The organism is Halorubrum sp. GN12_10-3_MGM (assembly GCF_005435235.1).
Classification (GTDB): domain Archaea; phylum Halobacteriota; class Halobacteria; order Halobacteriales; family Haloferacaceae; genus Halorubrum; species Halorubrum ezzemoulense.
This window is the reverse complement of the sequence record NZ_SGUB01000005.1, coordinates 110,265-160,207: the sequence shown is the minus strand read 5'-3', so window position 1 is coordinate 160,207 and position 49,943 is coordinate 110,265. Positions and strand designations below refer to the sequence as shown.

Sequence of the window (49,943 nt, the reverse complement as noted above, 5' to 3'; positions counted from 1 at the left end):
GGAACAGGCCGCTCGGACCTACGGCTTCCTCCGGTCACTGAACCTTACTGGGGCACCGATCCACAGTCTCGTGGACTGTATCGCTGTCAATGTATTCCGCTAGTTCCGCCAGTCTACCGAAGAGCGTGGTCGGCAGAACGGGAGTCCACTGACAAGCCCATCACTTCAGCGATGGGTAGCTGACTGGCTTTGTCCGCTGTACGTTCTTCTTGGAGGCGCTCGGTTGCTGACCGCCCCTGCTCGTCGGTTTTCCCTTCCAGAACTCCACGCAGGTCCGTAACCGAGTAGATAGGGCGAACAACGATGTCGCCCTCTTCGGTCCGAATAAACTTCACACGGCCGGGCGTGTCGATACCCAACTCCTCACGGAACTTCTTCGGAATTGTGGCTTGCCCGCGCGACGACACCAACACTACTTTTTCAAACTCTGCCTTGGTCATACTATTTTCCATTATTACTTTTGTTTAGTCATGCGTCCGACATATCCTCAGGACCGGTGATGACATCCGGATCGGCCTCTGCGGCGTCGTGGAGTGCTCGCCGGCGCTCCTTGACGGCTCGCATCTCCTCTGGGTGGTCGTGATAGTATGCTAGCGCGTGGTAGACCTCCGCGGCAGTGAGGTCGAAGCGGTCCACAACCGTCTGGGTGTCGAGCCCGCGCTCTTCCACCAGCGCGTGGATGTGGCGCACGGTGATTCGTCGGTCTCGGATGTGCGGCTCGTCGTGGATTCCCGACTCGTCACCTGCGACGATGGTGTTCATCTGCCGCGACATATCGGCAGCTACCGGCGTATCGGTCTTTAGTCTTTGCCGTCATGATGTACCGCTGAGTGTGTTTTGCGGCAGGACGGGTACTCTCGCGTGGCGCGCAACGCCTTTTCCGCTCCCGCTCCTACGCTCGCCCATGGTCCAGATGGAATCCGACTCGACACTCGACCGCGGCGACGCCGCCCCCGACTTCGAACTGCCCGGCGCAGACGGGGAGACGTACGCGCTCGACGACTTCGAGACGGACGCGCTGCTCGTCGTCTTCACGTGTAACCACTGTCCGTACGCGAAGGCGAAGGTCGACCTGCTGAACGAGCTGGCGGCCGAGTACGACGACCTCGCCGTCGTCGGGATCAACCCCAACGACGCCGACGAGTACCCCGAGGACTCTTTCGAGGCGATGCGCGAGGCCGTCGCCGACGGCACGGTCGCGTACGACGCGTACCTCCGAGACGAGAGCGGCGAGGTCGCGGCCGCGTACGACGCCGTCTGTACGCCCGACCCGTTCCTCTTCGGTCGCGAGGACGGCGCGTGGAACCTTCGCTACCACGGTCGTCTCGACGACGCGCTCAATCCCGACGACGAGCCGACCGAGTTCTACGTTCGCGACGCGATCGACGCCGTCCTCGCGGGCGACGACGTCGAGATTCCGGATCGCCCTTCGCGGGGTTGCTCAATCAAGTGGCCGGGCGAGTAGCGACTCCAAATTGAACTCGGGCGGTCCGGTGCTATTGAGTTCCGATCGTTCAAGTGAACTGTCTCGGGCTCAAGCCTGGGGTACTCGGCCCGCTCCGCCTGTGGATCTCCCGTAAACTTATGTGCTATGTGGCCATAGCTCATAACACAGCGAGATGCCGGCTCCTCGCCCGATCGAGTTGAACCGCGCTGTCCCGGGTGGACGTGTGGAGATATTCGCGATTCGTGACGAGGAGTATCCGGACGGGTGGTTCTACCGGTTTCAGTACTACCACCCTGAAACGGGCGAACTGCTCCGGTACGACGACGCACACGACGATGACGACCTCGGTTGGCATCACCGACACGTTCGGTTCGGCGAGGACACGAAGATCGAGTTCCACGGGCTCGCGGCGCACGTGACTCGATTTCTGAACGAGATCGCGAGGCTGGCGGAGACGGGAGAGACGGAGGATATCAATGAGTGAACCTGACCACGACGGCTGGCCCGACAAGTACAGCGACCCCCACGAGCGGCCGTATCCCGACGTGCTCCGCGTCACCGTCGAATCGTTCGACGAGGCGTTCGAGGACACACGCGACGCGGTCGACGCGGTCGCCAGAGGAGAGTCCCGACCCGCGGTGGTGTCGTTCGCGACGGTCGGCGAGCTGCGGAAGATCCTCACCGACCGGCGGATCGAGCTTCTCCAGACGCTGATGGACACCGAGGGTGCCGCCGAAAGCATCAGCGCGCTCGCGGAGACGCTCGACCGCGATTACAAGACCGTTCACGAGGACGTGACGCGCTTGGCGACGTACGGAATCGTGTTCATCGTCGAAGACGACGACCGTGCGAAGCGGCCGTACCTCCCGTACGAGCGGATCCGGCTCGACGTCGAACTCACCAGGAGCGACACCGGCGAAGAGCCCGCAGCGGCGTGAGGGCCGGGTCTCTCGGACGGCTACACGCATCTCCGACCGCGCCGACTGGTGTAGCACCTCCGCTCGGAGTCACCGTTCAACGGCGCTCGATCGGCCGAACTACCCCCACGTTGTGATGGGCGATACAAAAATTCTCGCTGCGACTCTCAGTTTACTTCACGCCGGCACGGCTCTCTGGGAACGGATGGGAGAAGCGGGCGTATCTGGCCATCGATATCTGTTCCATTTTCCCATCGGGCAGAATATCAAGGTCTTGGAACGCCCTCACGACGAGCCGAGAACAGCTGACCGATAGTTGCGAACATCGTGATCCCCAGTCCGCTATCGGATCCCGGTGCCGCCGGAGACGACTTAACAAGGCGTCGGCCCCAACGGCTTCGTATGAGCATGAAAGGCGACGAGCCGGACCTCCACGAGATCGACCGGTACGACGGCGGCGTCGGCTGGATCGCGTACCCCGACGAGACGATGGAGCGCGCGAGCCACGCGTTCGCGGTCGAGAACGAGGAGGCGGACGCGGACAACGTGTGGGTCGTCGACCCGGTCGACGCGCCCGGTGTCGACGACCTCCTCGACGGGCTTGGCTCCGTCGCCGGCGTCGTGGTCGGACTGGACCGCCACGTGCGCGACAGCGGCGAACTCGCCGCCCGCCACGACGCCCCGGTGTACGTCCCCGAGTGGATGACCGGCGTCACCGAGGATCTCGGCCCCGATGTCGACGTCGAGCGGTTCGGGTCGCGGCTCGCGGACACCGGCTTCGAGGCGATCCGGATCCGCGACTCGTCGGTGCCGCCGTGGCAGGAGGTCGGGCTCTTCGACGGCGAGACGCTGATCGTCCCGGAGTCGCTCGGGTCCGCGTCGTACTTCCGCGGCGACCGCGAGCGCCTCGGCGTCCACCCGATGCTGCGGCTCACCCCGCCGACGAGCGCGCTCTCCGGGCTCGACCCCGAGCGCGTGCTCGTCGGTCACGGCGTCGGCGTCCACGAGCGAGCCGCGGTCGCCGTCGAGGACGCCATCTCGGACTCGCGGCGCAAGGCGCCCGGGCTGTACGCGAAGACGCTCGCGTCCGCGCTGCCGTTCTGAACGCGACCGAGCGGGACGACCCGTGCGTGTCCTTTTGCCAATCCGTCCCATAGCGGAGGTCGAACAGTGATCTACGTCACCCGCGACCTACTGGCCGTACTCCGCGAGCGCGCCGCGAGCGAGGACCCAGACGGTGTGAACGTCCGGCTCTCCGCGACGCCGGCCGGCGAGTTCGAGGCCGACATCGGGCTCGACCCGGAGACGCCGGTGGTGACTCACTTCACACTGCCGTCGGTCGGGAATTCGGTCAACTCCGTGTTCGGCGTCGACCTCGGCACGCCGGCCGGCGAGGGGGGCGCGCGGTTCCTCTCGCACCCGGACGGGTTCCTCGGGGTGTCGCGCACCGACGACCTCGCGGCCGTGGTGATCGTCGCCGTCCCGCCGTACGACGGCGACTCTGTCGCGGCCTTCGACCGCTCCGGAACGGGAGTCGAACTGGCGGTCGTCGACGCCGCTCCGCCGAGCGAATCCGTGCCGGAGTGAGCGGAGAACAGGGGTTTCAAGCCGTCGGAGGGAATACCCCGGCGTAATGGCAGCACGGCCACCCGGCGGCGGCGACACGAAAGAGCCCGAGGCTATCGAGTTCGGTATCGCCGCGCTCGACGCCCGGCTCGACGAGGCGGACGTGTCGTTCCCCGCGACGACCGCGGAGCTCCGCGACGCGCTGGGCGATCAGGAGGTTCCCTACGACGCGCAGGGGCGCTCCCTCGCGCTCGCGGACGCGCTCGACCGCGTGCCGCAAGAGAAGTTCGAGAACGAGACCGAGTTCCTCGACGCCCTGTACCCGGTGTTCGACGAGGCGCGCCGCGAGGAGCGCGGCGTGATCGCCAGCCTCCGCGACGCGTTGCCGTTCTGAGCGGGAGCCAAGGGGGTCTGGGAGCGGCCGGCCGCGCCTAGCGCGCCTCCGAGCGCGCCTCGACCTCCGGCGCCTCCTCGTCGGGCTCGCCGGCGTCGTATCGTTCGATGACGTCGTTGATCAGGACGACGTCGCCGACGGCGCGGACCCAGCGGTACGGAACGATGACGCCGGTCGAGCCGCCCACCTGCCCGGCGAACAGCTCGTGGTTGAGTTCGGCGAGCGCGAGTCCGGTCACGGCGCGGGCGTCCAGATCGAGCTGGATGTCCTCGACTTCGCCGACGAAGACGCCATTGCTCGAGTACACCTCGCGACCGACGAGCGACGTGATCTCCTCGGGGGCTGCGTTCATACTCGGTACGGTCACGAGCGCGCCTATTAAGCGTTCGTTGTCGAACGACGCGCGTCGGACGGTGAGCGCGGGCTGGTCCCGCGGCCCGGGTTCCCGCCGCGCGCCGACGGCAGGAGGTTTTTCATAATTCGACCGTGAGGGATTCGTATGGCGACGAACACCTCGGAGCCGGACCCGACAGACGGCGGGGACTTCGACTACACCGGCGGGACGGTGGAACGGCCGGATCTCGTCGACGCGCTCGATCGCCGAGTGGACGGCGACGTGCGGTTCGACGACTACTCGAAGCGGCTGTACGCGACCGACGCCTCGGCGTACGAGGTCACGCCGATCGGCGTCGTGATCCCGGAGTCGACCGCGGACGTGGCAGCGGTCCACGAGTACTGCTTCGAGGAGGGGATCCCCGTCCTCCCCCGCGGCGGCGGTACCTCGCTCGCCGGCCAGACCGTGAACGAGGCGGTCGTCCTCGACCTGACCGACGAGATGGACGGCGTGCTGTCGACGGACCCCGACGCGGAGACCGCCCGCGTTCAGGCTGGCGCGTACGTGGGCGACCTCAACGCCGCGGTCGAACCGGCCGGGCTGAAGTTCGCACCCGACCCGGCGTGGCGCGACAAGTCCGCGGTCGGCGGGGCGATCGGCAACAACTCCACCGGCGCGCACTCGCTGAAGTACGGCAAGACGGACCACTACGTCGAGGAGTTGGAGGTCGTCCTCGCCGACGGCACCGTGACGACGTTCGGCGAGGTGGCGGTCGAGGAGCTCCGCGAGTCAGCGGACCCCGACGCCGACGGGCTCCTCCCGAGGATCCACGCCGAGGTCGTGCGGATCCTCGACGAGGAGGCCGACGAGATCGACGAGCGCTTCCCGGAGCTGAAGCGGAACGTTTCCGGCTACAACCTCGACCGCCTGCTCGCCGAGTACCGCGGCGAGCACGGCGAGGAGGGCGTCGTCAACCTCGGCCGCCTCATGGCCGGCAGCGAGGGGACGCTCGCGACCGTGACTGAGGCGACCGTCTCGCTCGTCGAGATCCCGGAGACGAAGGCGGTCGCGCTGCTGACCTACGAGGACCTCCTCGACGCGATGGAGGACGTCGCCGCGTGCCTCGAACACGACCCCGCCGCCGTCGAGGTAATGGACGACGTCCTCCTCGGGCTCGCGGCCGACACGCCGGAGTTCGAGGACGTCGTCGGGATGTTACCCGACGGCACCGACTCCGTGCTGCTCATCGAGTTCTACGCCGAGGACGACGCGACGGGAGAACAGAAGGTCGCGGACCTGATCGCGGACCGGGTCGGCGCGGCCGACGGCGCCGCGGGAGCCCGCGTCGAGACGACGACAGACCCGAGCGCGGGCGCCGCAGAGACGACGAGCCACCCTCGCCGCGCAGTCGACGCGCTGGAGGCGCACGACCCGGACGAGCGCGACCGGTTCTGGAAGATGCGGAAGGCGGGGCTACCGATCCTCCTCTCGCGCACCACCGACGAGAAGCACATCTCCTTCATCGAGGACTGCGCCATCCCGCCGGAACACCTCCCGGAGTACACCCGCGAGTTCCAAGAGATTCTGGAGGACAACGACACCTTCGCCACCTTCTACGCGCACGCCGGCCCGGGTGTGTTACACATCCGTCCGCTCATCAACACGAAGGAGGTCGACGACGTGGAGGCGATGCTCGACATCGCCGACCGCGTCACCGACGCGGTGGTCCGACTCGGCGGCTCCGTCTCGGGCGAACACGGCGACGGCCGCGCGCGGACCCAGTGGAACCGGAAGCTGTACGGCGACGACCTCTGGGAGTCGTTCCGCGACCTCAAGACCGCGTTCGATCCCGACTGGCTGCTCAACCCGGGCAACGTCTGCGGCGACGTCGACATGGGCGAGAACCTCCGGTTCGACGCCGACTACGAGTACGACGCCGGGTTCGACCCCGCGATGGAGTGGGCGGTCGACAACGGGATGCAGGGGATGGTGGAGCTCTGCCACGGCTGCGGCGGTTGCCGCGGCCCGCAGGAGACCACCGGCGGCGTGATGTGTCCCACTTACCGCGCCTCCGAGGAGGAGGTCCAGTCGACCCGCGGGCGGGCGAACATGCTCCGCGGGGCCATCTCCGGCGAGCTCCCGGACGACCCGACGGACGACGAGTTCGTCACCGAGGTGATGGACCTCTGCGTCGGCTGTAAGGGGTGTAAGGTGGACTGCCCGAGCGGCGTCGACATGGCGAAGCTGAAGGCGGAGGTCGAGCACGCCCACCACGACGAGCACGGGATCGATCTGCGGACGCGGCTGCTCGGACGCTTCGAGTCGCTCGCGCCGCTCGCCTCGAAGCTCGCGCCGCTCTCGAACCTCCCGAACAAGATCCCAGGGAGCGGGCTCATCGCGGAGAAGGCGCTCGGGATCGCGAGGGAGCGGGACCTCCCCGAGTTCCGCTCTGAGACCCTCGTCGACTGGTTCGAAGCCCGCGGCGGCGCGGGCGTCTCGCGCGAGGAGGCCGACCGCGACGTGCTGCTGTTCCCCGACGTGTACACGACCTACACGAACCCCGGCGCGGGGAAGGCCGCGGTGCGCGTGCTGGAGGCCGCGAACTGCCACGTCGAGATCCCGGACGTCGACGGGAGCGGGCGGCCGCCACACTCGAAGGGGATGCTCGACGTGTCGCGCGCGACGGCGAGGGACGCCGTGGAGACGCTCGCCCCCCGGGTCCGGGATGACTGGGAGGTGGTCGTCGTCGAACCGTCCGACGCCGTGATGCTCCAGTCCGACTACCACGACCTGCTCGACGGCGAGGCCAGCGACGTGCCGGACGAGGACGTGGCCGCCGTCTCGGAGAACGCCTACGGCGTCATGGAGTACGTCGACGCCCACCGGCTCGACGAGACTCTCTCCTTCGACGCCCCGACGGAGTCGCTCACCTACCACGGTCACTGTCACCAGAAGGCGACGAAGAAGGACCACCACGCGGTCGGCGTCCTCCGGCGCGCGGGCTACGGCGTCGACCCGCTCGACTCCTCCTGTTGTGGGATGGCGGGCTCGTTCGGCTACGAGGCCGAGCACTACTCGATGAGCAAGGCGATCGGCGAGAACCTCTTCGAGCAGGTGGACGCCAGCGACGGCGACGGTCTCGTCGCCCCCGGAACGTCCTGCCGGACGCAGCTGGAGGAGGGGCCGGGCGAAGTGCCGGAGCCGTCGCATCCCGTGGAGAAGCTGGCGGCCGCGCTGGCGTAGGGGGACGGCTCGTTCGGGCGGTCACCCGGCGTCAGACCACACGTTCGCCCCGGCAAGCGCGATGAGGTACGAGAACGCCGGGAACGTCACCGCGACCACGGCGAGAAACGCCGGGTCAAGCCCGCCGGGGTCCTCGGAGAGCCAACCGGTGTACTGGAGGACCCCAAGCGTGAGGACCACGACGGCCGTGTTGAGCGCGTACTCGGAGAGCGGAGGGTTCGGGAACCGCATGCGACCTGCTGGCGCCCTCGGTCACTCAACGCTTTCGACCCGATCTCGTTCGCGCTCGCGACGCCGCGCCAGCAGCCGCTCGATACCCTTCCCCGGTCCGCCCTCGATCGGCCACCCATTCGTGCGCCACTGCGGGGGTTCCGGCGAGAACTCCGGACAGGACCCCGAACACTCCCGCGCGGTGGGGACCTTCCCCTTCGCCGCGCAGTAGGGGACGAGCGCGCGCCCCTCGCGGCGGAGTTCGAAGTGTCGGCAGTCCGGCCGCATCGTGTCGTGGAAGGTGCGCCACCCCTTCCCGTAAGCGCGCTCGGCGATCTCTAGGCGGAGCGTCTCCGTCGCGGCGTCACGTCGCTCACCCGGTCCGGGAGAGAGGGCGCTCGGGTGCCACGCCACGTCGACCGCGTCGGCGTCGACGCCCGCGGAGAAGTCGGTCGCGAGGACCCCGGCCTCGACGGGCATCTCGCGGAGGAGGGCGGGCTCGACGCGTTCACCGGTCGTCTCGGTCGCGAGCCAGACCTCGTCGGCGAGCGCGGTCTCGACGTCGTGTTCGAGCTGGTCGGCGAGCCTGTCGGCCGCGCTGGCGTCTAGGTCCGGCTTGTTCTCGACCGCGACGATCCGCTCGACCCAGTCCGGATACGGTCGCTTGCGGCGGATCTGAATCCGGTTCCCGTCGCGCCGCTTCTCGATCAGGCCGCGGCCCGCCGCCCGGTGGACCGCCTGTCGAACGTAGCGCCACGGGTAGCCGGGGTCGGGCAGCGCGTCGCGGTACCACGCCCACGCGGCGGGCGCGCCGCGGACGACGTGGAGGAGGTCGGAGTCGATGGCCCGGTCGCCGAACGCGCGCCGCCGTTCGAACGCCGCGGGGTCGACCTCGATCACGACGGTGTCCCAGCGGCGCGCCTGCGTGCCGAGCTGGCGGGCGACGAGCGCGGGACGGCGTCCCTCGCTCGGGTGCCACTCCAGCTCGGCGTACCGACAGACCAACAGCTCGTAGCCGAACTCGGCGTCGGGCGTCACTGTCCACACCGTCGCGGGGCGCGGACAAAAGCGAAACGCTCGGGGCGGGGGCGCCCGCTGTCGGCCGATCGATCGCGCGCCCGTCGCCGCCCCCCGATCAGACGTACTTCCCGTCCTCCTCGTCTTTCCGCTCGTCGAGGTACACGTGGGCCTCCTCGAGGATCTCGCGCGGGCCGTCTTGGGTGATCGTGTTGAGCGCCTGGTCGTAGTCGCGCCACTGGAGGTCGCGGTGCTCCTTCGAGAGTTCGGCGCTCGCCTCGAACGAGCGGGCGATGAACAGGTGGACCGTCTTGTGGATGGTCTTGCCGTTCGCCTCGAACACGTAGTCGTACTCCTCGCGGAACCCGTCGATCAGCCGGAAATCCTCGATCCCGGCCTCCTCGCCGACTTCTCGTATCGCCGTCTGCTGGAGCTCCTCGTCCCCCTCGACCCCGCCCTTGGGGAACTCCCAGTCCCCCGGTCGGCTCTTCAGGAGCAAATACTCCCGTTCGCCGCGGGTATCGCGGAAAAGGATGGCTCCGGCGCTGGTCGCTTCGACCGTCATTGGCCGCAGGTAAGCGATCACCCCTAAAGAGCGTGTCGGACTCCCGAACGGATCCGAACGGCTCGGCCGCGTCGACCGGTCTTCGGCCGGATTCGCGGCGGGGTCTCGCGCGGCGACCGCGGGTAGGTGCGTTTTTACCGCTCCGGCGGTCATTCACGCACGACCCCCAGCCATGACCTTCGTCACGAAACTCCACTTCGCGTCCGGCGACCGCGACGTGCTCGCCGAGACCGTCCAAGAGCTCAAAGAGACGCTCGAACGCAAGGGCGCCGAGTGTAAGGGCCCGCACGCGAGCCCCTCGGAGCGCGTCACCGTGCCGCTGTACAAGGACCTCTCACCGGGCGACGAGTTCTCGCCGTGGCGCTACGACGTGTATCACCGCTCGATGGAGATCCACGGCGCCGACGACATCGCGCGGTCCGTCGTCGCGCGCGGCTTCCCCGACTCGATCCACGTCGAGGTCGAGGTCGGCCAGAAGAAACCGCTCGGTCACCGGCGCGACTGAGTCGCTCGACGCCGCCGAACCGACCGACGACTCCGGTCACGGCTGCGGTTTTCGCCGCGTCGGAATCCACGCGCCAGCGCCGGCTCAACCGAGCGTCCGGAGGTTCTCCGTCTCGACGCAGTCCGGCAGCCGCGCCAACGCGGCGTCGCACCACGCGTCGTGCCCGAGCGTGAGCGTCGTCTCCGGGTTCGCCGCCGCGAGCGCGGCCACACCCGCCGCCGCGGCGACCTGCGCCGCATCGTCGGTCCGCTCCGGAACCTCGGCGGTGAGCGGGTACGTCTCCGAGAGCGCGGGCGGATACGGCCCGAACGGTGGCTTCACGCGCCACACCGCGTCGTACGCGTGATTCGAGGGGGCCTTCGACTCGGTGAGCAGGAGGTCGTCGGGCGCCGCCAGCCGATCGAGTCGGTCGTGGTGTCGCATCACCTCGGGGCGACGGGCCGCCTCCCGTGAGGTGTAGAAGAACGCGTCCTTCGACCCGGGGTCGGTCCGCTCCAGTTCGTCGGCGTGGTCGAGCAGCGCGCGGTAGCCGTCGAGCATCGCCGGGTGGCCGCGGGCGCGGCGGTCGACCAGCTCCAGCAGCGTCCCCGAGCGGATCGCCTCCTTCACGCGGCGCAGTTCCTCGAAGGTGACGTGGAGGTTGTGCTCGGCGAGCAGCCGCTCCGCCTCGCCGTCGTCGAAGCCGCGGAGGTCCGCCGGCTCGTGGTCGGCGCACACGGGACACGAGCAGGGGAAGTAGTCGAGCGCTTCGAGGTGTTCGGTGCCCGAGACCGTCAGGTAGCGGCCGTCGCGGGCCATCAGCGCGTACGCGGCCGAGTCGAACAGATCGCAGCCAGCAGCCACCGCGAGCGCCAGCATCATCGGGTGGCCGGCCCCGAACAGGTGGACCGGCGCCCCCGGCCCGAGCCCGTGCTTCGCCGCGCGCACCGCCTCGACCACCTCGGCGTAGCGGTACGAGTTGAGCAGCGGCACCATCGCCCCGACCGGGAACACGTCGAGGTCGGTCGCGGCCGCGTGGCGCCCCGCCTCCTCGCGGAGGTCGGCGTACGTCGCCCCCTGGACCGGCCCGTTGACGAGCATCTCGCCGGTCTCGGCGGCCTCGGCGTCTGCGAGCGCCCGCTTCGTCGTCTCGAGCTCTGACTCGGCGCGCTCGCGGTCGGCGTCCGGGGGCGTCGGCACGTCGACGGGCGTCGCCACGTCGCTGCCGATCTGTCGCTGGAACTCGATTATCTCCTCGGTCGTCACGTCGATGTCGCCGTACTCGGCCAGCTGGAAGGAGCCCGAGTCGGTCATGATCGCGCCGTCGAAGCCGAGGAACTCGTGGAGCCCCTCGTCGAGCACGCGGTCGCGGATGCGGTCCGTGCTGCGGATGATGTAGGAGTTCGTGATCAGCATCTCCGCGCCGAACTCCTCGCGGAGCCGCTCCGGCTCGATCGTGAGCACGTTGGGGTTGACCACGGGCAGGAGCGCCGGCGTCTCGACCGTGACGTCGGCGCGGGGGACCGTCAGCCGACCGATCCGCCCGGCGGCGTCGTGGTCCCGGATCTCGAAGTGATCGCGCATACCCGGACTGCGCGGACGCGAGCGGTAAGGGTTGCGTTCGGCGGCGAGCGCGCCCGCAGGGGCCGCCGCCCGGCGCGGGCGGGGCTCAGAGCCCGGTCGGATGCGAGAGGTACGTCGTCTCGACGCCCCAGTCGGCGGTCAGCGACTCCAGCGCCCGAACGCCGAACGTCTCCGTCGCGTAGTGGCCGGCGAGGAAGACTGTCAGCCCGGCCTCGCGGGCGTCGTGGTACACCTGTTGTTTCCCCTCGCCCGTGATCAGCGCGTCCGCGCCCGCCGCGACCGCCTCGTCGAGCCAGTCGACCCCGGAGCCGGTGACGACCGCGACCCGTTCGACCTCGTCGGGCCCGAAGTCCAGGACGCGCGTGGGCGACGGCTCGCCGTCCGGTTGGCCCTCGAACCCGTCGAGCGTCTCGCGGAGCGCGTCCACCGAGCGCGGCGCCGCCGTCTCCCCGATCGTGCCGATCGTCACCGGGCCGATCTCGCCGAAGGGGTCGCGGTCTTCGAGTCCGATCTCGGTGGCGACGCCCGCCGCGTTGCCCAGTTCCCGGTGGCCGTCGAGCGGGAGGTGCGAGACGTACAGCGCGATGTCGTGCTCGATGAGCGCCGCGATCCGGTCGTGGACGCGACCAGTCACGCGTTCGATGCCGCCCCACGAGAGCCCGTGGTGGACCACGAGGACGTCGGCGCCCGCGTCCGCGGCGGCCTCGATCGTCGCCGTCGCGGCGTCGACCGCGAAGGCGACCCGTTCGACCTCGGGGTCGTCGGCGGGTCCGGTGCCCGGGCTAGCGGCCTCGCCGCCCGGGCCGACCTGAAGGCCGTTCGCGCTCGCGTCGACGTCGGCGTACGCGGCCGTGTCGAGCTCCTCGTCGAGTCGGTCGACGTACTCGGAGAGCTTCATACCGGTCGGTGTGCGCGTCGGCGAATAAAGGGCGCGGAGCGGGCGCGGTCGAGAACGTCGGGGCCGGCGGTCGGGGGTCAGTCGTCGAGCTCCTCGGCGACGGAGTCCGGGACCGCGTCCGGGGAGCCGACCCCGGCGTCGGGAGCGTCCGACTCGACCGAGTCGCCCGTCTTCGGCGTGAAGTCGGGGTCGAACAGCCGGAGCGCCGTGCGGATCGTCTCCCAGTCGTCCTCGCCGGCCGCGTCTCGGAGCGAGCGCGTCGGGGCGGCGAGCAGCTGGCCGACGAGGGCGTCGGCGAGGTCGGCGACCGTCTGACGCTGCTCGTCCGTGAGGTCGCCCTGCGCCTCCAGCTTCGACATCGCGCGGTCGAGCTCGCGCGCCTTCACCCGGTCCGCGCCGGCGTACATCGCCGAGATGGCGTCGTCGGCGCGCTTGCGCTTGTACGCCTCGAGGATGCGGTCGAGCTCCGCGTCGATGATCGACTCGACCTCGCGCGCCTCCGCGGCGCGGCTCTCCCTAGTCCGCTGGGTCACGTCTTCGAGGTCGTCGATGTCGAAGACGGTCACGCCCTCGCGCGCGCCGGCCGCCGGATCGACGTCGCGGGGCTGCGCGATGTCGATACAGACGACCCGGCCGGCGCCGTCGACGTACGACGGGTGGACGACGAGGTCGGGGCTGCCGGTCGCGGTGACGACGAGGTCGGCGTCGGGGACCACGGCGGGGAGGTCCGCGAGCGGCACCGCCTCCGCGGGCGTGTCGACCTCCTCGGCGACGAACTCCGCGTGCGGGACGGTGCGGTTCGCGACGACGATGTCCGAGACCGGCGTGTCGTCGAGCGCCCGGGCCGCGAGCGTCCCCATCTCGCCGGCCCCGACGACGACGGCCGAGCCGTCGGTGAGGTCGATCTCGTCCGCCGCGAGCCGGACCGCGGCGGAACCGAGCGAGACGACGCCCTCGTTGATCTCGGTTTCCGTCCGCGCCCGCTCTCCGACGTGGAGCGCCTTCGTCACGGCGTCCTTGAGGACGGGGCCGATGCCGCCGGCGGACTTCGACTCCTCGTAGGCCTCCCGCAGCTGCCCGATGATCTGGTCTTCGCCGAGCACGAGCGACTCCAGCCCGGAGGCGACGCGCATCAGGTGTTCCAGGCTCTCCTCGTGGTCGAGGCGGCGGACCGCGCCGCCGCGGACGTCCGGCGCGAACGTCGACAGCGCCGTCGTGCCGTCGACGGTCCGGTCGGTGACGACGTACGCCTCCGAGCGGTTACACGTCTGCACCGCGAACGCCTCTTCGACCCCTTCTCGCGCGAGCAGGTCGGAGACGGTCGCGCGGACGCCGTCGCCGCCGGCGGCCTCGATCTCGTCGACGGTCGCGTCGGCGTGGGCGACGCTCACGCCGGCGATCGCACCCGTCTCTCTCATCGGTCGAGTACCTCCTCGATCACGGTGTCAGCCTCTTGCCGTCCGTTGGATCTCCCCTTTTGTAAACCCTTCCAAACCCCCCGGGATCTGACAACGCGTCGAACCGCTTCCCGGCGTTTCTCGGGAGGTATACCCTCGGATTTCAGTTCCTCGCGGATCTCGCCAGAGAGCGCCGCCATCTCGCCCGCCCCCTCTATCTCGGCCTCGATCCGCTCGCGTAACGCCTTCGCGAGCGCGGGGCTGGTCCCGCCCGTCGAGAGCGCGACGGTCACCGGCTCGTCTTCCACCGTCGCGGGCACCACGACGCTCCCGGGGTCGCGACCCCCGGAGACGTCGGTCCGGTTGACCAAGATCCCGCGGTCGAGCGCGGCCGACTCCACGGCGGCGTTGACCGCGGCGTCGTCGGTCGCGGCGACCGCGAGCGCGGGACCGAGCCGATCGATCCAGCCGGCGACCGCGTCGGCGTCCGGAGCGGCGCGCAGCAGTTCGATCGCGGTGTCGCGCTCCGCCGCAGGGTCGTCGGGCGAGGGCAATCGCTCGTCGAAGTCGGGACTCACGACCACGACGCGCGCGGCCTCGTCGAAGCCGCGGGCCTTCCGCGAGCCGACGGCGCCGCCGCCGAAGACGACCACCGTCTCGCCCGCGAAGTCGTGGTACAGCGGCGTCACGGACGGCCTCCGGTCCCCGCGATTCGGGGAGTCACGCCGTGTTGCTGTCCGCCCGGTCCGCGATGCGGATACCGGTCTTCTTCAGGATGCGCGTCGAGAACAGGGTGTCCCAGTCGTCCGCGCCGACGTCCCAGTAGTCGTCCATCAGCTCCCTGACCTCGGCGATCCGGCGCTCGCTCTCGGCCTCGGTGCGGCCGTGCGTCATGGCGAAGAAGTTGTACTCCCAAACGCCGGCGTGGCGCGGGCGCTCGTAGCAGTGCGTGACGAAGCCTAAGTCGGCGACGGCGGGGCCGACCTCGTCGAGGGCGTCTTCGGGCACGTCCCAGACGGTCATCCCGTTCTCCGTGTAGCCGAGCGCGTAGTGGTTCGGGATGACGCCGACGCGGCGCACCTTCCCCTCCCGCTCGAACCGCTTGATCGTCTCGATCACCCAGTCCACGTCGGCGCCGACCGCAGCGGCCACGTCGGCGTACGGCGTCTCGGTCACCGGGAGCCCGCCCTGGATCTCGACGACGAGGTCGCGCTCGTCGGGCGTCAACGTTCCGCGGTCGCTGGGCGAGACGTCGGGCCCGAGCCCCGAGAGGTCCACGTCGCCGTCGGGGACCGGCCCGTCGACGAGGAACTTCGCGCCGACGTGGAACTCCCGGAGCTTCGGGAGGTTGTACGTCTCCTGGCCCGTCGCGTCCTCGATCTCCGCGAGCACCTCCTCGACGCGGTCGCTCCCGTCCTTGTCGGGGTCCGGGTGGTCCGCGACGCTCACCACGAACCACATGTTGAGGTGCGGGTGCTCCCGCTCGTAGTTGTGTGCGACCGCGGTGAACTCGTTCACCGTCTCCGCGACCTCGTCGTAGCGGTCCTCGGGCGCGTGCATCGCGACGAGCGAGGCGGCGCCGCCGATCTCCTCGGCGTTGACGAGCGCGCCGAACCGCGAGAGGATCCCCTCCTCGTCGAGCTCGCGGACGCGCTCGCACAGCTCCGGTCCCGTCACGTCGACGCCGCGCTCGCGGAGCGCGGCCGCCGCCGCGTCGAAGGGGCGCTCCGCGACCGGGAAGCCGCCCTGGAACGCGTTGATGATCGCGCGGTCGAGCGCCGTCAGGTCCGCGTCGACCTCCTGCATGGACCGATCTCGGGGCCGCGCGAGAATAAGCGATCCGACCTGACGCCGCGCCGCCGCGGCGGAGGGTGACCGTCGACGCCCGGCGCGCTCCGGGAGCTACCCGTCCACGTCGCGGGCGATATCCGCGAGCGACGACCGCGGCCCGCGGTCCGCGTCGTACACGGTCCGCTCGCCGGGGATCCGCAGCCCGTACAGCTCGCCGGACACCACCACGTCGAGGACGACGCTCTCGCCCGGCTCCCGGCCGTTCGCGTCGAGCCACTCGACCAGCCGGTTCGTCCCCTCGCCGGACTCGCGCGCCAGCCGCCGGTTGTCGAACGCGCCGCGGAGGAGCCGCCCGCGCGAGTCGGCCGCGACACGCGCGTGGTACTCGTCGCGACCGATCGCGACGCGGATCAGGTCCCCCTGACTCACTCCGAGCGCGTCGCAGGTCCCGGACTCGACGCGCCCGTCGAGCGCGTCGTCGTCGGGAAGTCTGACGCAGGGGCGGCGAGTGCCGCCGCTCCGGGCGAGCGAGACGCGAACCGAGGAAACGTCCTCGCCGTCGGAGGGAACGCGAGGCATCGAAGCGCCGTTACTCGTCGGCGCCGTCGTCGTCGCCCTCGCCGAGCGCGGCCGCCACGTCGCCGTCGCCGTCGACGACGCTCGCGTTGATCTGCGCGATGTCGTCGTCGACCTCGCGGCCGCGGACGGTGATCCGCTTGCGCTCGCCCTCGCGGGAGGGCTCGAAGCCGACGCCGCCCTCGAGGAGGAGCTCCTTCAGGCGGGTGCCGGAGACGTCTTCGCGCATCGGGCGCCCGGTTTCGTCGGAGCCGCCGGTGAGTTCGATCGTATGGTCGGAGAGCCCGACGGCGTCGCCGCCGATCTCGTCGCCGAGTTCGCGACCGAGGAATCGGTTGGCGTCCTGTCCGTCGACCTCTCGCTGGAACGTCTCGCCGGTCTCGGGGTCGGCGACGACGACTTTGAATTCGGCCATGCCCGAACGCAGACCCCCGCGCATAAAAAGCACGTCGAAACGTCGGAACCGCGCGCCGCGCAGCGCTCAGTCGGCTGCCCCGCCGACGCGCACGATCCGACGCTCGCCGTCGCCCCACGGCCCCTCCACGAACGCGGTCTCGACCGCGCGGGCGACGGCGTCGGGGTCGTCCGGACCGCCGGCGTCGGCGACGCTCCCGACCGAGCCGGGATCGAACGACAGGCCGAGCGCGTCGTAGACCGGTTCGGTGACCGACGCGATCGGCGCGGCGTCCGCCGCCGAGACGACGAGGACGCCGGCGACAAGCGCCGCGTCGGCGCGCACGCGCTGCGCGAGCCCGGCGACCTTCCCGCCGCCCGCGGCCCCGCCGGTTTCCGTCGCACCGGCCCCAGCGACGCGCAGGGAGTGCTCGCCGGGGCAGAACGCGGCCGGGGGCTCGCCGCGGACCACGTCGGCGCCGAGGTCGCGGAGCGCGTCGCGGAGCGTCTCGGTCGCGGTCTCGTACCGCGAGTCGATCGACCCCCGGTCGCCGCCGGTCGGTACTGCGACGCCGAACGAGAGCGTCGACCCGGTGTACGCGACCGCGCGACCGCCCACGTCGCGCTCGACGGCAGGGAATCCGGCCGCGCGCGCCGCCCGCTTCGCCCGGTCGAACCCCGGCTCGCGGGCGTCCCGCCGGCCGAAGGCGACCTGCTTCGGCGGCGCCGTGACGCGGACGGCCGGGACCCCCTCCGCGGCCGACGCGAGCAGGTCGCCCGCCGGCTCCCGGTCGGCCGCCGGGGTCGCGAACTCGCCCCTGTACACGCGCATGGACGTGCCGACGGCGGCGGCACACAAGCCCCTTGCGCCGAGCGCGGTCGCTCGGGGCGGGGAGAAACCGAGGGCCCCGGGGGGCGCCGGCGCGTGACACAACAGTTTTGTCGGCGCTGGAAGTGGTACCGGTATCGATGAGCGACCTGAGCGCCCTGCCGGTTCAGGCGTACCTGACCGCCTGCCTGCTGGCCGGCGTCATCGGGCTCTGGCTCGGTCGGGTCGCGTGGCGGGAGCGCGACGAGCCCGGCGGCCTCGAGGTCGCGCTGTACCTCCTCAGCGGCGGCGGCGCGTCGCTGCTGTACGGCCTCCAGATCGCCGCGTCCGGTGAGCTCGCGATGCGCGTCGCGCTCAGCCTCGCGACGCCGCTCCTCGGCGCGCTTCCCGTCCTCTGGATGGCGTTCGCGCTGGCGTTCACCGGGCGCGAACGCTGGCGGACGGAGAACCGGATCGTCGCGCTCGCGACCCCCGCGTTCGTCTGGGTCCTCCTCGCGTGGTCGAGCGGGACCCACGGGCTGGCCCGGCGCTCCGTCGCCCCCGTCGCCGACGGCCCGTTCACGCTGCTCGGATACGGGTTGGGTCCCGCCGGCGGCGCGTTCGTCCTCTTCGCGTACGCGCTGTGTCTCGCCGGCGCGTCCCTCGTCGTCGACCTCTACGACCGGACCGGGAACCGCTACCGGCTCCAGACGTTCGTCGTGCTGCTCGGCACGCTGTTCCCGTTCCTCGCGGGGGCCGTGACGTTCGTCGACGTCGGGAGCTACGGGGACCTCTCGTGGCTGCCGACGGCGTTCGTGATCCACGGCGTGTTCCTCTACGGCACCGTCTTTTGGCTCGGCACCCTCGACGCCGCGGTCGTCGCGCGCGACACCGCGGTCGAGGTGATGCAGGACCCGGTGATCGTCTCCGGCTCCGACGGGCGGATCCGCGACCTCAACCCCGCCGCCGAGTCGCTCCTCCCGCCCGACGCGGTCGGCTCGTCGCTGTCGGACGTGTTCCCGCGGCTGGAGTCCGGCGTCGAACACCCGATCGCCATCGGGGACCGCGAGTTCGACATCCAAGAGAACCCGATCACGGACCCGCGCGGGACCGACCGCGGCCACGTCTTTCTGCTCCGCGACGTGACCGCGCGGGAGCGGCGACAGGCGGAACTCGAACGCCGGGAGGCGGAGCTCGAACGGCAGAACGAGCGGTTAGAGGAGTTCGCCGGCGTCGTCTCGCACGACCTGCGAAACCCACTCGCCGCCGCGTCTGCGGCCGTCGAGCTGGCCCGCCAGCGCGACGGCGACCCCGACGGCGCCTTAGAGCGGGCCGCGAACGCCCACGAGCGGATGGACGACATGATCGAGGGGCTCCTCGCGCTGGCGACGGCGGGGGAGACGGTCGACGACCTCGACCGGGTTTCGCTGGACGGGACGGTCAGACGCGTCTGGTCGCGGCTCGAGACCACCGACGCGACGCTGACCGTCGAGGGCGACGCGACCGCGTTGGCCGACCGCGACCGGCTCGAACAGCTGACCTCCAACCTGTTCCGCAACGCGATCGAACACGCGGGAGAGGACGTGGCCGTCACGGTCGCTATCACCCGGGGCGGCGACCGGGCCGCGCTCTCGATCGGCGACGACGGTCCCGGGATCCCGGCCGAGGAGCGCGAGCGAGTCACCGAGCGCGGCGTGTCGCTCGGCGGCGGCACCGGGCTGGGGCTGGCGATCGTCGGCGACATCGCCGAGGCGCACGGCTGGACGCTCTCGGTCGCCGAGTCCGACGCCGGCGGCGCGCGGTTCGTGATCGAGGGGATGGAGGTCGCCGACCCGTGACCGACCCGCCGGAGGCAACCGTCACGCTCCCCGCGGAGGTCGTCGAGCAATACGAGAAGTTCTCGCGGTTCAACTCCCCGTACCCCGCCCACGAACGCGGTCGCGCCGTCGACCTCTACCCGGGCAACGGGGTCGGCCACTCTCCGGTCGCCGGGACCGTCAGCGCGGTCCGCACCGTCGGCTGTCCGGACCGCCCGTACGCGGCCGACGAGGACCACCTGATCGTCGTCGGCCTCGACGACGAGTGGTGTGCTCGCGCGGGCGCGCCCTCCGGCACCGTCGCGCGGATCCTCCACGTGATCCCGGCGGTGACGCCGGGCGACCGGGTCACCGTCGGCGACGCGCTCGGCCCGACGACCCGCTCGGGCTTCTTCGGCCAGTGGGTCGACGACCACGTCCACCTCGGGTTCCGCCCGCCGGACGCGAATCCCCTCCGAGCGAGCGGGTCGCTCCCGGTCGCCGCGGACCTCCCCGTGGAGCGGGTCGCGTGGGACGGGACCGGAACCGTCGTCGAGCGGGGGCCGACCCACGTCGTGCTCGCCGGCCCGCGGCGGACCGAGCCCGGACCGTCGTTCGCGGCGCTCGCGAGCGACGGGGGGGTCCCGCTCGACGGCGGGCTGACGCACTACGCGGGCGGCGGGACGTTCGCGGCGAGCGACGCGGCGCCCGGCGAGGACGGAAGAGACGAGCGACGCCCGCGGTCGGGCGACGCGGTGTCCCTCCTCGGGACCCGGATCGGAACCGCGGCCGCCCACGGCGGGGGGTCGTCCGGGGCGCCACGGGTCGAGTGGGGGGCGGTCGACGTCCGCGCGAACGGCGATCGCATCGTGGGGCTCTCCCTGTTCGCCGCGCGCGGCGAGCGCTTCGGCGTCAAGTTGGTCTGTCCGGACCGGTCGTTCGCGATCGGCGAGTCGGTGACGGTCGAGCTCGTGCCAAGCGACGACCCGATCCGGCTCGGCGTCGGGTGAGCGAGGCCGTCAATCGATCGCCGGTTGTCGCCCGTTTCCGGGGGGTACAAGCCGTCCCGGGACGACCGGCGGGACATGGATCAGACGGACATCGCGGAGATGGACCCGCTCCCCGACGCGGCGACGCGGTTCGTCGAACAAAAGTTAGAGGACGAACACGGCTACCTCTCGTGGCTGAACACGTCGGTCGAGACGGTCGAGCGCGGGCGCGTCGTGCTCTCGATCCCCTTCGACGAGAAGCTCACGAACACGGACGGGCAGACGATCCACGGCGGCGTGGCGGCGACGCTGATTGACACGGCCGGCGGCGTCGCGCAGCGCACGACGTTCGAGGACCCGCTCGACGGCGGCGTCGCGACGGTGAACCTCAACGCGAACTACCTCCGCCCCGCGACCGGCGACCTCCGCGCGGAGGCCGAAGTGATCCGGGCCGGCGGCTCCATCGGCGTCAGCGAGATGACCGTCACCAGCGGCCTCGACGAGGACCGCGGCGAGGTCGTCGTCGGTCAGGGATCGTTTCGGCTGTTCCGCGAGTAGCCCGGGAGGTCGGCGAGGATCGCGTCGATCCCGCCGCGACCGCCGTCGCCGTCGAGTGCGGCCGCCAGCGCCGCGACCGGCTCGCGGCCGGCGCGATCGGGGGCCGCCCTGACGACGACCGACTGCTCGCCGAGCGGGACGAACGCACAGCCCAGCCGTTCCGCCGTCTCGCGGAGCCCGAGCCCGGCGTCCGCGTCGCCCGCGACGACCGCGCGGGCCGGGCTCTCGAACGCCTTCGCGGTCCGCTCGTAGCCGTCGATCCGCTCGGCGAGGTCCCGGCGGTCGGCGTCGCGCTCGTCCGCGAGGTCGTCGAGCGCCGTGTCGAGGCTCCGACGGAGGCCCGAGACTGTCGGCCGGTTCCGGAAGCGGAGGTCACGGTCGACGAGGTCCGCGATCCCGGTCACCGCCTCCGGGTTGCCGTCGGGGACGACAAGCCCCCACTCGCGGGTCCAGCCGCCGAGGGCTTCGGCGCCGACCTCGCGGTCGGTCGGTCCGGCGGTCACCGCCACGTCGGGGACGCCGTCGCGGAGGCGGCGGTGCCCCTCGCGCGAGCCGACGGCGAGGTACCGCGGGTTCGCGAGGCGGTCGAGCAGGCGGTTGAGCGCGGGGTCGTCCTCGCCGACGCCGAGCAGCGTCGGCGGGCGCACGTCCGGCGAGAACAGCTGTACCTCGACCGCCTCACCGGCGTCGAGGACCTCCGTGTCCGGGTCGACCGCGACGACGCCGTCAGCCTCGACGAGGCTCGTCGTCGCGCCGGACCCCTTGTCCACCGGGTAGACGAGCGGGGGGGCGTCGTCGTCTAGGTCGAGCAGGCCGACGGGCATCAGCCGGAGACGGCCCTCCGAGTAGCGCTCGCTCACGCCCATCCGCCCCTCGACTGTCGCCGTCGCGGGCTCGGGCTGGCCGGCGGCGTCGCGGATCGCGGGCGCGACGAACGTGCGAAATATGGTGAGCGCGGACACCGGGTAGCCGGGGAGGCCGACGTACGCGGACTCGCCGACCGAGGCATCGTTCCGGGCGGCGTCCTCGCCGACGCCTTCGTCGCCGTCGCCGTCGCCGCCGTCGGAGCCGCCCCGGTCGAGCCGGCCGATCAGCATCGGCTTCCCGGGCTTGACCGCGACGCCGTGGAGCAGGAGCTCCCCGCGCGCCTCGATCACGCGGTAGATGACGTCGACCGCGCTCGCCGAGGTCGACCCCGACGAGAGCACGAGGTCGCACTCGTCGGCCGCCCGGCGCAGCAGCCGCTCCATCTCGTCGTAGTCGTCGCCGGCGTGCGGGTAGAGGACCGGCTCGCCGCCCGCCTCCTCGACGCCGGCGGCGATCGTCGTCGAGTTCACGTCGTAGATCTCCCCGCGGTCCGGGTTCAGCGCCTCGCCCGGGCGGACCAGCTCGTCGCCGGTCGAGACGATACCGACCCGCGGCCGCCCCTCGACCGGGACCTCGTCGACGCCGAGCGCCGACAGCAGCCCGATCTCGCGGGGCGTCAGCCGCGTGCCCGGTCCGAGCGCGCGGGCGCCGGCGGCGATGTCGGTCCCGGCTGTCATCACGTGATCGCCCGGCGCGACCGACGTGCGGACAGCGATCCGCGAGGGACCGTCGTCGTCGACCCCGTCCCCGCCCGAACCGAGCTCGTCGGTGCGCTCGACCATCACGACCGCGTCGGCGCCGTCGGGCATGACGGCGCCGGTGGAGATCTCCGCGCAGGTCCCCGGCTCGACGGTCACGTCGGGCGCGGCGCCCGCGTGGACCGCGCCGACGAGGTCGAGTTCGGCGGGATCCGCCTCGTCCGCGCCGAAGGTTTCCCGCGCGCGGACGGCGTACCCGTCCATCGACGCGCGGTCGAAGCCGGGCACGTCGATCGCGGCGTCGACGCGCTCGGCGAGAACGCGACCGCGGGCGTCCGCCAGCGAGACCGTCTCCGGGGTCGGCGACAGGTCGAGCGATTCGATCGCTTCGCGCGCGGCCTCGGGGGTCGCGAGGTCCCGGAACTCCTTGCGGTCGCTCATTCCGTCACCTCCCACAGTTCGACGTCGACGGACTCGCCGGCGTCGAGCCCCTCCCGCGGCTCGGGCACGACCACCCAGCCGTCAGCGAGCGCGACGCTAGAGAGGATGCCGGAGCCGCTCGCGCGGGTCGGCGTCGCGGTCGGGAGCGCGTCGTCGACCGCCGCGTCCCCGTCGGGGCCGTCGTCGGGACCCGAAAGTGACACGCGCGCGAAGGTCCGTACACCGGGCTCGCTCGCGACCTTCCGGCCGAGCGTCGCGCGCCGCGTCGGGAACGGCTCTACGTCGGCCCCGCCCGCGCGCTTCATCGCGGGGCGGAGGAACTGCGCCGCGTTGACGATACACGCGACCGGGTAGCCGGGCAGCGACACGATCGGCGTCCCCTCGGCGCGGCCGAGGCAGACTGGGTGCCCGGGCTTCAGCGCGACGCCGTGGACCAGCACCTCGCCGAGGTCGCCGACGACCTCGGGGATCAGGTCCCGCTCCCCGACCGACGAGCCGCCGGTGGTGACGACCACGTCGGCGTCGAGGTCGGCGGCGACGGCCTCGCGCAGCGCCTCCGGGTCGTCGGTGACGACGTCGCGGTAGCGCGCCTCGCCGCCCCAGCGCTCGACGAGCCGGGAGACGGTGAGCCCGTTCGTCTCGATCACCTCGCCGGGGCCGGGATCCGACTCCACCAGCTCCTCGCCGGTCGGAATCACGGCGACCTCTGGCGGCTCCCGGACCGTGACGGTGTCGAAGCCCACCGAGCGCAGCAGGCCGAGGTCGGAGGGGCGCAGGGCGTGGCCGGGCTCGTAGAGGCGCTGGCCGTCGGCGACATCCTCGCCGGCCTTGCCGACGTTCTCGCCGGTCGCGACCGCCTCGAACACCTCCACCTCGCCGCCGACCGACTCGACCTGTTCGATCATCACGACCGCGTCCGCGCCCTCCGGGACTGCGCTGCCGGTGTGGACCCGAGCGGCCTCGCCGGGCGCGACCGCGTCCGCCTCGGCGGGCTTGGCGGTCAGGACCGCCGGCGATCGGTCGCCGGCGCCGAAGGTGTCGCTCGCGCGGACGGCGTACCCGTCCATCGCGGCGCGGTCGTACCCCGGCACCGGCGCCGGCGCGTCGATCGGTTCGGCGACGACGCGGCCGTCGGCCGCCTCGACCGGGACCGTCTCCGTCCGGTCGTTCGGCGCGACGGCGTCGAGCAGCGTCGCCCTCGCGTCCGCGACCCGGGTCCGCCGCTTGAACCCGGACTCCCGTCTGTCGTGGCTCATGCTCACACATTCGCGGCCGCGGGCAAAAACCCCGTTCTCCGCGGGCGCCGGCGTTCGGACCCTCGGTCGCGGCCGCTCGCCGACGCCCCCGGCCGCCGACGCGCCCGGTCAGGCGAACCACGAGAGGAACCGGCGAGTCCGGTGGACCGACTGGAGGGCGGCGACCTTCGCGGCCGTGAGCGCGCCGAGGGTCGTCCGCCTGGTGGCCCGGGCGCCCCGGGCCGCGCCGGTCCGCGCGTAGTACCCGGACCGGCGTCCGGCGGCGCCGACGTAGTGTTTCGCCGCCATTCGGATCGGCGCGCGCCGGCCGTCGACGGTCGTCGTGCCGCGGCGGATCGCCGTCAGCACGTCGTCCGCGGTGACCTCGCCGACCGACTCTCGCCCCTCGATCGTCAGCTCAGTGAACGCCCGGCCGACGTACTGGAGGTGGTGCGCGTCGCTCGCGGCGACCCCCGGGTAGCCGTGGTTCGCCGCGAACCGCCGCGCGCGTCGGTTTCGGTACCCCGTGAACAGCCACGCGTTGAACACCTCGACGGCGTCGACCTCGGCGCCCGGCGCGGCGGCCCCGGCCGCGTCGACCGCGTCCTCGTCCGGCAGTTCCGCGTCCACGCCGGACATTTCGGCGTCCGGCGCTTCCCCGCCGGAGCCGTCGCCCGATCCGGGCGTCGGGATGTCGCGCTGACGGACGCCGTGGCGCGAGCGCTGAAACGGGTGGGGAACGATCGCGACGCCGCCCTGCTCGTGGATCCGCCGGACCGTCTCGGCGTACGGCTCGCCGCGCGGCGGCATTCGATCGACGCCGATCGCCAGCAGGTGGCCGTGCGCGGTCGACACCTCCACGCCGGGGATGCCGATCAGCCCGTACTCGGCGGCGGTCTCCGCGGCGCGTTTCGACTCGCGGATCACGTCGTGGTCGGTGATAACGACCGCGTCGAGCCCGATCTCGGCCGCGTGTTCCAAGATCAGATCGACCGGCTCGTGCCCGTCGTAGCTGTCCTCGGAGTGCACGTGCGGGTCGATGCTGACGGTGACGCGGGACACGACCGAACTACGCGGCGGGAGGTATATAAATGGAGGAGCGGCGGCGGTTGGCCGAGAAGGGATCCGTCGCGCGCGCCGTCGACGGTCTCACCCCTCTCGTAACACCCGCACCTCGTGGTCCGCGTTCCCGCGGTCCACGATGGCCACGTCGCACTGGACGTCCTGGATGCGCTCGAAGGTCGGCGGAGAGACGAGCCGCGAGGCCGCGGAGCGGTCCCCGCTCGACCCCATGAGGACGAGGTCGTAGGCGTCCGCGTTCGCGCCGAGAAACGCCGTCACCTCCGACCGCGCGACCCGCGTCTCGACCGGCCCTGTCGTGGTCTCGACGAGGTTCGCCAGCTTCGTCTCGGCCCGTCTGCGCTCGGACTCGGCGTCGATACAGGTACAGACGCTCACCCCGCCGCTTTCGCCGGCCAGTCGCTCTGCAAAGTCGATCATCGCGTGCGCCGAGTCGCCGGGCCGGGCGACCAGTACGAGGACGCGCCGCCAGGTGTGGACGCCCGTCGTCGACCGGAACGCGACGGCGTCGAGTGGACCGGCGAAGACCTCCCGGGCGAACGGCGAGAGGAGGCCGTCTTCGGTCTCGTACGGCGTCACGATCAGGTCCGAGTTCGTCGCGCGGGCGGTCTCGACGGCGACCCGGGCCGGATCGCCGTCGGCCGCGACGACCACCTCGCACGGCACGTCGAACCGGGCTCGGATCTCCGCGGCGTGAGGTTCGAGCCGCTCGACCGCCGCCGCCGCCGCTCGGTCCGAGACCTCCTCCTCGAAGTCGCCGTCGAACGACGCCCGCACCGAGTCCGGGAGGTCTCCGGGCGTCGCGGCGCCGTGGTCGGCGGACACTGCCCGCTCCGCGACCGCCATCTCCGCGTCGTCGACGATGTCGAGGAGGACGACCTTCCCGGCGTCGTGGGCGGCCGCGAGCCGCGCGCCGAAGAACGCGGTCGCCTCGCTCGTCTCCCCCCGCATCGGCACCAGGACGTGGTCGTCAGCCTGCGTGGTCCCGTAGAGGTAGCGAGCGCGCTCCTCGTAGAACCGCGTGCGCCAGACGGTGAACGCGCCCGCGACGAGACTGCCGGAGACCGCGACGGCCACGACGTAGGCCGCCGCCGGGTCGACGGTGGTGCCGAACACGAACACCGCGTCGCCGCGCGCGCTCACGAGGACCAGAAGCGCAGTCGAGAAGGCGGCCGGTTCCTCGACGCTGGCCAGCCACGTCAGGCCGCCGCAGAGCATGATCGACAGCCCGGCGCTGAGCGGACTGATCGCGCCGGTCGAGACGCCGCCGACACCGAGCAGCGAGAGCTCCAGCGCGGCCCACCCCGCGAGCGCCCCCGCCACGAGCCCACCGACAAACGTTCTCGGCGAGGAGTACTGTCCCTGCGGGTCGGAGAAGAGCGTGTAGGCTCCCGACGCCAGCGGCGGGAAGAGGAGAAACGAGAGGTCGGTCAGGTTCGTTATCTGAGTGACGAGCGCGATGAGCATCGGCACGAGCAACAGCGTCGTCAGGTGGAGCAGATTGCTCGTGTCCTCGGCCCACTGCCGGAGTTCCGCGAACTCCCGGCGTTCGATCCGACGTGCCCGTCGGCGAGCGGCGCCGAGTTTCGCTCGCAGCCTGTCCAGCATTACTCTTGCTTCGCTCGTGGCGGTCAAGAGCGTGGCGGAGCGTCCGACGCGAACGCCGAGCGTGACCCCGACGCGCGTCGGCGACGGAGACGACGCGGACCGAGACGCCTCGACGGGGAACCGAGCTCGCCGGACGACGACCGCACGCAGCCGGCGGTACCAACCGTTAGGTTCCCGGAGGCGAACGGGGACGTATGACCGACGCGGACGACGCCGGCGATCCCAGCGAGTTCCGTGACCTCGACGACCTGCCGGACGACCCGACCGACCGGGAGTACGTGGAGCGAACGATCCGGCTCGCCAAGGAGGCGGTCGAGGCCGGAAACACCCCGTTCGGCGCCCTGCTCGTGGTCGACGGCGAGGTCGTCAGCGAGGCGCGCAACGAGACGCGGACCGAGGACGACGTGACGGCGCACCCGGAGCTGACGCTCGCGCGGTGGGCCGCGCGGGAGCTCGACGCCGACGAGCTCGCGGACTGTACCATGTACGCCAGCACGGAGCCGTGCCCGATGTGTTCGACCGCGATCCACTACGCGGGGATCGACCGGGTCGTCTTCGGCGTCGACGGCGAGACGCTCGGCGAGCTCTCCGGCGGCGTGGTGCCGATCCCCTGCGAGGAAGTGGTCCGGCGCGGCGGCGGGGAGACGAGCGTCGAGGGACCGATCGCCGTCGACGCCGCGATGGCCGTTCACCGCCCCTTCTTCGGCGAGTCGTGACGGCGGAGTCAGATGCGAGCGACGGCGGAAGCGGTGGTTCGCCGGCCGTCCTCTGCGTCGGGGCCGCCGCAATAGACGAGTGGTACGCGGTCAGCAACCTCCCGGAGCCGGACGGCGGCGCGTTCGCCCGGGAGGTCACGTCCGCGTTCGGCGGCGTGGGCGCGAACGTCGCGGTCGCGCTCGACCGCCTCGGCCGCGACGCGGGGCTCGTCAGCCGCGTCGGCGACGACGAGTACGGCCGGAGAGCCCTGGAGTACCTCGGCGAGACGGGCGTGGACGGGACGCACGTCGCGGTCGGCGACGACGCCCACACCCGGTCCTTGATCCTCCGCGACCCGGATGGGGAGCGCGCCATCGTCACCGCCGGCGAGAGCTTCCGCGGGCTCCGCCTCGACGGCGACGCGCTCGCCGCGATGGCCGACGCCGACGCGGTCTTCCTCACCGCCTACACGCCTGACAGCGTGGCGCGGCGGGCCCTCGACCGGGTTCGGTCGCTCCGCGAAGCCGCCGAATCAGGCGAGTCAGGGAGCGACCCGCCCGCGCTCGTCTTCGACCTCTCGGGATCCGTCGAGGAGCTAGTCGGGCGCGGCACGGAGCCGGCGACGGTCCACCGGTTTCTCCATGAGGCCGACCTGTTCGTCGCGGACGGCGTCGCCGCGCCGGCGTTCTTCGGGTCGGCGGACGCCGCGGTCAAGCGGGTCGCGAGCGCGCATACCCGAGCGGCCGAGTCGGCGCCCTCACCCGGGCCCGAGTCGCGGTCGCGGGGTGGCCCGACGTGGCCCCGCGCCGTCCTCACGCACGGCGCCGACGGGATGACGGCGATCGCGGGCGGCGAGGTGTCCGAGTTCGACGCGTTCGACGTCGAGACGGTCGACGCGACCGGCGCCGGCGACGCGTTCACCGCCGGGCTGATCGACCGGTGGATCGCTGGAGCCCCCGCGGGGCCGTCCGCCGACCGTGACGGCGTCGCTGGCGGCGTCCGGTTCGCGGCCGCGATCGCCGCGATCAACTGTACGAGCCGGTTCACGCAGCCCGGGCTCCCGACGCGGAGCGAGGTCGAGGCGTTCCTCGCGGACCGCGGCGTCGACGTCGGCCGGTAGGGGACCCTCCTCCCGATCACCGCGCCCCGCTCACCGAACCGCGTCGGCGGCGTCGACGAGGTCCGCGACGCGGTCGGCGTCGACCGGGGCGGTCGTCTCGCCGCCCCGTTTCAGCGCGGTGCCGACGATCGCGCCGTCGGCGACGTCGAGCAGGTCGGCGACCGTCTCCGGCGTGACGCCGCTGCCGACGAGGACGGGCGTGTCGAGGCCGTGGTGCTCGCGCTCGGCGACGACCGACCCGAGGGCGTCGGTATCGACCGCCTCGCCGGTCCCCGGCCCGGAGGCGATCACGGCGTCGGCGAGGCCGCGCTCGGCGGTGTCGGCGAACGACTCGGCCGTGTACCCCGCGGGCGTCAGCGGGGCGGAGTGTTTCACGTCGGTGTCGGCGAAGACGCCGACGTCGACGCCGAGGCGGTCGCGCAGGCGGAGCGTCTCGTGGGCGCGCCCCTGGACGATCCCCTGGTCGGTGACGCGGGCGCCGGTGTGGACGTTCACCCGGACGAAGTCGGCGCCGACCGCGGCGGCGACCGAGAGGGCGGCCTCGGCGTCGTTCCGGAGGACGTTGACCCCGAGCGGGAGGTCCGTCTCGGCGGCGACCGCGGTCGCGGCGCGGGTCACGCCGGCGACGACGTGCGGCGGGACTTCGTCGGGGTAGAAGGGGGCGTCGCCGAAGTTCTCGATCACGATCCCGTCGACGCCGCCGCTGTCGAGCGCGCGCGCGTCGCTCGCGGCCCGGTCGACCGCCGCGCGCATCGCCTCGCGGCCGTCGTCGGGCGCGTTCGGGGCACCGGGAAGCGGCGGGAGGTGGACCATGCCGAGCAGCGGCGCAGCGGTGTCGAAGGTGGATTCGAACTCCATTCTCGGGGACGAGGAGGGCCTCGGACAAAAGCCTCCCCACAGCGTTTAGGCCGCCGGCCACCTGGATCCGGTCGAGATGGGAATCGACGCGACGACGACCGGCGACGGCGACGTGACGCTCGTCTTCTCGCTCGGCGCCGCGCGGTCGCTCGCCGACCCGGCCGCGGCGTTCGCCGACGCGCGCCAGTGGAGCCGCCACGTCGGCATCGTCGCGAACGAGGCGGACCGGGTCGCGCAGTTCGCGGGCGACTACGGGATTGACAACGACTACGCGCTCACGAAGTGGGACAAGTGGGGGACCCTCGCGGACATCCGCGAGCAGAGCGCCGCCCCGCGGTGCGTGTTCGTCGGCACGACCCGCGCGGACGAGTGCGTCGCCACCGAGACGGGCTACGAGTTCTTGCGCGTCGACGAGGCCGCCGAAAAGGCCGGCTGGGAGCTCTCTGACCCGAGCGCGACCGGCGCGGACGGGGGCGCCACTGACGACGAGCGCGGGAGGGGGCGCCTCGGCCGGCTGCGGCGCGCGGTACGCGAGGCGATCTCGCGGCTCCGGTAAGGCCTCGGTCCGCGCTTTTCGGTCGCCCGTCGTCCTCCGGGGTCGACCGCGGAAGGTACAAACCGTTCGTCGCCTAACGTGGGGTATGTCCTCACCGCTCGCGGACGAGCCGGTCGAACCGGCCGGCGACGACGCGGAGCCGCTCGACGGAGACGAGTGCGCCGACCACCTCGACGAACTGGGCGACGCGTGGGAGGTCGTCAACGACCACCACCTGGAGGCGAGCTACGAGTTCCCCGACTTCGAGACGGCGCTCGCGTTCACGAACGACGTGGGCGAGCTCGCCGAGGCGGAGTGGCACCACCCGGACATCTCGCTGTCGTGGGGCGAGGTCGGGATCGAGATGTGGAGCCACGAGGTCGGCGGCCTCACCCGCGCCGACTTCGTGATGGCGGCGCGGATGGACCGCCTGTACGCCGCCGACGGCGAGTGACCGCACCCGTCCTGACCTGACACATCAACAAACGGGTTTAAACCCCTCCCGGCGAAACGACGGGTAATGAGCGAGAACGTCTTCCTGGTCCCGATCGACCCGGAGAACTTCGACCGAACCGTCCGGTCCCCGGTCGATCTCACCGACTACCCCGATCGCCCCGAACCCCTCGCCGACCTCGACGAGACGCGCCTGTGGGCCGTCGACGACGACAGCGGCAACGGGTCGACGTTCGAGAAGATGGCGTCGGGCGACCTCCTGCTGTTCTACGCGGACGACGAGTACGTCGCGACCGGCCGCGTCGGCGAGGCGTTCGCGGACGAGGACCGCTGGGTGAGCGGGACCTTCTGGACCGCTTTCCCCACCACGCGGGTGTACACGGTCACCGACTTCGGCGCCGTCGCCGCGCCCAAGCGCGCAGTCAACCGGATCTTCGACTACTCGTCGTCGTACACGCCCGGCTTCATGCGCGTCGCCGACAGCCGCGTGACCGCCGACCTCTCGTCGATCGAGTCCGCGCTGGAACACTACACGAAGCGGAACGCCTGAGCCCGGGCCGCACGCGACGCTCCGTCGCTCCTTCAGTTCTCGACCGAATCCGTGAGCGTCGCGTACGCCGGCTCGTACGCCGCCGCGATCCGGTCGGGATCGCCGCGGACGTCGCCGGACAGCGCCGGCAGCGAGACGGTCGCGAGCGGCTCGATCATCTCCGTCACCGCGTCGACGTGCTCCTCGCGGCTCCCCTCTCGCGGGCTCCCGGCCGCGACCGCGCGGGCCTTGGCGTAGCGGTCGCCGGCGTATAGCCGCGCGCGGCCGGGGTCGACGACGGCGACCGCGTCGGGCGCGACCGGCCCGTCGCGGGGAAGGGTCCCGGCCACGTCGGCGTACGACTCGACGACGACCGGGACTGGCGTCCGCGCGACGCGGTCCGCGAGCCGCTCGATCGCGGGGAGGTGCGCCTCGGCCATCACCTCGTTGAACGCCGGTACGTCGCGCACGCGAGTCGCCTCCGCGAGGGGGAGGCGGTCGGTCAGCGCGTCGGGGAACAGCCCCGCCTCCTCGGCCGCGCCGTTGACGACGAAGCGCGTGCCGGACGCGGTGGTGACGCGGTCGCAGAGGAACGTGCGCTCTGCGTCGCCGAGCATGCCCGTCCGTCCCGGCGTCGGTCGCCAGAGCCGGTGGACGGGGTTGATCGATTCCGGCGTGACCGCCGAGGGCGACGGGGAATCGTCGTCGGCCGCCGCGAGCGCGCGGGTGTTCGCGGCCGCGAGGGTGCGGGCGTCCTTCCCGTAGAGTCGGGCCGCGTCGGTCGCGATCAAATAGTCGTCGTGGTCGAACCAGAGGTCGTTGCCGGCCCGGGGCTTGACGCCGACCGCGTCGCCCGCGCGGTCGGCGAGGTGGGCGACCAGCCCCGCCGAGAAGGTGGTCTTGCCGGCGTCGACGCGCGCGCCGCCGGCGACGAGGTACGTCGGCGGGTCGGATCGGTCCCCGGTCACGCCGACTCGTCGAGTTCGTCGGAGTCAGCGTCCGACTCGGCGTCGGTGTCGGACGCCCCGCTGTGGTCCTCGTCCGTGGCGAGCCCGTAGTATCCCGGGCCGTCCTCGGTCAGGGGCTCGGCGACGACCATGTCGTCGGCGTGGACCATCACCCACGGGACGGCCCAGTCGACCAGCACGGCCTCGGTGTCGGGGTCGACCTCGGCGTCCGGTTCTAACCCCTGAAGCAGGCGACCGATCTCCGGGATCGTGTACATCTGGTCCGGCTCGAACAGCTCCGCGGGCTCGTAGAAGTCGCACGGGTAGGTGGCGTCGAACGCCGACTTCGGTTCGGGCATGCGCGAGCGTACGCGACGGCGTCCGTAAACGCTGCCGATACGGTTCGAACCTCATTCCGTGGGGTGGCGCGCGCCTTCGAGTGGCCGCCGGAGGCGGCCGCGAGGAGCGCGTGCGAGGGAGTCGGCCGACTGGAGGGAGGCCGACGAGGCTGGGGCGGTGAGAGGTGCGGTGCCGTGCGGGACGGGGCTCAAACGGGCAGCCGCGCTCGCCGAATCCCAGCGACGCAAGCACCGCAGGGAGTGAGCACGGCGGACGACCGCGGAGCGCGGCGAAGCTGTGGGAGTCGAGCGCGGCTGGGGCTTCGGAGGCGTTCGTCATCGCCTCGCCGGCGACCAGTCATGACTCACACCGCCTACGCGAACCCGTCGCTCACCGGGCAACACGCTGCGAAAAAATGCGGATCTCGACGCGCGTAACGCGTCCGGAGACGCGCTTACTCGAACAGCTCGACGGCCTGCTCGTAGCGGGTGGACGGCTCGTCCCAGTCGACGACCTCAAAGAAGTTGTCGACGAACTCGCCGCGAGCCGGGCCGTAGTCGTGGTAGTAGGAGTGCTCCCAGACGTCGAGCGCGAGGATCGGGTGACCGCCCCAGACCGCGCCCTCGTCGTGGTTGTCGACCACGACGTTGCGAAGCTGATTCGAGAACGTGTCGTACACCAGCAGGGCCCAGCCGCTCGCGCTGCCCGCGGCGGCTTCGAACTCGCCCTTCCAGGCCTCGTACGAGCCGAAGTCCTCCTCGATACGGTCGGCGAGGTCTCCTTCGGGCTCGTCGCCGCCCTCCGGCGACATGTTCTGCCAGAACAGGTCGTGGAGGATGTGGCCCGACGAGTTGTGGGTCACGTCGCGGATGGCCCCGGCCGACGAGGAGAAGTCGTGGTCCTCGCGGTTGGCCTCGAGCGTCTCCTCGGCGGAGTTCCAGCCGTTGACGTACCCCTGGTGGTGGGTGTCATGGTGCCATTCGAGCACCTGTTCGGAGATGTGCGGTTCCAGCGCGTCGTAATCGTACGGCAGCGGATCGAGTTCGTAACTCATGCTTGTATCACCTATCACGAACATGTGCCGGAAACCTGTTAAAGATAATGCGGCACGTGGTACCACGCGTCACCGGACGTGAGTGTTACCGGGCGTTTCAGGCCAGCAGCGATGTGATTGCGGTTCCGGCGGTCGAAAGCGCGAGACGAGAGACCGATCCGAATCGGCTGTCGAGAGAACCGAGTAACTGAATTCGGTTTCGCGGTCGCTCACTGATTCAATCCCGCACGAAACGCGCGCAGCGCGAGCTGCGCCGCGCGCCTACGGTGGGACTGGGATTCGAACCGATGTGAGACGGTCACCCTCCCTCCGCTCTGGCGCTGCGACTCACAGGCTTCGAATCCCGCACGAGACGCGCGCGGCGCGAGCTGCGCCGCGCACCTACGGTGGGACTGGGATTCGAACCCAGGAAGCCGTGAGGCTACCTGCTTTCAAGGCAGGCGCAATGGGCCACTCTGCCATCCCACCACACGTGACTGCTCGGCGTCGGACGACTAAGTGGTGTCGGATCCAACGCACCGGGCCCCGCCGCCGCGCACGAGACGCTCAGTCCCGAACCAATCGTTGCTCGCCGTCCTCGACGACCACGTCCAACCCCTTCTCGTGGACGAACGCGGCCGTGTAGTCCGGCACGACGCGCTCCGCGGCGAACCGCGCGCGGAGCATCGGGACCACGTCGAGGAGGTCCGCCCCGGTCTCCAGCGAGGGGGACGGCTCGACGAAGTCCACGGAGCGGTCGGCGTCGCGGCCGCGCTCCGCGAGCGTCGGCAGCGCGGGCGCCTCGAAAGCGCCGTCGAAGTCGATCGGTTCCGTGAACCCGGCGTAGTACGCCCGGCCGTCCGTCGAGGGCCCGAGGACCACTTCGGTCGTCCGGAGCTTCATCGCCGCGGAGTCGACGCTCGTCCGCGAGAGCAACGGCGCGGTCGGGGTGACGACCGCGACGGAGTCGGCGCCCTCCTCGCGCAAAAGGTGGGTGACGGTGTTGCCGGCGCGCGCGCCGAACGACGAACCGACCTGCCGCTCGAAGCGGACCTCGTCGGTGCCGCCGAGGGTGTCCGCGACGAGCGTCCGCAGCTCCGCCTCCGGACTCGTCTCCGTCCGGTGCTCGGCGGGGAGGTCCTCGTCGTCGGGATAGTTGACGAGGAGCTCGCCGCCGGAGCGGTCGACCGCGAGGACGGCGTCACGGAATTGCGCCTCGTAGAGGTCAGCCGCCTCGGCGGCGGACAGCGGCGTCGACTCGGCGATCGCGGTTCCGACGAGCCCCTCGCGGGGCGGATTCGCCAGCAGGACGACGACGGTCATACGGGATCGCGGCGCGGGAGCGCCTTCAAGTCGCCGTTTCGGTCCGAGGAAGGGGAGCCCGGACGCGCGGACCGATCTGGGAGATGCGGCGGTCGGTCAGGAGAAGTCGCGGCGCATCGCGATCTCGAACCACGGGCAGAGGCGGAGCTGCCGGTACAGCTCGGGGTTCTCGTGGAGGTGGTCGTAGTCGGCCCACAGCATCCCGCCGATCTCGTCGTCGTCCGGGTCCAAGGCGGTGTCGTCGAGGGTCACCTTCAGCACCGCACACACCTCCCACTCGACGCCCTCGTTCGGGTAGTAGCGCTTGTACTCGAACTTGTCCGTCACCCGGAGGTCGTCGTACTGGTCGGGCGAGATGCCCAGCTCCTCTTCGAGGCGCTGCTCGGTAGCGTCCTCCTGAGATTGTCCCTCGACGGGGTGGGAGGCGACCGTGCCGTCCCAGTGGCCGTCCCAGAGGCGCTTGTTCGGCGCGCGCTGGGCCAGCAGGATCCGGCCGTCCCGGTCGAAGACCAGGCAGGTGAACGCGCGGTGGCGGATCCCGTCGCCGGTGTGCGCGTCGAGTCGGTTCACCGTTCCCTGCGCGACGTCGTCCGGGTCGACGGCGATGACGTCCTGAAGCGCGTTCTCGTGGTCGGTGTCGCTCGCCTCGCCGGTCGCGTCGTCGCCGGCGGGATCCCCCGGCGCGGCCGCGTCTTCGGAACTCATGCGCGGTACGTCGCAGACCAAGGCTAATAAGGGTTCGATACGACGGTCGCCTCGCCGCGCCGGTCGTTCCGCTTTGGCCCGCCATCCGCCGATGCTACCGCCCGCCGCCCGGGGGCGCTTCGACGCTCTTAACCGCGTCCCGGCGCTACTAGCCGCGGATGAGTGACCCGGCGCTCGACGTCGTCGAGTTCGTGTTGACGACGCACTTCTACACGCAGAACCGCGACCTCGACGAGAACGACCTGCCCCCGCGGTTCCGACAGGTGTTCTGGTCGGCCGACGCCGCCGAGGACGCCCCCGGCGGCGTGGAGCGACCGCTGAAGGCGACCGACGAGGCCACCCGCACCGCGACGGGCGTCGAGCGACCCTGGGACGCGGTCTCCGACCTCCTCTTCACCCAACGCACGGAGTTCTCCGGCGAGATATCGCTGACGCAGCCCGGAATGGGACTGGAGTGGTACCGCGACCACGCCGACGACGACCGGATCGCCGGGAACCCGACGCTCGTCGCCGCCTTGGAGGCCGCGGACGACCTCGATGCGCCGGTGACGCGCGAGGCGGCGAGAGACGACGTGCGGCCGGTCCAAGCCGACCGCGTCTGGATCGACGCGCTGCTCTCGCAGTACTTCGACGAGGACGAGGACGGGGAGATGCTCGACCTCGTCAACGTCCGCGCGCCCGAGGAGATCGAGACGACGCTGGCGGACCTCGTCCTGACCGGCGACCAGGAGGGCGAGATCCAGAAGATCGTCAAGGCGATCGAACACCGCGAGTACCTCGCGGAGATCGGCCTCCGCGAGATCGGAAAGCTGCTGTTCGTCGGCCCGCCCGGCACCGGAAAGACCACCGTGTCGCGCGCGCTCGCTCACGAGCTCGGGCTCCCGTTCGTCGAGGTGAAGCTCTCGATGATCACGAGCCAGTACCTCGGCGAGACGTCGAAGAACGTCGAGAAGAGCTTCGAGGTGGCCAAGCGGCTCTCGCCGTGTATCCTCTTCATCGACGAGTTCGACTCGGTGGCGAAGACGCGCCGCTCGGACGAGCACGCCGCCCTGAAGCGCGCGGTGAACACCCTGCTGAAGTCGATCGACGAGGTGTCGCTGGTCCGCGACGAGGTCCTCCTCATCGGCGCGACGAACCACCCGGACCAGCTTGACGCCGCCGCGTGGCGCCGCTTCGACGAGATCGTCAACTTCCCCAAGCCGGACCGCGACATGCGCGCGGACATCCTCCGCGTGGTGACCAAGGAGATGAAGATCGCGGACTTCGACCCCGAGGAGGTCGCCGACCGGACCACCGGCCTCACCGGGTCCGACCTCCGGATGGTGCTCCGCGAGGCCGTCCTCGGCGCGCTCACGGAGGACCGGATGACGATCACGCAGGCGGACGTGATGGAGGCGGTCGAGGACTTTGAGGAGCGCGACAACCTCAAGAACATGGACATGATCGACGGGGAGGGCGCCGAAGTCCTCGGCGAGACGGGGTCGAACGACGCCCACGACCACGCGGATCACGACCACGATCACGCCGACGAGGGGTCACCCGACCCGGCCCGCGGCGCCGAGCCGCAGGGACGGACGCAGGACTGACCCGTCGGCTTCGGTTCTGCGGTCGAGTATGAACGCCGAGTTCGCGGGGACTCAGCGCCGAACGCCGGCGACCGTATAGCCGAACCCGCGATCGACGATCCGCGGGTCGAGGCCGGCGTCGTCCATCGCGGCCGCGAGGTCGTCCGGCGCGCGGAACCGCGACTCCATCCCGATCGCGCGTTCGCCGACGGCGAGGAGCCGTCCGAGCGGGTGGTCCGGATCGAACTCCCGGACGACGAGCGCGCCGCCGGGCACGAGCGCGCGGGCCGTCTCCGCGAGCGCGGCGTCCTGATCGGGCAGGTGGTGGAACGCGTCGACGACCGTGACCGCGTCGACGCTGGCGTCCCGGAACGGGAGTCGCCCCGCGTCGCCGGCGAGGCCAGAGAGTCCGCGGACGCGCCGCGCCCGTGAGAGCATCTCGACGGAGGCGTCGACGACCGTGATGTCGGGACCGGTCAGCGCGGCCGCCGCCCGTCCGGACCCGCCGCCGACGTCGAGGAGGCGCTCGATCGGACACTCGGCGTGGGCGAGCCCCGCGGCGAGCGCCTCGCCGTCCGCCGGCGGCATCGCGAGGTCGTACAGCGGCGCTACCCGGTCGAAGAAGCCCACGTCGCCGAGTCCGTACATGAGCGGAATGAGCCCGGCGACGGATAAAGAGCCACCGACCGTGTTTAACCGCTCGACGCCGTACGACGACCCATGGAGTACGCGCTCGTCTGTCCCCCGGACGAGGGGACCACCCTGCGGCTCGATTACCGGGCCTTCGCGTACGCCGGGAAGTTCGTCGTCGGCGGGCCGGGGAAGTCGGTGATCCGGACGCCGGACGGGAGCCCGGCCGCGCCGGAGTGGGAGCCCGACGAACCGCTGCCGGAAACGGTCAACCCCGACGCGTTCGACGAGGACGTGATCGCCGCCGTCTCATTCTCCGCGGACCGCACCGACCCCTCCTGCTGTCGACTCCGCTACGTCACCGTCCACGCCGCGCGGCGCGGCGAGGGGATCGGCCCGCGGCTCATCGGCGAGACCGTCGCCGACCTGTCCGCCGCCGGCTTCGAGCGCGTGAAGATCGCCGTGAACAACCCGTTCGCGTACGAGGCGTGCCACAAGTGCGGCTTCGCGTACACGGGGGAGCAGACGGGTATCGCCGAGTTGGAGCTGGCGCGACCGGCGGCGGCGCCCGCGGACGCAGAGCCAGAGCGGTACCGCGAGGGGCTGGAAGCGTTTCGCGAGACTGACGGGGAACTGAGTCGAGCGGAGCGCCGATTCGTCGCCGAGCGGCTGAAGCGCGGGCCTCCGGAACTCGACCGGAGCCCGCGTGACGGCGGCTAGTTGAGCGCCCAGATCGCGTAATTGAGCGCGGTCGCGAAGCAGACCCACGCGAGGTAGGGGAGGAGAAGCGCCGCCGCGCGCCGGTCGACGCGGTCGAACGCCCAGACCGTCGCGACGACCAAGGGGAGGAGGACGGCGAGGACGACGAGCCCGAGGTCGGCGCGTTCGAGCCCCCAGAAGACCGGCGACCACGTGACGTTCAGGACGAGCTGGATCCCGAACAGCGCGAGCGCCGTTCGTACGCGCCCCGCCGACGCCGCACCGTCGCGTCCGGCGAGAGAGACGAGGGCGGCTGCGGCGCCGCACAGCGCGTACAGGATCGGCCAGACGACGCCGAACGCCCAGCCGGGCGGGTAGAAGGCGGGCAGCTCCAGCGCCGCGAACCACGCGCTCTGTGTCGTGGTGAAGGGGACGCCGAGCGCGCCGATCAGGTTGACGGCGACCGCCGCGCCGGCGATGCGGAGGATGTCGCGTCGGTCCGGAAGCCGAGAGGTCGCGGTCGTCGCCATGGGCGTTCTCGACCCCGCTCGGGCTTAAATCCCGCTCAGATCGCGTCGTAGTCCTCCCGGAACGTCTCCAGCGTGGCCGCGAGCACGCCGATCACGATGGGGCCGACGAAGAGCCCGGTGAACCCGACCGAGTAGATGCCGCCGAACACGCCGAGGAGGATGACCGCGGGGTTGAGGTGCGCCTGCTGGTCGATGACGAGCGGTCGGGCGTAGTTGTCAACCATCGCGATCACCGCGACGCCGTAGACGGCGAGGAACACGCCCGCGGTCACCTGGTCGATGATCACGAGGTATGCGGCCGCCGGCCCCCACACGAAGAAGGCCCCGATGAGGGGTAAAAGCGCCAGCACCGCCATCACGAACGTCCAGAACACCACGTTGGGGATGCCGGCGGCCCACAGGCCGAGCCCGGCGACCAGTGCTTGGAGCAGCGCGACCGAGATGTGGCCGATGACGACCCCCCGAGTCATCACGTTGACGCGGTCGACGAGGTCGGCTGTGACCTCCGCCGGCAGCGGGCTCGTCTCTCGGATCCACCCGACGAACGCCGGACCGTCGATAAGGGTGTAGTACACCAGAAAGAGCGCGAGCGACAGGCCGACCGACGCTCGGATCGCCGTGTTCAAAACACCGCTAAACCCGCCGAACAGCGTCTGGACGAGTAGTTCGCCGCCGGTCTGGAGGAGATCGCCGATCTCGGGGTCCTGTCCCGTGAGCGTCGCGATTTCGGCTTCGATCGCGGCCACGTTTATCGACGTCTCGCCCGCCGCGATCGCGGTGAGGTCGCGGACGAACACCAACGTGATGTACGCAAGCGGCAAGATCACGGCGACGATGGCGGAGAGGATGAGCGTCAACGCTGACAGCATCTCGCCGAACCGCGTCGAGACGCGACGGCGGAGCCGGCGCGTGAGCCGCCGGTGGAAGGGGTAGAGGATGAACGCGAGGATCGCCGACGCGATCACGTACTCGACGAACGGGAGGATGACGAAGAGCGTGAGGAGCGAGACCGCTCCCATGAGCAGGAGGAGGAACGATTGCCCGCGGTTCATACGCCACGGTGTCCCCCGCGGACTATAAACGTGCCCCGCAGGCGGACGCAGTCGGCGGGTCTGCCGGCGAACGTGAGAGCGAAGGCGGATCTACCGACCGACCGTGACGGCGATCAGGCGCTCGCTTCGTCTTCGTCGAGGCCGGGCGCGGTCGCCGGGTCTACCTCCTCTGGCTCCTCTGCGCCGCCGCCCACGACCGTCTCGCCGTCGTCGGTCTCGACGTACACGTCGTCGGCGAAGCCGGCTAGCGCGTTCTCGTACTCCGGCTCGTCGAGCTTCCCCGGCGTCTCGGGGGCCTCGGCGAGACCCTCGGGCGGGCGGAACTCGCCCAGCGGGTCGTCGATGGTGATCCCGAAGTCGGTGAAGAAGGACTCGTACCGGCGGTAGTGCGCCTCGAGCTCGTCGCCCGGGATCTCCATCATCTCCGTCCAGCCGTGGTTGAAGAAGTCGAAGTTCGCCTGAACGTGGGTGATCTCGCGGGCCTCGGCCTCCGGGAACCCGGCCTCCAAAGCGGCGACGTAGGTGTCCATCGTCGCGTCGAAGAAGCTGTCGAGGTGATCGCGGCGCTCCTCGCGCCGGTCTTCGTCCGCCTTGTTGAGGAAGATGCTCGTGTGGAGGTCGACGAGCTTGTCGTTGGCGACATCGCCGACAACCGGCGTGGTCAGCGCCTTCTTGGCGGCCCAATGACGGATGTTCTGCCGGATTTTCATATCCGCGATTGGGCCGGGACGCTATTGAATGTGTGGCGTCTCATCGGGTCGAAGCGCGACCCGGCAACCGTTTCAGCTCTCGCCGAGCGCGTACACGTCACCCGCATGGGTCGCCGCGAGGACGACGCCGTCGACGACGGTCGGGGCGGCGCGGACGCCCTGGAGGAGGACGTCGGTGTAAGAGCGCTCGCGACTCCGGAAGGACCACCGCTCTGTCCCGTCTTCGACCGCGATCGCGCGGACGGTCCGACCGTCGCCGAGGTACGCGACCCCGTCCGCGACCATCGGCGCGGTCGCGCCGGCGATCTTTTCGTCGCTCCACAGGCGCTCGCCGCCGTCGCCGACGGCGACGAGGCCGAGTTCAGTCGGAACAACCGCTCTGTCGGCCGTGACGGCGACCGATCGCCGGACGGGCCCCGGGAGGTCGTCAGTCCATTCAACGCTTCCGTCGCCGAGGTCGAGCGCGTACAGGGTCCCGGCCCGCGTTCCGATCAGGACGCGGCCGTCGGCGACGGTCGGCGTCGCGGTCGCGTCGCCGTCGACGTCGGTCGTCCACAGTTCCGCTCCCGAGGCGGCGTCGTAGGCGACGACACGAGGACCGCCCGCGCCGTAGACGACAGTTCCGTCGGCGATGGCGGGCGCGGAAGCGTACTCAGCGAGGTCGTTGCGCCACCGTTCGGTCCCGTCGCGGTCGAACGCCGCGACGGTCTGCGTCTCGTAGCCGCCTCCCACGAACACGCCGTCGGTGGTCACGGTCGGCGCCGTCGTGATCTCCGCGTCGGTCAGCCGCCGCCACCGCACCTCACCGCTCTCGGCGTCGACGGCCGCCAGTCCGCGGTCTGTCTCGCCTCCGCCGTTCCACACCGTCACGTATGCGATGCCGTCGCGAACCGCCGGCGTCGACGACCCGTCGTGACCGACCTCCGTCGACCACTGTACCTCGCCGGTCGCGAGACCGAGACGAAACAAGGTCCCCGAGAACGAGACGTACACCCGATCGCCCACGACGACCGGCTGTGAGTGGTCGTACCGGTACGGCGTCCGGCGCCAGAACACGTCGACATCGTCTTTCGGTCCCGCCTCCTCGCGGTGTCCTCCGTGCGCCGGTCCCCACTGGAACTGCGAGCGTGCGCTGTCCTCGGCGCCGTTCGTCTCGACCTCCCGGTTCAGTTCGGGGTCCGGGCGGTCGCTGTCCGATCGCTCGTCGTCGCCGCCGCGCACGTTGTCGAGACAGCCACCAACTCCGACGAACCCACCGACCGCCAAGGTGGAGAGGGCAGTTCGTCTGTTCACGCCGCAACGTCCCCGAGAGGATTATAAGTGCCTTCTGTCGCCGGCGGGGTCGAGGCTTCCGTGGTCGGAATTATTATTGTGTGTGGAGCGCAATACTAAGCCGATCATGGACGACGCTGACGACTGGGCGGCGCAGGTGGAGGCGCAGCGAGCGGCGAAGGTCGAGCAGTTCCGCGACTCGGCCCGGTCGCCGCTGCCGGTCTCGATGCGAGGCGACGCGTTCCCCGGACTGGCGTACTTCGATCCGAACCCGGCGTTCCGGTTCGTGGTCCCGCTCCACGAGCACGACGAGAAGGAGACGGTGACCGTCGAGACGACCGCCGACGGTGAGCAGACGTACAGCCGCTGGGGCGAGTTCCGCTTCGAGGTCGACGGCGAGCAGGCGACGCTTCAGGCGTACCGACCGGCCGACGGCGCGGACCGGTTCTGGGTGCCGTTCCGCGACGCGACCAGCGGCGAGGAGACGTACGGCGCCGGTCGCTACCTCGATCTGGAGCCCGACCGCGACCGCGTCGACGGCGAGTGGATCGTGGACTTCAACCTGGCGTACAACCCGACGTGCGCGTACAACCACGCCTACGAGTGCCCGCTCGTACCGACGGAGAACTGGCTCGACGTCGCGATCGAGGCCGGCGAGCGGGACTTCCCCGCGGAGCCGGCCGGCGCGGACCACTGACCGGGACGCGACTTTTTCCGCGGGCGTCCGCGATCGACCGCCCTCGCCCCGTCGCGAGAAGGCCCCGAGTACGGCGTTTCCGGCGGGCGTGCGTCTCGGCCGCACAGTGGCGGGCGCGGATGACAACCCACATTAACCGTGAATCCGAACGCCGGGATATGAGCGATTCGTACGTGATCGTCGGTGACGGTATCGCGGGCGCGTCCGCGGCCGAGACCCTCCGCGATGAAGTGCCCGACGCCGAGATCACGGTTCTCACGGACGAGGGAGAGTCCCTCTACAACCGGATCCTGATCAAGGAGTACGCGAAGGGGAAGCTCCCCGAGGCCCCGATCTCGATCCATCAGGAATCGTGGTACGACGACCACGACGTCGACCTCCGGCTCAACACGGTCGTCGTCGACATCGACATCGAGAACGACGCGGTCCACACCCACGAGGGCGAGACGTTCGAGTACGATTCCCTCCTGCTGGCCGTCGGCGGCACGCCCCAGCAGCTCCCGGTCGAGAACGCCGACGCGGAGGGGATCCACCACTTCTGGACCTTCCAGGACGCCCGCCGGATCAAAGAGAGCGTCGAGGGCGCCGAGCAGGCTGTCATCGTCGGCGCCGGACTGCTCGGCATCGACTTCGCGGCCATCTGCGGCGCGCAGGGCGTCGAGGCGAAGTACCTCATGCGCGGCGACAACTGGTGGCGCTACGCGCTCTCGGAGGAGGGCGCAGAGATCATGCACGAGGCGATGCGCGAGCGCGGCGTCGAGCCCGTCTTCGGCTCGGGCGTGGACCACTTCGAGGTCGACGACGACGGCCACGTCGAGGCCGCGGTCGACCCGAACGGCGAGCGCTACGAGTGCGACTTCGCGGGCGTCGCCATCGGGCTCGACTTCAACACCGAGCTCCTCCAAGACACGCCGCTGGAGCTCGACGACGGCATCGTCGTCGACGAGTTCATGCGAACCAACGTCGACAACGTGTTCGCCGCGGGCGACATCACGACGTTCAACGACCTCATCCTCGGCGAGCGCGCGAAGAACGGCTCGTGGGGGTCCGCGAAAGAGCAGGGGACGATCGCCGCCCGGAGCATGGTCGACTACGGCGCCGAGGAGTTCGAGTGGGTCTCCTCGTACTCGATCACGCACTTCGACTTCCCGTTCCTCTCGTTCGGCCACCCGACGCTCGGCGACGACTCCGTGGAGGCGACCACCGGCGAGAACGAGTGGCGCCGCGTCGCGCTGAAGGACGGGAAGGTCGTGGGCGGCGTGCTCATCGGCGACCTCTCGCCGCAGTCCGCCTTCAAGCAGCTGATGCGCGAGGGGCGCGACGTGAGCGGGCAGACCGACCTCCTCATGGAGCCCGGGTTCTCAGTCGACGACCTGGCGGCGACGACGGAGCAGTAGACCGCGGCACCGCCGCGAGTTCCGGTACCTTTTGGGCCGCGAGCGCGTATTCCTCATACCGATGAGCTCCGGACGGTCCCCCGACGACGAGTTCTTCGCCGCCTTCGTCGCGGAGTGTTCGGACCCGGTGGTCTCACTCGACCGCGAGGGGACCGTCGTCTACGTCAACCCCGCGACCGAAGCGGCGTTCGGCTACGCGCCCGACGAGCTACTTGGGCGCGACCTCGCCTCCGTCGTCGTGTCGGACGTGGGCGATGCGGGTAGCAGGTCGGTTCGCGACCGGCTCGCTCGGGCCGAGGGGCTCGACGAGAGCGGGAGCGTCTCGGTGCCGATCCGGCACGCCGACGGTCACACGGTGACGTTCTCCGCCCGCTTTCACGAACACGGCCCGGGTCGAGAGGGCCGCGACGGCGACGGAGACGACGACGGCAGCGGGGGCGGCGACGGCGAGCCGAGTCCGGACGACTGCGACGCGGTGTACACTGGGATCTTCCGCGACGGCGTCGAGGAGATCGGCGGGCAGCGGGCGGAGACGTTCCGCAACCTCGTCGAACACGCCGGGCACGCGATCTACGTCACCGACACCGACGGGACGATCGAGTACGTCAACCCGGCGTTCACGGACAACACCGGCTACGAGACCGCGGAGGCCCTAGGGGAGACGCCGGCGATACTCAACTCCGGCGAGATGTCCGACGAGTACTACGACGCGCTGTGGTCGACGCTCTTGGCCGGGGACGTGTGGGAAGAGGAGATAGTCGACCGGCGGCGCGACGGCACGCCGTACCACGCCCACCAGACCATCGCGCCGGTCGTCGACGACGACGGCGAGATCACGCGGTTCGTCGCCATTCAGACGGACATCACGGAACGGAAGGCCGCAACGGGGCGGCTGAAACAGTACCGGGACATCGTCGAGCAGCTCGACGACCCCGTCCTCCTCCAGAACCGCGACGGCGAGTTCGAGCTGCTCAACGAGGCGGTGAGCGAGTTCGCCGGGATACCCCGCGAGGAGCTGTACGGCGGCGACGAGTTCGCGTTCATGGACCCGGAGGCGGCCGCCGAGGTCGACGCGCGGCGGCGGGAGGTGCTCGAAACCGAGGCGATGACCGAGTACGAGATATCGCCGACGTTCCCCGAGAGCGACCGGGCGGCGACGTTCAGCACGCAGCGGTACCCCTACTACGACGCCGACGGCGATCTGGCCGGCACGTTCGCCATCTGTCGGGACGTCACCGAGCGCAAGGAGCGCGAACGCGACTTGGAGCGGTACGAGCGCGCGATCAACGGCGCGACCGACCTCATCGCCGCGGTCGACCGCGAGGGTCGACTCCTGTTCGCGAACCCCCAGTACCGCGAGTATCACGACCTCGGCGACGGCGACGTGACGGACGTGACGCTCGCTGACATCGTCCCCGACGACGACTACCGGCGGGTCGAGCGTGAGGTGGAGAGCGCGCTCCGGGGGGAGTCGGTGGAGTACCGGACGACCCGGACGCACCCGACCCGCGGGACGCGGACGATGGACGTGCGGTACTACCCCCTCGACAGCCCCGAGAGCGAGGAGCCCGCCGGGGTCGTCGGCGTGCTTCGGGACGTGACCGACAGCGAGAACCGCGCGCGACAGCTCAGGGTCGTCGACAGAGTCCTCCAGCACAACCTCCGGAACGCGCTGACGGTCGTCCGGGGACGGGCGAAGCAGATCGCGGCGGGGGCCGTCGACCCCGCCGACGCGGCCGAGTACATCGTGTCGCGGGCCGACGACCTGCTGGAGACGAGCGAGAAGTCCCACCACATCACCGAGGTGCTGAGCGACGCGCCGGAGACCGAACCCGTCGACATCGGGCGCGTCGCCCGACAGGTGGCCGCGGAGCGGGACGAGGAGTTCCCGAACGCGACGGTCGGCGTCTCGGTGCCCGACGACGGGCACGCGACGGCGTCCGCGACGACGTGGATCTCGCGGGCGATCGACGAACTGGTCCGAAACGCGGTCGAACATCACGACCGCGACCGGCCGACCGTCGCGGTGTCGGTCGAGGCCCGGCCCGACGCGGTCGAGGTCCGCGTCGAGGACGACGGGCCGGGGTTGACCGGGATGGACCGAGACGTCCTCGTCGACGGCACGGCGGTCGACGCGCTGTACCACGGCAGCGGCCTCGGGCTGTGGCTCGTCTACTGGGTCGTTCGACAGTCGGGCGGCTCGGCCGCCGTCGCGAGCGCGGAGCCCCGCGGTACGGCGATCACGCTCACGCTCCCCCGAGCGGACGACTGAGCCGCCGACAGTCGAACCGCTGCCAACGGCGGTGGAACGTCGCGCCCGCGACGCGGGGCGAACGGCGTCGGTCGAGTCAGCGACCGCCGCGAAACGTTTATGATTAACCATGTCATACGGTACCACATGTCACTTAGAGACACCGGACGGCGGCTACGGCTGCGTCGCACCGGTCGCGTTCCGGCCGACGCGCGGGTCCGGCACTACGACGAACTGGACGACGACGAACAGGAGATCGTGCGGGAGCTAGCCGACGAGCCGCAGACGGCGCCGGAGACCGGCGACCTCGACGACGGCGACGTGGTGAAGTTCACCGATTACTATCGGGTGCGAGCGCGGTGAGACCCCCGCGGCCGCCGAGAGGACCGCGACCGGTCGGTGAGCGGCGGAGGGGGTGGCTGCGCGGAAGCGAAGTTGTTTTCGCCGGGCGGGGGTAACCTGGCGCATGGACAGCGGCGGATCCACAGACATGACGCTGGCGTTCGAGCTGAAGGCGCTGAAAGCGCTCGCGGACCCCAACGCGGTGTTCAACAACGCCCGACAGTGGACGGAGTACGTCGGCGTCGTCAGCGAGAAGCCGACCTACGTCGTCACGAACTTCACGCGGAAACACCGCGTGCGACAGGACTTCTTCTCCGGGCCGCGCGGCGTCGAGGAGAGCTTAGAGAACATCAGCGGCCAGTTCGACACGGACCGCCACGTCTTCGTCGGGATCGACGACGAGGACGAGGCGGTCGCCGAGGCGACCGACTGGGAGTTCCTTCACGTCGAGGACGCTGCCGAGGCTGCGGAGTGGACGCTCGCGACCGAGGACGAGACCGACGAGGCGCCGGAAGAGCAGGCCCGAGACGACTGGCCCTGAGCGGCGACGGGTCTCCGAGCGGACTCCGGCCCTCCGGCGGTCGCCCGGAACGGCCATGCGCGGCTCGCCGACCGGGAGATGTTTTCACGCGGGCGCCGAACGTCGGTCCATGAGCGACCACGACGACCACGGCCACAGCCACGACGACCGAGAGGATCACGGTCACGGTCATGACCACGACCACGGCCGCGACCACCATCACCACCACGACGCCGAGTCGGTCGCGGTCGCGGTCGTCACCGTGTCCTCCTCGCGGTCAGCGGACGAGGACCCGGCGGGCGACTACGTCGCGGCCGCGTTCGAGGAGGCGGGCCACGAGGTGGCTGTCCGCGAGCTGATCCCCGACGACTACGACAGCGTCCAAGGCACCGTCGACCGCCTCGCCCGCCGGAAGGACACCGACGCGGTGGTGACCACCGGCGGGACGGGCGTCACGCCGGACGACGTCACGCCGGAGGCCGTGCGAGGGCTGTTCGCGAAGCGGCTCCCCGGGTTCGGCGAGCTGTTCCGCCGGCTCTCTCACGAGGTGGTCGGCACGCGGACGATCGGGTCGCGCGCGACTGCCGGGGTCGTCTCCGCCACGCCGGTGTTCTGTCTGCCGGGCTCGGAGAACGCGGTTCAGCTCGGCGTCGACGAGATCATACTCGCCGAGGTCGGCCACCTCGTCGGCCTCGCCGGGCGGGGCCTCAACGAGGAAGGTGACGAGAAAGACGCCGACGGGCAAGCCGACGGCGACGAAGATTCGCCGAGCGACGGGGCCTGACGCCCGGACCCTCAGACCGAAGTGAGGAAGTTCCGGACGAGGTCGTGGCCCGACCCGGTCAACACGCTCTCCGGGTGGAACTGGACCGCCTCGATCGGGTGTTCGCGGTGACGGATCCCCATCACGATCGACTCGCCGTCGTGGTCCGTGGTGGCCGTCACCGCGAACGCGTCGGTGACCTCGGTCGCCGCGAGCGAGTGGTAGCGGCCGCCCCGGAACCCCTGGTCGAGCCCGCGGAACACGCCCTCGCCGTCGTGGTCGACGGGGAACGCCTTGCCGTGAACCGGTTCCGGCGCGTGCCCGACGGTCCCGCCGTACTCGTACACGGCGGCCTCCAGACCGAGGCACACGCCCAGCGTCGGCACCGTCGGCGAGAGGTCGCGCAACACCGGCATCGTCACGCCCACGTCGCGGTCGTTCTTCGGGTGGCCCGGCCCGGGACTGATGATCACCGCGTCCGGATCCGCGGCCTCGACCTCGGCGAGCGACGCGGTGTTCTTGAACACCTCGACGCCGACCGGCTCGCCGTCGATCGTCTGGTCGGAGACGTACTCGACGAGGTTGTAGGTGAACGAGTCGAAGTTGTCGACGACGACGACCTTCATCGCTCCGCCTCCGAGCCGGTGGCGATCGGGTCGGCGTCGCCGGGCTCCCGGTCGGCGTTGCCGCCCTCGTCGGCTGCGTCCTCGCGGATCCGGTCGATCGCGGTCAACACGCCGTCCATTTTCTGTTCTGTCTCCTCGTACTCCGCGGCCGGGTCGGAGTCGGCGACGAGCCCCGCGCCCGCGCGGACGCCCACGACCGACTCGTCGCCCGACTCGTCGAGCGTCGCGGTCCGGATCACGATCGCGAAGTCGGCGTCGCCGGTCCACGAGTAGTAGCCGACGCCGCCGCCGTACGCCTCCCGCGGCGTCGTTTCGAGGTCGTCGATGATCTCCATCGCGCGCACCTTCGGCGCGCCGGTGAGCGTCCCCGCGGGGAACGTCGCGCGCGTCGCGTCGAAGGCGTCCGCGTCGGCCGCGAGCGTCCCGGTCACGGTCGACTCGATGTGTTGGACGTGACTGTACTTCAGCACGTTCATGAACTCCTCGACCCGGACGGAGCCGGGCTCCGAGACGCGCCGCACGTCGTTGCGCGCGAGGTCGACGAGCATCGTGTGCTCGGCGCGCTCCTTCCCGTCGGCGAGCATCTCGCCCGCGAGCCGGCGGTCCTCGACCGGGCTGGTCCCGCGCGGACAGGTCCCCGCGATCGGGTTCGAGACGACGCGGTCGCCCCGGACGGAGACGAGCGTCTCGGGGCTCGCGCCGACGACGCTCCGGTCGTCGTGGCGCAGCACGTACATGTACGGCGAGGGGTTCACGTCGCGCAGCGCCGCGTACAGGCCGAGCGAGTCCACCTCGCCGCGGAGCTCGCGGCTGCGCGAGATCACGCCCTGGTAGATGTCGCCGTCGAGGACGTGTCGCTTGGCCGTGCGGACGGCCTCCTCGTACTCCCCGCGGGGGTCCGCGGACTCCTCGCGGACGCGCACGCCGTCGGGGTCTGGCGGGGCGGCCTCTCGCAGTTCGGCGGCGACGCGCTCGGCCTCCGCGAGGAGGTCGTCGTACACCGCGGCCGGGTCGTCGTCGACGCCGATCACCGGGGTGAACACGAGTTCGGCGCCGCCCTCCCGCTCGTCGAACACGACGGTCCGGGTCGTGAGGGCGAACTCCGCGTCCGGGAACTCGGTCTCGGGGCGGTCGACACCGACCTCCTCTAACCAGAGGTCGTAGACCGCCTCGTACGCGAGGAAGCCGACGAACCCGCCCGAGAGGATCTGGCGGTCGGTGTCGGGGAAGCCGCGCAGGGCCACGTCGGGGAACGCGGCGCGGACGCGGTCGACCGCGTCGCCTTCGTCCGGGCCGAGGCCGGGCGCGGTCGTCGCGGCCCCCGCGTCGCCGTCGAGCCCGTCGCCGAGGAACTCGGCCGCCGGGCCGAGCTCGGTCACCTCCGTGCGATCCGGGTGGACGGAGACGACCGCCTCCGGGTCGTAGCCGACGAACGAGTAGCGGGCGTGCCGGTCC

55 protein-coding genes, 1 tRNA gene and 1 pseudogene (1 of these 57 only partly in view) are annotated in these 49,943 nt (G+C 71.1%); 25 read left to right on the top strand and 32 right to left on the bottom strand.

Features of this window, described 5'->3' with window-relative positions; genetic code table 11:
- Positions 1–103: pseudogene (locus EXE47_RS06130) on the top strand (IS1595 family transposase); the annotation flags it as partial.
- Between the two features lie 10 nt (positions 104–113).
- Here EXE47_RS06130 and EXE47_RS06125 read toward each other — a convergent pair.
- Entirely contained in the window at positions 114–440 is a 327-nt protein-coding gene (locus EXE47_RS06125) for an AbrB/MazE/SpoVT family DNA-binding domain-containing protein (protein ID WP_241997557.1), read from the bottom strand.
- 28 nt (positions 441–468) lie between these two features.
- Positions 469–762: a DUF433 domain-containing protein gene (locus EXE47_RS06120; RefSeq protein WP_241997556.1), complete on the bottom strand. Its 294-nt coding sequence runs from the start codon at positions 760–762 to the stop codon at positions 469–471.
- Positions 763–904: 142 nt separating this feature from the next.
- On the opposite strand from EXE47_RS06120, the gene EXE47_RS06115 reads away from it, so the two are divergent.
- The 6 genes from EXE47_RS06115 (at position 905) to EXE47_RS06090 (ending at position 4,324) form a co-directional block, all read left to right on the top strand.
- Positions 905–1,465, top strand: coding sequence for a thioredoxin family protein (locus EXE47_RS06115; RefSeq protein ID WP_137708096.1), 561 nt, complete (start codon positions 905–907; stop codon positions 1,463–1,465).
- A gap of 205 nt (positions 1,466–1,670) precedes the next feature.
- Positions 1,671–1,931 carry a DUF6516 family protein gene (locus EXE47_RS06110; RefSeq protein WP_241997555.1) on the top strand — a complete coding sequence of 87 codons (261 nt, stop codon included), beginning with the start codon at positions 1,671–1,673 and terminating at the stop codon, positions 1,929–1,931.
- Entirely contained in the window at positions 1,924–2,385 is a 462-nt protein-coding gene (locus EXE47_RS06105; protein ID WP_199237863.1) for a hypothetical protein, read from the top strand. Before EXE47_RS06110 ends, EXE47_RS06105 begins: the two co-directional genes overlap by 8 nt.
- 387 nt (positions 2,386–2,772) lie before the next feature.
- Positions 2,773–3,468: a hypothetical protein gene (locus tag EXE47_RS06100; protein ID WP_137708098.1), complete on the top strand. Its 696-nt coding sequence runs from the start codon at positions 2,773–2,775 to the stop codon at positions 3,466–3,468.
- 66 nt (positions 3,469–3,534) lie between these two features.
- Positions 3,535–3,951, top strand: coding sequence for a hypothetical protein (locus EXE47_RS06095; RefSeq protein ID WP_049929741.1), 417 nt, complete (start codon positions 3,535–3,537; stop codon positions 3,949–3,951).
- A gap of 46 nt (positions 3,952–3,997) precedes the next feature.
- The gene (locus EXE47_RS06090) at positions 3,998–4,324 is read left to right on the top strand and encodes a hypothetical protein (protein ID WP_049929742.1); all 327 of its coding nucleotides are present in this window, start codon (positions 3,998–4,000) and stop codon (positions 4,322–4,324) included.
- A 37-nt stretch (positions 4,325–4,361) separates the two neighbouring features.
- On the opposite strand, the gene EXE47_RS06085 is transcribed toward EXE47_RS06090, so the two are convergent.
- Positions 4,362–4,676, bottom strand: coding sequence for a PRC-barrel domain-containing protein (locus tag EXE47_RS06085; protein ID WP_049929743.1), 315 nt, complete (start codon positions 4,674–4,676; stop codon positions 4,362–4,364).
- A gap of 147 nt (positions 4,677–4,823) precedes the next feature.
- On the opposite strand from EXE47_RS06085, the gene EXE47_RS06080 reads away from it, so the two are divergent.
- Positions 4,824–7,901, top strand: a complete 3,078-nt coding sequence (locus EXE47_RS06080; protein WP_137708093.1) for an FAD-binding and (Fe-S)-binding domain-containing protein — start codon at positions 4,824–4,826, stop codon at positions 7,899–7,901.
- A gap of 21 nt (positions 7,902–7,922) precedes the next feature.
- Here the strand turns inward: EXE47_RS06080 and EXE47_RS06075 are convergent, their stop codons facing one another.
- The 3 genes from EXE47_RS06075 to EXE47_RS06065 all read right to left on the bottom strand — a co-directional run bounded on the left by EXE47_RS06075 (position 7,923) and on the right by EXE47_RS06065 (position 9,693).
- Positions 7,923–8,132, bottom strand: a complete 210-nt coding sequence (locus EXE47_RS06075) for a hypothetical protein (RefSeq protein WP_049929745.1) — start codon at positions 8,130–8,132, stop codon at positions 7,923–7,925.
- A 21-nt stretch (positions 8,133–8,153) separates the two neighbouring features.
- Positions 8,154–9,149 (bottom strand): DUF5787 family protein, encoded by a 996-nt coding sequence (locus tag EXE47_RS06070; RefSeq protein WP_089307737.1) that lies wholly within the window; start codon positions 9,147–9,149, stop codon positions 8,154–8,156.
- A 97-nt stretch (positions 9,150–9,246) separates the two neighbouring features.
- The gene (locus EXE47_RS06065; protein ID WP_049929747.1) at positions 9,247–9,693 is read right to left on the bottom strand and encodes a bis(5'-nucleosyl)-tetraphosphatase; all 447 of its coding nucleotides are present in this window, start codon (positions 9,691–9,693) and stop codon (positions 9,247–9,249) included.
- A 172-nt stretch (positions 9,694–9,865) separates the two neighbouring features.
- Here EXE47_RS06065 and EXE47_RS06060 point away from each other — a divergent pair, with 172 nt between their 5' ends.
- On the top strand, positions 9,866–10,198 hold the full coding sequence (locus EXE47_RS06060; RefSeq protein WP_049929748.1) for an uS10/mL48 family ribosomal protein: 333 nt from the start codon (positions 9,866–9,868) through the stop codon (positions 10,196–10,198).
- Positions 10,199–10,282: 84 nt separating this feature from the next.
- On the opposite strand, the gene tgtA is transcribed toward EXE47_RS06060, so the two are convergent.
- The 8 genes from tgtA to EXE47_RS06020 all read right to left on the bottom strand — a co-directional run bounded on the left by tgtA (position 10,283) and on the right by EXE47_RS06020 (position 17,648).
- On the bottom strand, positions 10,283–11,761 hold the full coding sequence (gene tgtA / locus EXE47_RS06055) for a tRNA guanosine(15) transglycosylase TgtA (RefSeq protein WP_137708092.1): 1,479 nt from the start codon (positions 11,759–11,761) through the stop codon (positions 10,283–10,285).
- Positions 11,762–11,846: 85 nt separating this feature from the next.
- Positions 11,847–12,659, bottom strand: coding sequence for a Nif3-like dinuclear metal center hexameric protein (locus EXE47_RS06050; protein WP_137708091.1), 813 nt, complete (start codon positions 12,657–12,659; stop codon positions 11,847–11,849).
- Between the two features lie 77 nt (positions 12,660–12,736).
- Positions 12,737–14,077, bottom strand: coding sequence for a glutamyl-tRNA reductase (hemA, locus tag EXE47_RS06045; protein ID WP_049929751.1), 1,341 nt, complete (start codon positions 14,075–14,077; stop codon positions 12,737–12,739).
- A complete protein-coding gene (locus EXE47_RS06040; protein ID WP_049929752.1) occupies positions 14,074–14,745 on the bottom strand; it encodes a bifunctional precorrin-2 dehydrogenase/sirohydrochlorin ferrochelatase in 672 nt (223 codons plus the stop codon). Before EXE47_RS06040 ends, hemA begins: the two co-directional genes overlap by 4 nt.
- A 31-nt stretch (positions 14,746–14,776) precedes the next feature.
- Complete coding sequence (locus EXE47_RS06035) at positions 14,777–15,862, bottom strand: Lrp/AsnC family transcriptional regulator (protein ID WP_137690337.1); 1,086 nt, start codon at positions 15,860–15,862, stop codon at positions 14,777–14,779.
- A 96-nt stretch (positions 15,863–15,958) separates the two neighbouring features.
- Positions 15,959–16,426 carry a hypothetical protein gene (locus EXE47_RS06030; RefSeq protein WP_086220169.1) on the bottom strand — a complete coding sequence of 156 codons (468 nt, stop codon included), beginning with the start codon at positions 16,424–16,426 and terminating at the stop codon, positions 15,959–15,961.
- Between the two features lie 10 nt (positions 16,427–16,436).
- Positions 16,437–16,838 (bottom strand): 30S ribosomal protein S6e, encoded by a 402-nt coding sequence (locus tag EXE47_RS06025; RefSeq protein WP_137708090.1) that lies wholly within the window; start codon positions 16,836–16,838, stop codon positions 16,437–16,439.
- Positions 16,839–16,904: 66 nt separating this feature from the next.
- Positions 16,905–17,648 (bottom strand): lipoate--protein ligase family protein, encoded by a 744-nt coding sequence (locus tag EXE47_RS06020; RefSeq protein WP_137708089.1) that lies wholly within the window; start codon positions 17,646–17,648, stop codon positions 16,905–16,907.
- 137 nt (positions 17,649–17,785) lie between these two features.
- Between EXE47_RS06020 and EXE47_RS06015 the strand changes: the two genes are divergently transcribed.
- The 3 genes from EXE47_RS06015 (at position 17,786) to EXE47_RS06005 (ending at position 20,967) form a co-directional block, all read left to right on the top strand.
- Positions 17,786–19,462, top strand: a complete 1,677-nt coding sequence (locus EXE47_RS06015; RefSeq protein ID WP_089307743.1) for a histidine kinase N-terminal 7TM domain-containing protein — start codon at positions 17,786–17,788, stop codon at positions 19,460–19,462.
- On the top strand, positions 19,459–20,430 hold the full coding sequence (locus EXE47_RS06010; RefSeq protein ID WP_089307744.1) for a hypothetical protein: 972 nt from the start codon (positions 19,459–19,461) through the stop codon (positions 20,428–20,430). Before EXE47_RS06015 ends, EXE47_RS06010 begins: the two co-directional genes overlap by 4 nt.
- Positions 20,431–20,505: 75 nt before the next feature.
- Entirely contained in the window at positions 20,506–20,967 is a 462-nt protein-coding gene (locus EXE47_RS06005; RefSeq protein ID WP_089307745.1) for a PaaI family thioesterase, read from the top strand.
- Here EXE47_RS06005 and EXE47_RS06000 read toward each other — a convergent pair.
- From EXE47_RS06000 to EXE47_RS05985, 4 genes are all read right to left on the bottom strand, one after another.
- Positions 20,937–22,973, bottom strand: coding sequence for a molybdopterin biosynthesis protein (locus EXE47_RS06000; RefSeq protein ID WP_089307746.1), 2,037 nt, complete (start codon positions 22,971–22,973; stop codon positions 20,937–20,939). The genes EXE47_RS06005 and EXE47_RS06000 overlap by 31 nt on opposite strands.
- Positions 22,970–24,229, bottom strand: coding sequence for a gephyrin-like molybdotransferase Glp (gene glp / locus EXE47_RS05995; protein WP_089307747.1), 1,260 nt, complete (start codon positions 24,227–24,229; stop codon positions 22,970–22,972). Before glp ends, EXE47_RS06000 begins: the two co-directional genes overlap by 4 nt.
- Positions 24,230–24,337: 108 nt before the next feature.
- Positions 24,338–25,270, bottom strand: coding sequence for a PHP domain-containing protein (locus tag EXE47_RS05990; protein ID WP_089307748.1), 933 nt, complete (start codon positions 25,268–25,270; stop codon positions 24,338–24,340).
- Positions 25,271–25,357: 87 nt separating this feature from the next.
- Complete coding sequence (locus EXE47_RS05985; RefSeq protein ID WP_089307749.1) at positions 25,358–26,896, bottom strand: universal stress protein; 1,539 nt, start codon at positions 26,894–26,896, stop codon at positions 25,358–25,360.
- 194 nt (positions 26,897–27,090) lie between these two features.
- Here EXE47_RS05985 and EXE47_RS05980 point away from each other — a divergent pair, with 194 nt between their 5' ends.
- On the top strand, positions 27,091–27,612 hold the full coding sequence (locus tag EXE47_RS05980; protein ID WP_049929764.1) for a nucleoside deaminase: 522 nt from the start codon (positions 27,091–27,093) through the stop codon (positions 27,610–27,612).
- Positions 27,609–28,712, top strand: coding sequence for a carbohydrate kinase family protein (locus tag EXE47_RS05975; RefSeq protein WP_049929765.1), 1,104 nt, complete (start codon positions 27,609–27,611; stop codon positions 28,710–28,712). Before EXE47_RS05980 ends, EXE47_RS05975 begins: the two co-directional genes overlap by 4 nt.
- Before the next feature lie 30 nt (positions 28,713–28,742).
- On the opposite strand, the gene EXE47_RS05970 is transcribed toward EXE47_RS05975, so the two are convergent.
- On the bottom strand, positions 28,743–29,570 hold the full coding sequence (locus EXE47_RS05970) for a BtpA/SgcQ family protein (protein WP_089307750.1): 828 nt from the start codon (positions 29,568–29,570) through the stop codon (positions 28,743–28,745).
- Between the two features lie 76 nt (positions 29,571–29,646).
- Between EXE47_RS05970 and EXE47_RS05965 the strand changes: the two genes are divergently transcribed.
- The 3 genes from EXE47_RS05965 to EXE47_RS05955 all read left to right on the top strand — a co-directional run bounded on the left by EXE47_RS05965 (position 29,647) and on the right by EXE47_RS05955 (position 31,108).
- Positions 29,647–30,126 carry a hypothetical protein gene (locus tag EXE47_RS05965; protein ID WP_089307751.1) on the top strand — a complete coding sequence of 160 codons (480 nt, stop codon included), beginning with the start codon at positions 29,647–29,649 and terminating at the stop codon, positions 30,124–30,126.
- 85 nt (positions 30,127–30,211) lie between these two features.
- Complete coding sequence (locus EXE47_RS05960) at positions 30,212–30,559, top strand: 4a-hydroxytetrahydrobiopterin dehydratase (protein WP_049929769.1); 348 nt, start codon at positions 30,212–30,214, stop codon at positions 30,557–30,559.
- Positions 30,560–30,625: 66 nt separating this feature from the next.
- The gene (locus EXE47_RS05955; protein WP_049929771.1) at positions 30,626–31,108 is read left to right on the top strand and encodes a hypothetical protein; all 483 of its coding nucleotides are present in this window, start codon (positions 30,626–30,628) and stop codon (positions 31,106–31,108) included.
- Between the two features lie 32 nt (positions 31,109–31,140).
- Here EXE47_RS05955 and EXE47_RS05950 read toward each other — a convergent pair whose 3' ends face one another.
- From EXE47_RS05950 to idi, 6 genes are all read right to left on the bottom strand, one after another.
- Positions 31,141–32,055: an ATPase gene (locus EXE47_RS05950; protein ID WP_086216551.1), complete on the bottom strand. Its 915-nt coding sequence runs from the start codon at positions 32,053–32,055 to the stop codon at positions 31,141–31,143.
- Complete coding sequence (locus EXE47_RS05945) at positions 32,052–32,393, bottom strand: DUF5827 family protein (RefSeq protein ID WP_049929775.1); 342 nt, start codon at positions 32,391–32,393, stop codon at positions 32,052–32,054. The genes EXE47_RS05950 and EXE47_RS05945 overlap by 4 nt, the downstream gene beginning before the upstream one ends.
- Before the next feature lie 434 nt (positions 32,394–32,827).
- Positions 32,828–33,427, bottom strand: a complete 600-nt coding sequence (gene sod, locus EXE47_RS05940; protein WP_049929776.1) for a superoxide dismutase — start codon at positions 33,425–33,427, stop codon at positions 32,828–32,830.
- Between the two features lie 384 nt (positions 33,428–33,811).
- Positions 33,812–33,895 (bottom strand) — tRNA-Ser (locus EXE47_RS05935).
- 78 nt (positions 33,896–33,973) lie between these two features.
- A complete protein-coding gene (locus tag EXE47_RS05930) occupies positions 33,974–34,729 on the bottom strand; it encodes a DUF2064 domain-containing protein (protein ID WP_049929778.1) in 756 nt (251 codons plus the stop codon).
- 96 nt (positions 34,730–34,825) lie between these two features.
- Positions 34,826–35,434, bottom strand: coding sequence for an isopentenyl-diphosphate Delta-isomerase (gene idi, locus EXE47_RS05925; RefSeq protein WP_049929779.1), 609 nt, complete (start codon positions 35,432–35,434; stop codon positions 34,826–34,828).
- Positions 35,435–35,592: 158 nt separating this feature from the next.
- On the opposite strand from idi, the gene EXE47_RS05920 reads away from it, so the two are divergent.
- Complete coding sequence (locus EXE47_RS05920) at positions 35,593–37,020, top strand: ATP-binding protein (RefSeq protein WP_086216548.1); 1,428 nt, start codon at positions 35,593–35,595, stop codon at positions 37,018–37,020.
- 51 nt (positions 37,021–37,071) lie between these two features.
- Here EXE47_RS05920 and EXE47_RS05915 read toward each other — a convergent pair whose 3' ends face one another.
- The gene (locus EXE47_RS05915) at positions 37,072–37,647 is read right to left on the bottom strand and encodes a class I SAM-dependent methyltransferase (RefSeq protein WP_049929783.1); all 576 of its coding nucleotides are present in this window, start codon (positions 37,645–37,647) and stop codon (positions 37,072–37,074) included.
- 72 nt (positions 37,648–37,719) lie between these two features.
- Here EXE47_RS05915 and EXE47_RS05910 point away from each other — a divergent pair, with 72 nt between their 5' ends.
- On the top strand, positions 37,720–38,349 hold the full coding sequence (locus tag EXE47_RS05910) for a GNAT family N-acetyltransferase (protein ID WP_089307752.1): 630 nt from the start codon (positions 37,720–37,722) through the stop codon (positions 38,347–38,349).
- Here EXE47_RS05910 and EXE47_RS05905 read toward each other — a convergent pair.
- From EXE47_RS05905 to EXE47_RS05890, 4 genes are all read right to left on the bottom strand, one after another.
- Positions 38,346–38,858 (bottom strand): TspO/MBR family protein, encoded by a 513-nt coding sequence (locus EXE47_RS05905; protein WP_089307753.1) that lies wholly within the window; start codon positions 38,856–38,858, stop codon positions 38,346–38,348. The two genes, EXE47_RS05910 and EXE47_RS05905, sit on opposite strands and share 4 nt — an antisense overlap.
- 35 nt (positions 38,859–38,893) lie before the next feature.
- Positions 38,894–39,910, bottom strand: a complete 1,017-nt coding sequence (locus tag EXE47_RS05900; RefSeq protein WP_086216545.1) for an AI-2E family transporter — start codon at positions 39,908–39,910, stop codon at positions 38,894–38,896.
- Between the two features lie 113 nt (positions 39,911–40,023).
- Positions 40,024–40,620, bottom strand: a complete 597-nt coding sequence (locus EXE47_RS05895) for a DUF6149 family protein (RefSeq protein ID WP_049929791.1) — start codon at positions 40,618–40,620, stop codon at positions 40,024–40,026.
- Positions 40,621–40,692: 72 nt separating this feature from the next.
- On the bottom strand, positions 40,693–41,913 hold the full coding sequence (locus tag EXE47_RS05890; RefSeq protein WP_241988187.1) for a PQQ-binding-like beta-propeller repeat protein: 1,221 nt from the start codon (positions 41,911–41,913) through the stop codon (positions 40,693–40,695).
- Between the two features lie 106 nt (positions 41,914–42,019).
- Here EXE47_RS05890 and EXE47_RS05885 point away from each other — a divergent pair, with 106 nt between their 5' ends.
- The 6 genes from EXE47_RS05885 to EXE47_RS05860 all read left to right on the top strand — a co-directional run bounded on the left by EXE47_RS05885 (position 42,020) and on the right by EXE47_RS05860 (position 47,883).
- The gene (locus tag EXE47_RS05885) at positions 42,020–42,589 is read left to right on the top strand and encodes a DUF1684 domain-containing protein (RefSeq protein ID WP_089307754.1); all 570 of its coding nucleotides are present in this window, start codon (positions 42,020–42,022) and stop codon (positions 42,587–42,589) included.
- Between the two features lie 158 nt (positions 42,590–42,747).
- Positions 42,748–43,986 (top strand): NAD(P)/FAD-dependent oxidoreductase, encoded by a 1,239-nt coding sequence (locus EXE47_RS05880; RefSeq protein WP_049929797.1) that lies wholly within the window; start codon positions 42,748–42,750, stop codon positions 43,984–43,986.
- A 61-nt stretch (positions 43,987–44,047) separates the two neighbouring features.
- Positions 44,048–46,258 carry a PAS domain S-box protein gene (locus EXE47_RS05875; protein WP_049929799.1) on the top strand — a complete coding sequence of 737 codons (2,211 nt, stop codon included), beginning with the start codon at positions 44,048–44,050 and terminating at the stop codon, positions 46,256–46,258.
- Between the two features lie 126 nt (positions 46,259–46,384).
- Positions 46,385–46,600, top strand: coding sequence for a hypothetical protein (locus EXE47_RS05870; protein ID WP_049929801.1), 216 nt, complete (start codon positions 46,385–46,387; stop codon positions 46,598–46,600).
- Positions 46,601–46,703: 103 nt separating this feature from the next.
- Positions 46,704–47,120, top strand: a complete 417-nt coding sequence (locus EXE47_RS05865) for a hypothetical protein (protein ID WP_049929803.1) — start codon at positions 46,704–46,706, stop codon at positions 47,118–47,120.
- Between the two features lie 109 nt (positions 47,121–47,229).
- Positions 47,230–47,883 (top strand): molybdenum cofactor biosynthesis protein B, encoded by a 654-nt coding sequence (locus EXE47_RS05860; RefSeq protein WP_089307755.1) that lies wholly within the window; start codon positions 47,230–47,232, stop codon positions 47,881–47,883.
- Positions 47,884–47,894: 11 nt separating this feature from the next.
- Here EXE47_RS05860 and trpG read toward each other — a convergent pair whose 3' ends face one another.
- Together trpG and trpE are read right to left on the bottom strand one after the other, a co-directional pair.
- A complete protein-coding gene (gene trpG / locus EXE47_RS05855; protein ID WP_086219379.1) occupies positions 47,895–48,488 on the bottom strand; it encodes an anthranilate synthase component II in 594 nt (197 codons plus the stop codon).
- Positions 48,485–49,943: the 3' portion of an anthranilate synthase component I gene (trpE, locus tag EXE47_RS05850; protein WP_137708088.1), read on the bottom strand. 233 nt of this gene lie beyond the right edge of the window; 1,459 of the gene's 1,692 nt are visible here — the last part of the coding sequence; its start codon lies off the right edge, out of view; it ends in the stop codon at positions 48,485–48,487. The genes trpG and trpE overlap by 4 nt, the downstream gene beginning before the upstream one ends.

Bases quoted from the DNA above. Each gene is read 5' to 3' on its own strand.
- EXE47_RS06125 (WP_241997557.1), bottom strand. From the start codon at position 440: ATGACCAAGGCAGAGTTTGAAAAAGTAGTGTTGGTGTCGTCGCGCGGG.
- EXE47_RS06120 (WP_241997556.1), bottom strand. From the start codon at position 762: ATGAACACCATCGTCGCAGGTGACGAGTCGGGAATCCACGACGAGCCG.
- EXE47_RS06115 (WP_137708096.1), top strand. From the start codon at position 905: ATGGTCCAGATGGAATCCGACTCGACACTCGACCGCGGCGACGCCGCC.
- EXE47_RS06105 (WP_199237863.1), top strand. From the start codon at position 1,924: ATGAGTGAACCTGACCACGACGGCTGGCCCGACAAGTACAGCGACCCC.
- EXE47_RS06100 (WP_137708098.1), top strand. From the start codon at position 2,773: ATGAAAGGCGACGAGCCGGACCTCCACGAGATCGACCGGTACGACGGC.
- EXE47_RS06090 (WP_049929742.1), top strand. From the start codon at position 3,998: ATGGCAGCACGGCCACCCGGCGGCGGCGACACGAAAGAGCCCGAGGCT.
- EXE47_RS06085 (WP_049929743.1), bottom strand. From the start codon at position 4,676: ATGAACGCAGCCCCCGAGGAGATCACGTCGCTCGTCGGTCGCGAGGTG.
- EXE47_RS06080 (WP_137708093.1), top strand. From the start codon at position 4,824: ATGGCGACGAACACCTCGGAGCCGGACCCGACAGACGGCGGGGACTTC.
- EXE47_RS06075 (WP_049929745.1), bottom strand. From the start codon at position 8,132: ATGCGGTTCCCGAACCCTCCGCTCTCCGAGTACGCGCTCAACACGGCC.
- EXE47_RS06065 (WP_049929747.1), bottom strand. From the start codon at position 9,693: ATGACGGTCGAAGCGACCAGCGCCGGAGCCATCCTTTTCCGCGATACC.
- EXE47_RS06060 (WP_049929748.1), top strand. From the start codon at position 9,866: ATGACCTTCGTCACGAAACTCCACTTCGCGTCCGGCGACCGCGACGTG.
- tgtA (WP_137708092.1), bottom strand. From the start codon at position 11,761: ATGCGCGATCACTTCGAGATCCGGGACCACGACGCCGCCGGGCGGATC.
- EXE47_RS06050 (WP_137708091.1), bottom strand. From the start codon at position 12,659: ATGAAGCTCTCCGAGTACGTCGACCGACTCGACGAGGAGCTCGACACG.
- hemA (WP_049929751.1), bottom strand. From the start codon at position 14,077: ATGAGAGAGACGGGTGCGATCGCCGGCGTGAGCGTCGCCCACGCCGAC.
- EXE47_RS06035 (WP_137690337.1), bottom strand. From the start codon at position 15,862: ATGCAGGAGGTCGACGCGGACCTGACGGCGCTCGACCGCGCGATCATC.
- EXE47_RS06030 (WP_086220169.1), bottom strand. From the start codon at position 16,426: ATGCCTCGCGTTCCCTCCGACGGCGAGGACGTTTCCTCGGTTCGCGTC.
- EXE47_RS06025 (WP_137708090.1), bottom strand. From the start codon at position 16,838: ATGGCCGAATTCAAAGTCGTCGTCGCCGACCCCGAGACCGGCGAGACG.
- EXE47_RS06020 (WP_137708089.1), bottom strand. From the start codon at position 17,648: ATGCGCGTGTACAGGGGCGAGTTCGCGACCCCGGCGGCCGACCGGGAG.
- EXE47_RS06015 (WP_089307743.1), top strand. From the start codon at position 17,786: ATGAGCGACCTGAGCGCCCTGCCGGTTCAGGCGTACCTGACCGCCTGC.
- EXE47_RS06005 (WP_089307745.1), top strand. From the start codon at position 20,506: ATGGATCAGACGGACATCGCGGAGATGGACCCGCTCCCCGACGCGGCG.
- EXE47_RS06000 (WP_089307746.1), bottom strand. From the start codon at position 22,973: ATGAGCGACCGCAAGGAGTTCCGGGACCTCGCGACCCCCGAGGCCGCG.
- glp (WP_089307747.1), bottom strand. From the start codon at position 24,229: ATGAGCCACGACAGACGGGAGTCCGGGTTCAAGCGGCGGACCCGGGTC.
- EXE47_RS05985 (WP_089307749.1), bottom strand. From the start codon at position 26,896: ATGCTGGACAGGCTGCGAGCGAAACTCGGCGCCGCTCGCCGACGGGCA.
- EXE47_RS05980 (WP_049929764.1), top strand. From the start codon at position 27,091: ATGACCGACGCGGACGACGCCGGCGATCCCAGCGAGTTCCGTGACCTC.
- EXE47_RS05970 (WP_089307750.1), bottom strand. From the start codon at position 29,570: ATGGAGTTCGAATCCACCTTCGACACCGCTGCGCCGCTGCTCGGCATG.
- EXE47_RS05965 (WP_089307751.1), top strand. From the start codon at position 29,647: ATGGGAATCGACGCGACGACGACCGGCGACGGCGACGTGACGCTCGTC.
- EXE47_RS05960 (WP_049929769.1), top strand. From the start codon at position 30,212: ATGTCCTCACCGCTCGCGGACGAGCCGGTCGAACCGGCCGGCGACGAC.
- EXE47_RS05955 (WP_049929771.1), top strand. From the start codon at position 30,626: ATGAGCGAGAACGTCTTCCTGGTCCCGATCGACCCGGAGAACTTCGAC.
- EXE47_RS05945 (WP_049929775.1), bottom strand. From the start codon at position 32,393: ATGCCCGAACCGAAGTCGGCGTTCGACGCCACCTACCCGTGCGACTTC.
- sod (WP_049929776.1), bottom strand. From the start codon at position 33,427: ATGAGTTACGAACTCGATCCGCTGCCGTACGATTACGACGCGCTGGAA.
- EXE47_RS05930 (WP_049929778.1), bottom strand. From the start codon at position 34,729: ATGACCGTCGTCGTCCTGCTGGCGAATCCGCCCCGCGAGGGGCTCGTC.
- idi (WP_049929779.1), bottom strand. From the start codon at position 35,434: ATGAGTTCCGAAGACGCGGCCGCGCCGGGGGATCCCGCCGGCGACGAC.
- EXE47_RS05920 (WP_086216548.1), top strand. From the start codon at position 35,593: ATGAGTGACCCGGCGCTCGACGTCGTCGAGTTCGTGTTGACGACGCAC.
- EXE47_RS05915 (WP_049929783.1), bottom strand. From the start codon at position 37,647: ATGTACGGACTCGGCGACGTGGGCTTCTTCGACCGGGTAGCGCCGCTG.
- EXE47_RS05910 (WP_089307752.1), top strand. From the start codon at position 37,720: ATGGAGTACGCGCTCGTCTGTCCCCCGGACGAGGGGACCACCCTGCGG.
- EXE47_RS05905 (WP_089307753.1), bottom strand. From the start codon at position 38,858: ATGGCGACGACCGCGACCTCTCGGCTTCCGGACCGACGCGACATCCTC.
- EXE47_RS05900 (WP_086216545.1), bottom strand. From the start codon at position 39,910: ATGAACCGCGGGCAATCGTTCCTCCTCCTGCTCATGGGAGCGGTCTCG.
- EXE47_RS05895 (WP_049929791.1), bottom strand. From the start codon at position 40,620: ATGAAAATCCGGCAGAACATCCGTCATTGGGCCGCCAAGAAGGCGCTG.
- EXE47_RS05885 (WP_089307754.1), top strand. From the start codon at position 42,020: ATGGACGACGCTGACGACTGGGCGGCGCAGGTGGAGGCGCAGCGAGCG.
- EXE47_RS05880 (WP_049929797.1), top strand. From the start codon at position 42,748: ATGAGCGATTCGTACGTGATCGTCGGTGACGGTATCGCGGGCGCGTCC.
- EXE47_RS05875 (WP_049929799.1), top strand. From the start codon at position 44,048: ATGAGCTCCGGACGGTCCCCCGACGACGAGTTCTTCGCCGCCTTCGTC.
- EXE47_RS05870 (WP_049929801.1), top strand. From the start codon at position 46,385: ATGTCACTTAGAGACACCGGACGGCGGCTACGGCTGCGTCGCACCGGT.
- EXE47_RS05865 (WP_049929803.1), top strand. From the start codon at position 46,704: ATGGACAGCGGCGGATCCACAGACATGACGCTGGCGTTCGAGCTGAAG.
- EXE47_RS05860 (WP_089307755.1), top strand. From the start codon at position 47,230: ATGAGCGACCACGACGACCACGGCCACAGCCACGACGACCGAGAGGAT.
- trpG (WP_086219379.1), bottom strand. From the start codon at position 48,488: ATGAAGGTCGTCGTCGTCGACAACTTCGACTCGTTCACCTACAACCTC.